Annotated in this window: 43 protein-coding genes (2 of these 43 running past the window's edge); 24 read left to right on the top strand and 19 right to left on the bottom strand. The window is 64.4% G+C overall.

All coding sequences use genetic code 11. From position 1 onward, the window contains the following. Both ACO056_RS10635 and ACO056_RS10630 read left to right on the top strand, forming a co-directional pair. Positions 1-174: the final stretch of a class II histone deacetylase gene (locus ACO056_RS10635; protein WP_421846488.1), read on the top strand. Its footprint begins 939 nt before the window's first position; 174 of the gene's 1,113 nt are visible here — the last part of the coding sequence; the start codon falls outside the window, past its left edge; the stop codon is at positions 172-174. 180 nt (positions 175-354) lie between these two features. Then, positions 355-1,863, top strand: a complete 1,509-nt coding sequence (locus ACO056_RS10630; protein WP_421846486.1) for a flavin-containing monooxygenase — start codon at positions 355-357, stop codon at positions 1,861-1,863. 30 nt (positions 1,864-1,893) lie between these two features. On the opposite strand, the gene ACO056_RS10625 is transcribed toward ACO056_RS10630, so the two are convergent. Continuing rightward, on the bottom strand, positions 1,894-3,195 hold the full coding sequence (locus tag ACO056_RS10625) for a helix-turn-helix domain-containing protein (RefSeq protein WP_421846484.1): 1,302 nt from the start codon (positions 3,193-3,195) through the stop codon (positions 1,894-1,896). A 47-nt stretch (positions 3,196-3,242) separates the two neighbouring features. Between ACO056_RS10625 and ACO056_RS10620 the strand changes: the two genes are divergently transcribed. The 3 genes from ACO056_RS10620 to ACO056_RS10610 all read left to right on the top strand — a co-directional run bounded on the left by ACO056_RS10620 (position 3,243) and on the right by ACO056_RS10610 (position 8,354). Beyond that, entirely contained in the window at positions 3,243-4,169 is a 927-nt protein-coding gene (locus tag ACO056_RS10620; protein ID WP_421846482.1) for an alpha/beta hydrolase, read from the top strand. Positions 4,170-4,224: 55 nt separating this feature from the next. Beyond that, complete coding sequence (locus tag ACO056_RS10615; RefSeq protein WP_421846480.1) at positions 4,225-6,699, top strand: TonB-dependent receptor; 2,475 nt, start codon at positions 4,225-4,227, stop codon at positions 6,697-6,699. 92 nt (positions 6,700-6,791) lie between these two features. Next, positions 6,792-8,354, top strand: a complete 1,563-nt coding sequence (locus tag ACO056_RS10610; protein ID WP_421846478.1) for a fatty acyl-CoA synthetase — start codon at positions 6,792-6,794, stop codon at positions 8,352-8,354. Here the strand turns inward: ACO056_RS10610 and ACO056_RS10605 are convergent. Together ACO056_RS10605 and ACO056_RS10600 are read right to left on the bottom strand one after the other, a co-directional pair. Continuing rightward, a complete protein-coding gene (locus tag ACO056_RS10605) occupies positions 8,351-9,091 on the bottom strand; it encodes an SDR family oxidoreductase (RefSeq protein WP_421846476.1) in 741 nt (246 codons plus the stop codon). The genes ACO056_RS10610 and ACO056_RS10605 overlap by 4 nt on opposite strands. A 9-nt stretch (positions 9,092-9,100) precedes the next feature. Then, positions 9,101-9,418: an EthD family reductase gene (locus ACO056_RS10600; RefSeq protein WP_421846474.1), complete on the bottom strand. Its 318-nt coding sequence runs from the start codon at positions 9,416-9,418 to the stop codon at positions 9,101-9,103. A gap of 146 nt (positions 9,419-9,564) precedes the next feature. Here ACO056_RS10600 and ACO056_RS10595 point away from each other — a divergent pair, with 146 nt between their 5' ends. The 8 genes from ACO056_RS10595 to ACO056_RS10560 all read left to right on the top strand — a co-directional run bounded on the left by ACO056_RS10595 (position 9,565) and on the right by ACO056_RS10560 (position 22,829). Next, complete coding sequence (locus ACO056_RS10595; RefSeq protein WP_421846472.1) at positions 9,565-10,815, top strand: cytochrome P450; 1,251 nt, start codon at positions 9,565-9,567, stop codon at positions 10,813-10,815. A 6-nt stretch (positions 10,816-10,821) separates the two neighbouring features. Continuing rightward, the gene (locus ACO056_RS10590) at positions 10,822-12,357 is read left to right on the top strand and encodes a class I adenylate-forming enzyme family protein (RefSeq protein ID WP_421846470.1); all 1,536 of its coding nucleotides are present in this window, start codon (positions 10,822-10,824) and stop codon (positions 12,355-12,357) included. Further along, the gene (locus ACO056_RS10585) at positions 12,354-13,604 is read left to right on the top strand and encodes a thiolase family protein (RefSeq protein ID WP_421846468.1); all 1,251 of its coding nucleotides are present in this window, start codon (positions 12,354-12,356) and stop codon (positions 13,602-13,604) included. Before ACO056_RS10590 ends, ACO056_RS10585 begins: the two co-directional genes overlap by 4 nt. Before the next feature lie 98 nt (positions 13,605-13,702). Further along, a complete protein-coding gene (locus ACO056_RS10580) occupies positions 13,703-14,239 on the top strand; it encodes a TetR/AcrR family transcriptional regulator (protein ID WP_421846466.1) in 537 nt (178 codons plus the stop codon). A 191-nt stretch (positions 14,240-14,430) separates the two neighbouring features. Beyond that, positions 14,431-16,518 carry a PQQ-dependent dehydrogenase, methanol/ethanol family gene (locus ACO056_RS10575; RefSeq protein ID WP_421846464.1) on the top strand — a complete coding sequence of 696 codons (2,088 nt, stop codon included), beginning with the start codon at positions 14,431-14,433 and terminating at the stop codon, positions 16,516-16,518. 266 nt (positions 16,519-16,784) lie between these two features. Beyond that, positions 16,785-19,097, top strand: a complete 2,313-nt coding sequence (locus tag ACO056_RS10570; RefSeq protein ID WP_421846462.1) for a TonB-dependent receptor — start codon at positions 16,785-16,787, stop codon at positions 19,095-19,097. 65 nt (positions 19,098-19,162) lie between these two features. Beyond that, entirely contained in the window at positions 19,163-20,881 is a 1,719-nt protein-coding gene (locus ACO056_RS10565; RefSeq protein ID WP_421846460.1) for an amidohydrolase, read from the top strand. Positions 20,882-20,885: 4 nt separating this feature from the next. Further along, the gene (locus ACO056_RS10560) at positions 20,886-22,829 is read left to right on the top strand and encodes a pyrroloquinoline quinone-dependent dehydrogenase (protein WP_421846458.1); all 1,944 of its coding nucleotides are present in this window, start codon (positions 20,886-20,888) and stop codon (positions 22,827-22,829) included. Here ACO056_RS10560 and ACO056_RS10555 read toward each other — a convergent pair. Next, positions 22,816-23,835, bottom strand: coding sequence for an AraC family transcriptional regulator (locus ACO056_RS10555; RefSeq protein WP_421846456.1), 1,020 nt, complete (start codon positions 23,833-23,835; stop codon positions 22,816-22,818). The genes ACO056_RS10560 and ACO056_RS10555 overlap by 14 nt on opposite strands. Before the next feature lie 212 nt (positions 23,836-24,047). Here ACO056_RS10555 and ACO056_RS10550 point away from each other — a divergent pair, with 212 nt between their 5' ends. Then, the gene (locus tag ACO056_RS10550) at positions 24,048-25,766 is read left to right on the top strand and encodes an amidohydrolase (RefSeq protein WP_421846454.1); all 1,719 of its coding nucleotides are present in this window, start codon (positions 24,048-24,050) and stop codon (positions 25,764-25,766) included. A gap of 5 nt (positions 25,767-25,771) precedes the next feature. On the opposite strand, the gene ACO056_RS10545 is transcribed toward ACO056_RS10550, so the two are convergent. Continuing rightward, a complete protein-coding gene (locus tag ACO056_RS10545; protein ID WP_421846452.1) occupies positions 25,772-26,815 on the bottom strand; it encodes an HlyD family secretion protein in 1,044 nt (347 codons plus the stop codon). 145 nt (positions 26,816-26,960) lie between these two features. On the opposite strand from ACO056_RS10545, the gene ACO056_RS10540 reads away from it, so the two are divergent. The 6 genes from ACO056_RS10540 (at position 26,961) to ACO056_RS10515 (ending at position 35,825) form a co-directional block, all read left to right on the top strand. Beyond that, the gene (locus tag ACO056_RS10540) at positions 26,961-28,553 is read left to right on the top strand and encodes a DHA2 family efflux MFS transporter permease subunit (RefSeq protein ID WP_421846450.1); all 1,593 of its coding nucleotides are present in this window, start codon (positions 26,961-26,963) and stop codon (positions 28,551-28,553) included. A gap of 127 nt (positions 28,554-28,680) precedes the next feature. Further along, complete coding sequence (locus tag ACO056_RS10535; protein WP_421846448.1) at positions 28,681-29,268, top strand: TetR/AcrR family transcriptional regulator; 588 nt, start codon at positions 28,681-28,683, stop codon at positions 29,266-29,268. A 358-nt stretch (positions 29,269-29,626) separates the two neighbouring features. Beyond that, positions 29,627-30,709 carry an efflux RND transporter periplasmic adaptor subunit gene (locus tag ACO056_RS10530; protein WP_421846446.1) on the top strand — a complete coding sequence of 361 codons (1,083 nt, stop codon included), beginning with the start codon at positions 29,627-29,629 and terminating at the stop codon, positions 30,707-30,709. 7 nt (positions 30,710-30,716) lie between these two features. Further along, on the top strand, positions 30,717-33,857 hold the full coding sequence (locus tag ACO056_RS10525) for an efflux RND transporter permease subunit (RefSeq protein WP_421846444.1): 3,141 nt from the start codon (positions 30,717-30,719) through the stop codon (positions 33,855-33,857). Continuing rightward, positions 33,854-35,299, top strand: a complete 1,446-nt coding sequence (locus ACO056_RS10520; RefSeq protein WP_421846442.1) for an efflux transporter outer membrane subunit — start codon at positions 33,854-33,856, stop codon at positions 35,297-35,299. Before ACO056_RS10525 ends, ACO056_RS10520 begins: the two co-directional genes overlap by 4 nt. A 70-nt stretch (positions 35,300-35,369) precedes the next feature. Next, entirely contained in the window at positions 35,370-35,825 is a 456-nt protein-coding gene (locus tag ACO056_RS10515) for a phosphate-starvation-inducible protein PsiE (RefSeq protein WP_421846440.1), read from the top strand. Positions 35,826-35,897: 72 nt separating this feature from the next. On the opposite strand, the gene ACO056_RS10510 is transcribed toward ACO056_RS10515, so the two are convergent. The 3 genes from ACO056_RS10510 to ACO056_RS10500 all read right to left on the bottom strand — a co-directional run bounded on the left by ACO056_RS10510 (position 35,898) and on the right by ACO056_RS10500 (position 38,155). Further along, positions 35,898-36,386 carry a DUF3237 domain-containing protein gene (locus ACO056_RS10510; protein WP_421846438.1) on the bottom strand — a complete coding sequence of 163 codons (489 nt, stop codon included), beginning with the start codon at positions 36,384-36,386 and terminating at the stop codon, positions 35,898-35,900. After that, complete coding sequence (locus ACO056_RS10505; protein WP_421846436.1) at positions 36,383-37,459, bottom strand: NAD(P)H-dependent flavin oxidoreductase; 1,077 nt, start codon at positions 37,457-37,459, stop codon at positions 36,383-36,385. The genes ACO056_RS10510 and ACO056_RS10505 overlap by 4 nt, the downstream gene beginning before the upstream one ends. Positions 37,460-37,594: 135 nt before the next feature. Continuing rightward, entirely contained in the window at positions 37,595-38,155 is a 561-nt protein-coding gene (locus ACO056_RS10500; RefSeq protein WP_421846434.1) for a VOC family protein, read from the bottom strand. Between the two features lie 94 nt (positions 38,156-38,249). Between ACO056_RS10500 and ACO056_RS10495 the strand changes: the two genes are divergently transcribed. Beyond that, positions 38,250-39,400 (top strand): IS3 family transposase gene (locus tag ACO056_RS10495; RefSeq protein WP_421846432.1). Its coding sequence is split into 2 segments (ribosomal slippage): positions 38,250-38,502 and positions 38,502-39,400, totalling 1,152 coding nucleotides; the frame shifts between segments, so codons are not numbered across the junction. A gap of 159 nt (positions 39,401-39,559) precedes the next feature. Here the strand turns inward: ACO056_RS10495 and ACO056_RS10490 are convergent. The 8 genes from ACO056_RS10490 to ACO056_RS10455 form a co-directional block, all read right to left on the bottom strand. Continuing rightward, positions 39,560-40,408, bottom strand: a complete 849-nt coding sequence (locus tag ACO056_RS10490; RefSeq protein WP_421846430.1) for an enoyl-CoA hydratase/isomerase family protein — start codon at positions 40,406-40,408, stop codon at positions 39,560-39,562. 19 nt (positions 40,409-40,427) lie between these two features. After that, entirely contained in the window at positions 40,428-41,207 is a 780-nt protein-coding gene (locus ACO056_RS10485; RefSeq protein ID WP_421846428.1) for an SDR family NAD(P)-dependent oxidoreductase, read from the bottom strand. Between the two features lie 196 nt (positions 41,208-41,403). Further along, complete coding sequence (locus ACO056_RS10480; protein WP_421846427.1) at positions 41,404-43,506, bottom strand: GH25 family lysozyme; 2,103 nt, start codon at positions 43,504-43,506, stop codon at positions 41,404-41,406. Further along, positions 43,503-44,579 carry a GH25 family lysozyme gene (locus ACO056_RS10475; protein WP_421846425.1) on the bottom strand — a complete coding sequence of 359 codons (1,077 nt, stop codon included), beginning with the start codon at positions 44,577-44,579 and terminating at the stop codon, positions 43,503-43,505. Before ACO056_RS10475 ends, ACO056_RS10480 begins: the two co-directional genes overlap by 4 nt. A gap of 617 nt (positions 44,580-45,196) precedes the next feature. Next, positions 45,197-46,027, bottom strand: coding sequence for a 23S rRNA (adenine(2030)-N(6))-methyltransferase RlmJ (locus tag ACO056_RS10470; protein ID WP_421846423.1), 831 nt, complete (start codon positions 46,025-46,027; stop codon positions 45,197-45,199). A gap of 168 nt (positions 46,028-46,195) precedes the next feature. Next, a complete protein-coding gene (locus tag ACO056_RS10465; RefSeq protein WP_421846421.1) occupies positions 46,196-48,199 on the bottom strand; it encodes an SPFH domain-containing protein in 2,004 nt (667 codons plus the stop codon). A gap of 120 nt (positions 48,200-48,319) precedes the next feature. Further along, positions 48,320-49,408, bottom strand: coding sequence for a M48 family metallopeptidase (locus ACO056_RS10460; RefSeq protein WP_421846419.1), 1,089 nt, complete (start codon positions 49,406-49,408; stop codon positions 48,320-48,322). After that, positions 49,408-50,499, bottom strand: coding sequence for a YjgN family protein (locus ACO056_RS10455; protein ID WP_421846417.1), 1,092 nt, complete (start codon positions 50,497-50,499; stop codon positions 49,408-49,410). Before ACO056_RS10455 ends, ACO056_RS10460 begins: the two co-directional genes overlap by 1 nt. Positions 50,500-50,808: 309 nt before the next feature. Here ACO056_RS10455 and ACO056_RS10450 point away from each other — a divergent pair, with 309 nt between their 5' ends. The 3 genes from ACO056_RS10450 (at position 50,809) to ACO056_RS10440 (ending at position 55,039) form a co-directional block, all read left to right on the top strand. Beyond that, complete coding sequence (locus ACO056_RS10450; protein ID WP_421846415.1) at positions 50,809-51,201, top strand: hypothetical protein; 393 nt, start codon at positions 50,809-50,811, stop codon at positions 51,199-51,201. A 92-nt stretch (positions 51,202-51,293) separates the two neighbouring features. Beyond that, positions 51,294-53,618, top strand: a complete 2,325-nt coding sequence (locus ACO056_RS10445) for a TonB-dependent receptor (protein WP_421846413.1) — start codon at positions 51,294-51,296, stop codon at positions 53,616-53,618. A 2-nt stretch (positions 53,619-53,620) separates the two neighbouring features. Next, positions 53,621-55,039: a PepSY-associated TM helix domain-containing protein gene (locus tag ACO056_RS10440; protein WP_421846411.1), complete on the top strand. Its 1,419-nt coding sequence runs from the start codon at positions 53,621-53,623 to the stop codon at positions 55,037-55,039. On the opposite strand, the gene ACO056_RS10435 is transcribed toward ACO056_RS10440, so the two are convergent. The 3 genes in view from ACO056_RS10435 to ACO056_RS10425 are tightly spaced (at most 45 nt apart) and all read right to left on the bottom strand, a layout consistent with a single transcriptional unit that may run on beyond the window. After that, positions 55,014-55,490, bottom strand: a complete 477-nt coding sequence (locus ACO056_RS10435; RefSeq protein ID WP_421846409.1) for an SDR family oxidoreductase — start codon at positions 55,488-55,490, stop codon at positions 55,014-55,016. The two genes, ACO056_RS10440 and ACO056_RS10435, sit on opposite strands and share 26 nt — an antisense overlap. Before the next feature lie 45 nt (positions 55,491-55,535). Beyond that, on the bottom strand, positions 55,536-57,173 hold the full coding sequence (locus tag ACO056_RS10430; RefSeq protein ID WP_421846407.1) for a ShlB/FhaC/HecB family hemolysin secretion/activation protein: 1,638 nt from the start codon (positions 57,171-57,173) through the stop codon (positions 55,536-55,538). Positions 57,174-57,178: 5 nt separating this feature from the next. Then, on the bottom strand, positions 57,179-57,671 hold the final stretch of the coding sequence (locus ACO056_RS10425) for a beta strand repeat-containing protein (RefSeq protein WP_421846405.1). Its footprint extends 16,766 nt past the window's final position; the window shows 493 of its 17,259 coding nt (coding positions 16,767-17,259); its start codon lies off the right edge, out of view; its stop codon occupies positions 57,179-57,181.

Here is a 57,671-nt window from a genome sequence, read left to right as displayed (position 1 = left end):
TCCGAAGCCTATGTGCCGTTCTGCGGCCTTGCGCTGATCGAGGCGCTGTCGGGCGTCCGGACCGAAGTCGTCGATCCTGAGATGGACTTCTTCGGCCCGCAGCAACCGAACGAGCGCATGCTCGCGTTCCACTTCGAACTGATCGAGGAAATGCGCGCAGGCGCCGGGCTCTGACGCCCCCGGGCCGGTTCCCAACGAGCCGGCCCGCCTCACTCACATGAATCATGAATGGCGGGCCGGGCCAGTTAGTTGGCGGCTCGCGACGTTGCATCAGACGCCGTCTTGGCGAAATTCTCATGGCATAACCGGCGCGATGCCTGTCGCAGCCGGGCATTGGCCGAATGGGAGCGTGATGTGACCGAAGTAATGGAAAGACCACAGCAGAGTTCGGGCGCCGCGACGCAGGATTTCGATGTCCTGATCGTGGGTGCCGGCATCTCCGGCATCGGCAGCGCCTATCACCTCAAGACCCAGAACCCCGACAAAAGCTTCGTCATGCTCGAAGCCAAGGACGATATCGGCGGTACCTGGCACACGCACAAATACCCCGGCGTCCGCTCGGATTCCGACCTTTATACCTTCGGCTACCGGTTCAAGCCCTGGGTCGGCCCGCCGATCGCCACGGCCGAGGAAATCCGCAAGTACCTGCGCGATGTGCTCGCCGAAAACGATATCGGCAGCGCGATCCGTTTCGGCACGCTGATCACACGCTGTTCGTGGTCCACCGCCGACAAGCTCTGGACGGTCGAGACGAAGCTGACCGACGGTTCGGAGGGCCCGACCTATCGCGCGAACTTCCTGTGGATGTGCCAGGGGTACTATGACCACCAGAACCCCTACCTGCCTGACTGGCCGGGCATGGCGGACTACAAGGGCCTGCTCGTCCACGCGCAGAAGTGGGACGACAGCATCGACTACGCCGGCAAGGAAGTCGTCGTCATTGGCTCAGGCGCGACCGCCGCGACGGTGATCCCGGTCCTCGCCGACAAGGCAAAGCATGTCACCATGCTGCAGCGTTCGCCGACGTACTTCTACTGCTATCCCAACCGCAGCGATCTTGCCGACCGGCTGCGCGAAATCGGCGTGGACGAGGACACCGTGCACCGCTGTGTGCGGCTCGATTACCTCCACAACCTCAAGATGCTCGACCACCGCGCGCGGGCCGAACCGGATCTGGTGTTCGAGGAACTCAAGGAACTGATCCGCCAATATGCCGGGCCGGATTTCCAGTTCGAGCCCCACTTCACGCCGCGCTATCGCCCCTGGCAGCAGCGCCTGGCGTTCATCCCCGATGGCGACATGTTCGAGCGCATCCGCGACGGCAAGGTGACTGCGATCACCGATACCATCGACCATTTCACGGCGGACGGGATCAAGCTCGGCTCGGGCGATGAGCTGAAGGCGGACATCGTCATGGCAGCCACCGGCTTCAAGCTGCTGATGATGGGCGGCATCGAATTCGAGGTGGACGGCAAACCCATCGATTGGTCGGAGAAGGCGACCTACCGCGGCATGATGTTCGAAGGCGTGCCCAACATGGTGTGGGTGTTCGGCTATTTCCGCGCAGCATGGACGCTGCGGGTTGATCTGCTGGGCGATTTCGTCTGCCGCATGCTGCGCCACATGGACGAAAAAGGCGCGAGCGAAGTCAACATCGTGGTGCCGCCCGCCCTTGCACACGAGCCTCTGCTGCCATGGATCGAAGACGACAACTTCAATCCGAGCTACCTGATGCGCGACATGGACAAGCTGCCGAAGCGCCTTGGCGAACAGCCCGAATGGCGCCACACGCAAGACTACTGGCGCGAGGCGGAGGATATTCCCGCGATCAATCTCGAAGGCGCCGAGTTCGCCTATAGCTGAGGCGGCCGAGCAGGACCGGTCAGGCAGGCCTCAGGCGGGACGCGCGTTCCTGGCCTGGGCCTGCCGCCGGTATTCCAGCGCCCCCATGCCCGACCAGCGCTTGAACGCGCGGGAGAAGCTTGAGGGTTCGGCAAACCCGACCGCGACGGCAATCTGCTCGATCGCCATATGGCCATCCATCAGCAATTCCCGCGCGCGGCTGTAGCGTGCCTCATCGATCATCGCCGAGAAGCGCGTGCCTTCTTCGGCCAGCCGGCGGTGCAGCGTCCGCTCTGATAGCGCGAGCATGCGGGCCGCTTCACCGGCAGTGGGAAAATCGCTGTTGCTGCGGCTGAGCCGCGCGGCCAGCCGCCCCTTGATTGTGCCATCGATCTGGGCGCGGCGCAGCATCGTATCGCAGCGAGAACTGTAGAGCGTGACGAGATCGTTGTCGGCCATCGGCAGCGGAAGATTGGCGGCGCCCGGCAGGAACAGCCACTGGGTCTGATCCGCGTTGAACTGCACGGGGCATGGGAAATGGCGCTGTTGCTGCGCCCAGTCCGGCGGAGGCGGCGTAGTCAACGTCACGCGCTCAAGTGGCAGTTCGCCGCCCATGACGTCCGCAATCAATGTCCGGATCGCGCCAAGGTCGCGGTAATGCGTAAAATCATGCAGCGGCTCGGCCAGCTCGCCGCAGCTGCCGATCAGTGCGCAGGCGCCATTGGGGGCTGAGGCATAGCGGTAATTGATCAGAGAATAGGTGAGCGACTGGCAACGGCACGCGATCTGCAGCGCCTCGCCCAGCGTGCGCGCGGTGATCATCGCAAGACCAAGCTCGCCATATTTGATCGCACGGTAGCGCAGGCCGACGTCGAACCAGATATTGCGTGAACTCGTTGTGCAGGCGGCGAACGACTTTTGCAGCTGCAATTCTTCCTGCGCCAGCAGCTGGCCGGAGTAGGCGTCGAACCGAACCGGCCGCACATGACTGCTGCGGCAGAAATCATCCCAATCAACCCTGGTCTCGCTCGCCAAGGCACTGCGCATGATCCGCGCGCTCAGATCCGGCAACGTCGCGTAGAGTGCATTGGAGTCCATGCCCCATCCCCTCGTGATTGACCTTGTCTGGCCCTTATAGCGCGAAGGTAGCGGGCGCTGGCCACATCCGTCAATAACTTGGCGCGCAGCGTCATGGCGCGGCATCGTCTGTTCGCCTAACTTTCCCGATACATGCATGAGAAATTCGGGGATATTGTTATTTTTCATATGTTTGCTGCGGTATTGGGTCAAATCGGACCCGGCAGTGCGGATCGAGCCGTAATGCGGCCATCCGGCGTCGGCGCCCGCGCTCATGCATCTGGCGGGCGGGATGTGTCTTTGCAGATGGCAGGAGCCTCTTGATGGAACAACCGTTTGTCTTGCCTGAAACCGCGGCTGTGCTGGCCGGAATAGCCGAGCAGGGCGGCCCGCACCTCGCCGACATGTCGGCAGCGGACATGCGCGCGACCTATCTGGCAATGGGCGGCCTGTTTGATGCACCGCCCGAACCCGGCGTGCGCTGGGCCGATCTCGATGGCGGCCCCTGCCCGCTGCGCGCCTATTTCCCCGGCGACGCCGTAGCGGGCCCTGTCGTGCTCTATATGCACGGCGGCGGCTGGGTGATCGGCGATCTCGACACGCATCATCCTGTCTGCACGACAATCGCAGCAATCACCGGCTTGCGCGTGGTCGCGGTGGATTACCGTATGGGGCCGGAAGATCCCTTCCCCGCCAGCCATGACGATTGCGTCGCAGCGGCCCGGTTCGTTCTGGGCAGCCCGGATGCGCTTGAAGCACCGGTTACCGGCCTCGCAACGGCGGGAGACAGTGCGGGCGGCAATCTGGCACTTCATGTGGCAATCGTGCTTGGCCCGGAGACGGTGAAGGCGCAGCTTCTGGTCTATCCCTGGCTCGATTGCACGGCGCCTGATCGCGGCTCCTACGAGGCTTTCGGCGAAGGCTTTATCCTGGATGCCAAGCTGCTGGCCCGATTTGCTGCGGACTACCTGCCCGCGGACGGAATGGCAGCCGGCGCGGCAGCATCGCCCTTGCTGCACCCGCTTCCTGCCGAGCTTCCGCCCGCGGTCATTCTCACCGCCGGGCTGGATCCCTTGCGCGATCAGGGCCGGGCCATGGCTGGCCGGATGGCGGATGCCGGGATGGAAGTGCACTTCATGGAAGCGAAAGGCCTGATCCACGGCCTTGCCACCATGCGAGCCGCCTTCCCCACGGCCGACCGCATCCTGCGGCGCGCGATCAACACTTTTGCGGATTTGCTCCGAAGCTGACCACCGAAATCAACGCCAAAAAACAACGATAAACGAAACATCAGAGGAGAGGGAAATGAACAAGATCCGGCGCAGCATGCTTGCTGCTTCCACTGCAATCGGCATCGCCAGCATGGCGCAGGCCGCCTATGCGGCTCCCGCCCCCGCCCCCGAAGCGGCTAACGCGGATGCAGCTCCTGTCGGCGAAATCATCGTGACGGCGAACAAGCGCAACGAAAACATCAGCAAGGTCGGTGCGAGCATCGCTGCGTTCGACACCTCGCTGCTCGAACGCCGGAATATCAACAAGGCCGAAGACCTCGTCAAATACATCCCGGGCATGGCGCTCGCGCCCTCGACCCATGGCACCCCGGTCTACACCCTGCGCGGCATCGGCTACAACGCCGACGCGCTGGGCGTCTATCCGGCGGTCAGCGTCTCGATGGACCAGGCGCCGCTCACCTTCCCGGTCCTCGCCGGCCACTCACTCTATGACCTTGAGCGCGTCGAAGTTCTGAAGGGCCCGCAGGGCACCCTGTTCGGCCAGAACTCGACCGGCGGCGCGATCAACTATGTCGCTGCCAAGCCGACCAAGGAACTCCAGGCCGGCTTCAATCTCGACTATGGCCGCTTCAACGAGATCCACGGCACTGCCTTCATCAGCGGGCCGGTCAGCGAAACGCTGGGTATGCGGCTGGCCATCGATGCGGCGCATCGCGACGCCTGGCAGTACAACTTCCTCGACCCGAAGCAGAAGAACGGCACGCAGAATTACGTTGCCGCGCGCTTCATCACCGATTGGCAGGCCAGCGACAAGCTGAAGTTCGAACTGAACCTCAACGGGTCGGTCGACCGCTCGGAGCCGCAAGCCCTGCAGATCATCGCTTCGGTTCCATCAGTCCCCTCTGCGCCGTCGTTTGCGGAATTGAATGCGCCGTTCACGCCGCAGAACCTGCGCGCCGCCAGCTGGACCACGGTCGCGCGCATCCCGGGCCCGCTGACCGGTGGCCTGCCGTTCCCGCTGAGCCCTGCCCCGGGCTATACGCCGGGCTTCCAGTACGCGACCCCGCCTGCCGTTCCCTCGGGCGACCGCACCCTGTTCCAGGCGATCCTGCGCGCTGACTTCCAGGTGAGCGACAGCATCGCGATCACCTCGATCACCGGCTACAACCGCCTGAGCCAGAAAATGTCGTTCGACCTCGACGGTTCGCCTTACGAGATGGTCGACGCCCCGCGCGATGACGGCACGATCGACGACTTCTCGCAGGAACTGCGCATCTCGAACGCCGCATCTCCGGGCCAGAAGTTCCGCTGGACGCTGGGCGGCAACTACAACCACAGCAAGGTCAACGAGATTCAGGACATCACCTATGGTGACAACTCGCTGTCCAATGCGGGTACTGCCTGGATTCACATCAGCACCGTCGACAGCCGGGGCAAGATGGACAACATCGCGGCCTTCGCCAACGGCGAGTACGACCTGACCGACCAACTCACCTTCAAGGCCGGGATCCGCTACACCCATTCGCTCAACCACGAGAGCATGTGCAACAACGACGCCGCGCCCGACCAGCGCGTTTCGGTGCTGTTCGGCCTCGGCCTCAACAATTCGGGGAAGTGCTACTCGTTCTTCCCGGATTTCACGAACGGCAAGCCCTACCTCGGCCGTCTCGCGGAGAACAACGTGTCGTGGCGGGCAGGCCTCGACTTCAAGCCGACCAGCGATCTCTTGGTCTACGCCAACGTTTCGCGCGGCTTCAAGGCCGGCAGCTTCCCGGTGATCACCGGTGCAACGGTCGACGTGTTCGCCCCTGCGCGGCAGGAGCGGGTCACCTCGTATGAAGGCGGCTTCAAGGCCAAGTTCATGAACAATACGATCTCGTGGACCGGTGCGATCTTCTATCAGGATTACAAGGACAAGCAGATCCAGGGCACCGTCGATACCGCCCTGTTCGGCCTGCTCCAGCGCCTCGACAACGTGCCCAAGTCGCACATCTTCGGCGTGGAAACCGACCTTATCGTCCGCCCGGTGTCGGGTCTGACGCTGACCGGTTCGGGCAGCTACCTCAAGACCAAGGTGGACTCCTACACCGCCACCACGGTCTTCGGTAACATCCTTGGCAGCGGATACGGCAGCGCCGGTACGCCGTACAACTTCGCCGGCAACCGCCTGCCCTTCGCACCGACGTGGAGCCTCACCGGCGACATCGATTACCGGGTCCCGATGGGCAATGGCGGAACCTTCTTCATCGGTGCCTCGGCGAACTATCGCTCGGACGTCGATGCCTATATCGCCGGCAGCACGCTGAAGATCCCGCCGGCGCCGTACCGCTCGACCAAGACCTATCCGTTCCGGATCGACGGCTACACCATCGTCGATGCCCGCATCGGCTATGATTTCCCCGGCGACCGCCTGAGCATCTCGGCCTGGGGCAAGAACGTGTTCAACAAGTTCAACGTCCAGAATATCATTTCCTACAACGACATCATCACCCAAGCGGTCGGCATGCCGACAACCTATGGTGTGTCGCTCAAGGTCAAGTGGAAGTAAGCACCTGATTCACAAGGGGGGAGCAGTGCCGGTGGCGCTGCTCCCTTTTTGCTGTGTAAAGTCCCCTCAACACCCCAGTTCCAAGGATTGCCATGCCTGCGGAAATGCATCCTGATCCGGTTATCACCCGCGCGCGGGCGCAGTCTCTGTCGGCCATGCTCGCCCGCTCGGCTGAGCGGCACGGCGAAAAGACCGCGATCATTTGCGGCGATGTGACGTGGAGCTATGCAGGCTTCCTCCGCGAGGTGGAGCGGCTCGCCTCCGGCCTCAAGCACCTCGGCGTGCAGGCGGGTGACCGCGTCGCGATCCTTGCGCGCAACAGCCACGCCTTCATCGCGCTGCGCTTCGCTATCGCGCGCGCCGATGCGGTGCTCGTGCCGATCAACTTCATGCTCAATGCCGAGGACGTGCGCTTCATCCTCGATCACTCCGGCGCCCGTGTCTTGTTCGTCGATGAGACCACGATGGAAACCGGCCTTGCGGCCCGAAGTGACGTGCTCGACCATGTTTTCGGCATCCCCGGCGAATGGGCGCCCTCACCTGCCGGCCTGCCCGCATGGACCGACCTGCTTTCGGACGAACCGATCGCCCCGCAGCAGCGCGGCGGCGAAGATCTCCTCCAGATCGTCTACACCAGCGGTACCGAATCCCGCCCCAAAGGCGCGATGCTTTCGCACAACGCCGTCTTGTGGGAATACCAGAGCTGCATCATCGATTGCGAGTGGACCCGCGATACGGTGGCGCTTCACGCAATGCCGCTGTTCCACTGCGCTCAGCTCGATTGCATGATCGGCCCCGCACTTCATGTCGGCACCACCAATGTCATCACCGGCTCGCCTGCTGCGGACAACGTGCTGCAGCTTCTGGTGCAGCATAAAGCGACGTCGTTTTTCGCGCCGCCAACCGTTTGGATTTCGCTCCTGCGTTCACCGCCCATGGAAACCTCAGATCTCTCGGCGCTGCAGAAAGGCTACTACGGCGCCTCGATCATGCCGGTCGAAGTGCTGCGCGAAATGAACGCACGGCTTCCACAGCTTCGCCTGTGGAACCTCTACGGCCAGACCGAGATTGCCCCTGTCGCAACAATCCTGTTTCCCGAAGAACATGCCGAGCGCCTTGGCTCCGCCGGCCGGCCAACGCTGCATGTAGAAACCAGCATCGTCGATGATGCGATGGAACCGGTTGCTCACGGCGAAGTGGGTGAGATCGTCCATCGCTCGCCGCAACTCCTCAGCGGCTACTGGAACGATCCCGCACGCACGGCAGAAGCCTTTGCCGGCGGCTGGTTCCACAGCGGCGATCTCGGCGTGGCGGACGCCCAGGGCTACATCACGGTGGTCGATCGCAAGAAGGACATGATCAAGACAGGCGGCGAAAACGTCGCCTCGCGCGAGGTCGAGGAAGTGCTGTATCGCCATCCTGCGATCAGCGAAGTGGCGGTCATCGGCATGCCCGATCCCAAGTGGATCGAGGCGGTGACGGCGGTGATCGTGCTGCGCGATGGCCATACGCTCGAGATGCCGGATGTGCTGGCGCACTGCGCCGATCACCTCTCCGCCTTCAAGGTCCCCAAGAAGGTCGTGTTCGCCGAGAACCTGCCGCGCAATGCGAGCGGCAAGATCCTCAAGCGCGAACTGCGGCTCTCACTGCTCTAGGCCGCCAGGTACGAACCTCCGGTCACGAACACGACCTGCCCCTGGATCATCGCTGCGGAAGGGCTCGCGAGATATTCGATCAGGCTGCAATAATCATCATCGACGACATTGCGCCCGCTCGGGCTGGCGGCGGCGGACTGGCGCATGATCTCCTCGGTCTGCGCACCGTAGACCTGCCGCAGCGCTTCGGTATCGACCGCGCTCGGCGCGACGCAATTGGCGCGAACGCCTAGCGGAGCGAGTTCGAACGCGAGGTAGCGGATCAGGCTCTCCGCCAGCGACTTGCCTGCACCGACGGCGGCGTAGTTCGGGATAACCGTCCGGCTGCCCCTGCTGGAAAGGAAGAACACCGTGCTCCCGCGCCGGAACAGTGGCACCGCGGCCTGCACCAGATAGACGAGCGCCGTGCCATTGAGGTTTATTGCTGCGGTGAAGGCGGCAGGATCGACGGTGAGTAGCGGTTCAGGGATCACAGTCACCGCGCAATGGACAAGCTGGTCAAGCTGGTCGGTTCTTGCCGCGACCGCCGCGACAACCGCCTTCGCGCCTTCCGGCGTGCTGACATCGCCCTGGATCAGATGGCAGCGTGCGCCCGCCGCTTCGATCTCCGCTTTCGCCTTGTCCGCAGCTGTCTGATCAGCGCGGAAGTTGAGAAAGACATCCGTATCGGGCTTGGCAAAGCGACGCGCGATCGCAAGGCCGATACCCTTGGTGCCGCCGGTGACAAGGATCGCCATCGCGCGCGCCTAGCCGACGTGGCCGACGGAGGACGTGAGCGTCACCCCGAAGCGCTCGATCATCCCGCCTGCATCGGCACGCAGCGCGAGCCATTCGGGCGTCTGTTCATCACGCTCCATCGCGGCCTTGTCGGCCCAGGTCATGATGGCAAAGCGGTAGGCATCGGCCGGCACGCCCTCAAGCCCTTCGGCGACCAGAATGGTCTCGAGGCTGGTGAGATTGGGCAGAGCCCGCGCGAGAGGCGCGTGCACGTTGGCATAGGCGGTTTCAAAGGCATCCCGGTCTTCGGGCTTCGGCGCCGACCATACGGCAACAAGCTTGAGCATCACATTCTCTCCCGCAGCATTTTGCGCACAATAGCGGCGGGTTCGGCCCGCGCCTTTACGTCTTGGGGGATGCTACCAAACAAGCGATTGCTATGGCAAGGGCCGGGTGATAGCCAAAGCAGGAAATTCGGAGCTTTTCCTGCAATATGCCCACCACGAGTCTGGTCTTCGATCCGCGCGATCCGGACGTCATCCAGCGCCCGCTGGAAACTTTGCTGCGCCTTCAGGCTGAAGACCCGGTGCACTGGTCGCCCCTGCTCAAAGGCTGGGTCCTCACGCGTCATGATGATGTCAAAGCCGTGCAGATGAACAGCGGCGTGACCTCGGACCGGCTCACACCTTTTTTCGAAAGCCAGCAAGGCGAAGAACGCGCGCGGCTGAGCGACCTTATCCGCTATCTGAACACCTGGGTCGTCTTCAAGGATCCGCCCGATCACACCCGGCTGCGCACCTTGCTCAACAAGGTCGTCACGCCCGCCGTAATGCGCGATCTTGAAGAGGGGATCACCGAACTGGCAGACGGCCTGCTCGACCGGATCGCAGCGCGCGGCGATGGCCGTTTCGAATGCATCAGCGAATTTGCCAATCCCCTCCCCGCCACCGTGATCATGGATCTGCTCGGCGTCCCGCGCGAGGATATGGACCGTTTGCGCGACTGGTCGATGCAATTGCAGCCTTTCCTAGGCAATGCCACCGGCACCGGTGACAAGTACGAAACCGGGCGCGCCGGGATCGTCGCGATGGCGGATTACTTCCGCGCTGCCGCAAAGGACCGGCAAGCGCACCCGCGCGGCGATGTGATCTCGCATTTTGTGATGCTGCAGCAGACCGGCCAGATCACCGAGGACGAACTGATCGGTTCGTGCATCCTCTTCCTGTTTGCCGGGCACGAGACGACCACCAACCTCATTGGCAATGGTATCCGCGCGCTGCTGGAAAACCCGGATCAGAAGGCAAGGCTGCTGGCTGACCCTGCGCTTGCCGCAAGCGCTGTGGAGGAAATGCTGCGCTTCGAAGGGCCAACGGGCGCCGTCGTCCGCGTGGTGAAAGAGGCGTTCGAAATGCGCGGCAAAACACTGCAGAAAGGCGACCGGGTCTATGCCATGGTCAATGCCGCCAACCATGATCCAGCCGTATTCGATGCCGCCGCGCGCTTCGATATCGGCCGCTCGCCCAATCGGCACCTCACGTTCAACCACGGTATCCACTTCTGCCTCGGCGCGCCGCTTGCCCGGGCCGAAGCGCGCATCGCGATCAGCCGCCTCTTCGCGCGCTTCCCGAACGTCGCCATGGCGGCCGATACGGTGGAATATATGGACACGCTGACCATGCGCGGAGTGCGCGAAATGCCGATGGTCACGGGGCCAGGGGAGACTGGGCCAAGGTCGAATGGATAGCGCGCGATGATCGAAGCTCCCGCCTTCAGCATGGCCAGCATCTGGGCGACCCACGCGCGCTTTGCGCCGGGCAGGATCGCGGCGATCTGCGGCGAGCGGCAGCTGACCTGGGGCGAGTTCGACCGCGCCACCAGCCGCGTCGCCAATGCCCTGCTTGGCATGGGCACGGCGCATGATGATCCGGTCGCGCTGGTCATGACCAATTCGCTCGAAATGCTCGAAGTGATGTTCGGCATCGTGCGCGCAGGTGCCTGCATGGTGCCGATCAGCGGTCTGCTGACCGGCACGCAGATCACAACGATGATGGCCGACAGCGGCGCGAAGACGGTATTCGTCTCCGCCGCAAACCGCGCGCTGGTCGAGGCGGCAGATTTGCCCGCCGGTGCGAAACGTATCGCAATCGGCTTTACCGGCGAAGGCTGGGAAGCAGGCGATGCCCTGCTCGCCGCCGCGCCCGATAGCGATCCCGGCGTACAAAGCCGCCCGGAAGACCGCTTCAATATCATCTACAGCTCCGGCACCACGGGCCTGCCAAAGGGCATCGTGCAGAGCCACGGCGCGCGCACGCATTTCGCGTGGTCGAATGCGCTCGAGCTCGGCATGACCCGCGATACCGTCGCCCTCGTCACCACCGCGCTCTACTCGAACGGCACGATGTTCATGGTGCTGCCGCCGCTGCTGCTGGGCGCCACCGTGGTCATCATGGAGCAGTTCAGCCCGGCCGGTGCGCTCGCGCTGATCGAGCGGCACCGCGTGACGCACGCGTTCATGGTGCCGACCCAGTGCATCGTCACGCTCGACGACCCGGCACTGGGCCAGCACGATCTCTCCAGCCTCAAGGCGCTGCTGTCTGCCGGGTCCTCGCTCCGGCCCGATACGCGAGAGGCGGTAATCGCGCGAATGACCCCGCATGTTTACGAGCTCTACGGCTTCAGCGAAGGCTTCGCGACGATGCGGGGGCCCGGCGACACGCCATCGCGGCCCGGCGCTGTCGGCCGCCCGGTGCTCGGCTTCGACATGCGCATCGTGGGCGCCGACGACCATGAATGCGCTCGCGGCGAAGTTGGTGAAATCGTCGGGCGCGGGCTGGGCATGATGGCGGGCTATCACAACCGGCCCGACCTCGACGCCGCGATCCTGTGGCGCGATGCGGCAGGCGAAGCATACCTGCGCAGCGGCGATCTGGGCTATCTCGACGAAGAAGGGTTTCTCCACATCGTCGATCGCAAGAAGGACATGATCCTTTCAGGCGGCTTCAATATCTTCCCCGCCGATCTCGAAGCCGTGATCGGCGAGCATCCTGCAGTGCAGGACGTGACGGTGATCGGCATTCCACACCCCAAATGGGGAGAAACGCCGCTCGCCCTTGTCATTCCGCGAGGAGAGCCCGATCCCGATGGCCTGCTTGAGTGGGCAAACGCCCGGCTGGCGCGCACGCAGCGGCTGGCGGGTCTGGAACTGAGGGCGGCGTTCCCGCGCAATGCCCTGGGCAAAGTGCTGAAGCGCGAACTGCGCGCACCGTGGTGGGATCAAGCCAGATGACAGACGCCTATATCGTCGGCAGCTATTCGAGCAGCTTCGGCAAGTTCCCCGATCGCAGCTTCAAGGACCTTACGCGCGAGGTCTATCTCGGCGTGCTCGCCGATGCCGGCCTCGCCAATGGCAACGATATCGGCATGGCGTGGTTCGGCAATTGCGGCATGTGGACCGACGGGCAAGGCAGCATCCGGGGGCAGGTCTGCCTCACCCCGCTGGTGCGTGAGGGGCTGTTTCCGGAACGGGTGCCGGTCATCAATGTCGAAGGCGGCTGCGCAACCGCATCGATCGCACTCCACGGCGCGTGGAAGGACGTGCTGAGCGGCCAGACCGATCTCAGCATTGCCTTCGGTGTCGAGAAGACCTTCAACCCCGGGGCGCCCGAGCGCACAATGGCGCTGTTTGACGGCGGCATCGATCAGTACGACCGGGAGGAATGGCTTACCTACTACGCGGCGGCGGGTGAAGCAGCCGGTAAGCCGTTTGAACCCGGCCCGGGCCGGACTATCTTCATGGACACTTATGCCATGCAGGCCGCGTGGCACATGCGCACTTACGGCACGACCGACCGCCAGATCGCCATTGCCTGCGCCAAGAACCACACCGCTTCGGTGCATAATCCCAAGGCGCAATACCGCTTTGCCCTCACGCCCGAGGATGTCCTCGCAGACCGGCCGATCAGTTGGCCGCTCACCCGTGCGATGTGTGCGCCCATCGGTGACGGCGCGGCGGCCGCGCTGGTCTGCTCGGGCGCATGGCTGGCGCGCCAGCCCGCCGCCGTCCGCGCGCGGGCGGTGCGGATTGCGGCGAGCACGATGACGGCAGGCAAGTATCGCCGGCTTGATGAGCCCGGGCTTTCGCAGCTCGCCGCCCGGCGCGCCTACAAGGCCGCCGGGCTGACCGCTTCGGACATCGACCTTGCCGAAGTGCACGATGCGACTTCGTTCTGCGAACTCTACCAATCGGAAATGCTCGGCTTCTGCGGCATCGGCGAGGGCGGCAGGTTCGCCGAAAGCGGTGCGACTGCGCTCGGCGGCTCGATCCCGATCAACCTCTCTGGCGGCCTTGTCAGCAAGGGGCACCCCGTTGGCGCGACCGGGCTTTCGATGATCGACGAACTGATGCTGCAACTTCGCGGGGAAGCCGGCGCGCGGCAGGTCAGCGGCGCACGCACCGCGCTGGCCGAAAATGGCGGAGGGGTCATGGGTTTCGACGAGGCGGCCTGTTCGGTTATCATTTTGCAGCGCGATTGAGCGGATTGAGGCAAGCACTAGTGAGTCTAGACACGAAAGCCCGGATTAAAGCGCCGCCGAAAGCCGAAGCGCGTGGGGGCGAGAGCCGGCGCGAGGCCTTGCTTGATACGGCAGCGGCGATGTTCGCGGCCAAGGGGTATGACGGCACCTCGATCCGCGACATTGCCGGTGCCGTCGGCATGCTGCCCGGTTCGTTGTATTACCATTTCAAATCAAAGGAAGAGCTGCTTCTCGCGGTCTACCACAAGGGCGTGGCGCGGTTCGAGGAGGCCATCGCCGAGGCGCTTTGCCATACCACCAACGAACCGTGGCAAGCGATCGAAGCCGCCTGCGCCGCGCATCTTTCCACCCTGCTCGATGGCGGCGATTATGCGCGGATCGTCAGCCCGGAATTCATGCGCTCGTTTCCCCCGGCAATTCTCGCCACACTGAACGCCGAACGCGACCGTTACGAGCGCCATTTCGAGAAGCTGATCGCGGCGCTGCCGCTCGCTCCACAGACCGATCGCTGGCTGTTCAAGGTCGCGCTGTTCGGCAGCCTGAACTGGTCGCAGACCTGGTACCGCAAGGGCCGCTACACACCCGGCGATATTGCCGAAGCATTCATTGCGATGCTGCGGCAAAGGGAAGCATGATACTGCCAGTCAGGCACTTAGAAAAAGGCCGAAAAAGCCAGAAAAATGGCCAGCAGGATCATCGCACTGATGCGCTGCATATGGTGCAATCAGGCATGGCGGTTCAAACTGCCGATAAACAAGGACCCGGAAGCGCCGGGCCGCGAGGAGAGGGTAAGACTATGCGCATTTCCTTTATGCGAAAGCTTGGCTTGGCGTCATCACTGGCGCTAGCGGCAGGAGCCGTCGCGGTGCCGGGAGCGATGGCGACGGTGACCGAGGCCATGCTGCGGTCCGTGCCGGGTGCCGAGTGGCTGACCTACGGCGGCGACTATGCCGAGCAGCGCTTCTCGCCGCTCACGATGGTGAACGAATACAATGTCGGCCAGCTCGGCCTTGCCTGGTACGCCGATATGGACACCGCGCGCGGCCAGGAAGCGACGCCGCTGGTGCATGACGGGGTGCTCTATGTCACCACGGCCTGGTCGATGGTGAAAGCCTACGACGCCAGAACCGGCAAGCCGCTCTGGGCTTACGATCCCAAGGTGCCGCGCGATACGCTGTACCGGGCCTGCTGCGATGCTGTGAACCGCGGCGTGGCGCTCTATGGCGACAAGCTCTTTGTGGCAGCGCTCGATGGGCGTCTCATCGCGCTGGATCAGAAGACCGGCTCCGTCCTCTGGGCAAAGACGGTGGTGCCCAACCAGACTGACTACACGATCACCGGCGCGCCGCGCATAGTGAAGGGCCGCGTGCTGATCGGCGCGGCAGGTTCGGAGTACAAGGCGCGCGGCTATCTCGCGGCCTACGATCCGGAAACCGGCAAGGAGGTCTGGCGCTTCAACACCGTACCGGGCGATCCGGCCAAGGGCTTCGGCGCCGAAGGCATCAACAAGGCGGCGCACGAGGCGGCGGCCAAGACCTGGGGCAACAAGTGGTGGGAACTGGGCGGTGGCGGCACCGTGTGGGATTCGATCACCTACGATCCCGAGACCAATCTCGTGCTCTTCGGCACCGGCAATGCCGAGCCGTGGAACCCGGCAGCGAACGGGCGTGAGGGAGACAGCCTCTACACCTCCTCGATCGTGGCGGTGAACGCTGACACCGGCCAATATGCCTGGCATTATCAAGAGACGCCGGAAGACCGCTGGGACTTCGATTCCGACCAGCAGATCACCATCGCGGACGTGAACATCGGCGGCGAGAAGCGCCACGTTGCCATGCACGCACCCAAGAACGGGCATGTCTATGTGCTCGACGTGAAGACCGGCAAGTTCATTTCCGGGACGCCGTGGGTGCCCGTCAACTGGGCAACCGGCCTCGATCCGGAAACCGGTCGTCCGAACGTCAATCCCGACGCCCGCTATGAGAAAACCGGCAAGGCTTTCGTCAGCCTCCCCGGCGCGGTTGGCGCGCATAGCTGGCAGCCGCAGAGCTACAGCCCCAAGACCGGCTATCTCTACATCCCGACCAACCTTGCCGGCTGGCCCTACCTTGCGGCCAAGGACTGGAAGCCGACCTCGATCGGCTGGAAGATCGGCATGGATGGCTATGCGGTGTCGATGCCGGCCAACCTCAAGATCCAGGAAGGCGCCAAGGCGGCGACCAAGGGCCAGTTGGTCGCGTGGGACGTCGCGAACAAGAAGGCCGCGTGGAAGATCGATCTGGTCGGCCCCTCGAACGGCGGCGTGCTTTCGACTGCGGGCAATCTCGTGTTCCAGGGCACTTCAAGCGGCGATTTCGTGGCCTATACCGCCGACAAGGGCGAGAAGCTGTGGTCGTTCCCCGCACAGAGCGGCATCATCGCCGCACCGATGACTTATGCGATCGGCGGTGAGCAGTATGTCGCGATCCTCGTCGGCTGGGGCGGTGTGTGGGACGTCGCCACCGGTGTGCTCGCGAACAAGGGCGGTGCCGGACGCAATATCAGCCGTCTGCTGGTGTTCAAGCTCGGCGCATCAGGCCAGCTGCCTGCGCCGCCGCCGATGAACCAGATGGTCCTCGATCCGCCGCCCTTCACCGGCACGGTAGCGCAGGCGACACACGGCGGGCAGCTTTACGGCCGCTATTGCGCCATGTGCCACGGCGATGCCGCAATCTCCGGAAGCCTCAACCCCGACTTGCGCCACTCTGGCGTGATCGGCTCGGCCGAGGCCGTGAAGGCGATCGTGATCGGCGGCCAACTACACCAGATGGGCATGGTCTCGTTCAAGTCGGCGCTGAAGCCGGATGATGCCGAGGCCATCCGGATGTATATCATCAAGCGCGCCAACGAGGACAAGGCTCTGGCGCAGCGCTGAACATCGGCAGCCCAATGGGGAGAGCCGTCAGCCCGGTGCTGACGGCTCTCCTGTTCGGCCTTCGCGCCCAGGCAACTCCCCCGGCGCGACCTTGGCAAATGTGGCCAACCCATCCCTGCGCCGCCCAGAATGTGCCCTATCTGGCAAGCGCGCGGCATGTTGTCCGTTCCGGTCAACGGCAATCCTGCCCCAACCCATAGCTTCCTCCCCGACAGGGCCGTGCGGCAAACATGCCGGCGGCCGCCATTTCAGGGGAGTCACAGACAATGAGCAGCCGCAGCGCACACCTTCTGGCTGGCAGTACGGCACTTGCCATGCTTTTCGTCGCCCAGTCCGCCGCAGCTCAGTCTGCCGCTCCGCAGGCCGACACAGCAGCTGCGGACAACCAGAACGGCGGTGAGATCATCGTCACAGCCACCCGCAAGAGTGAGAGCATCAACAAGGTTCCGCTGAGCGTCAGCGCCCTCTCGCGCGAGGCGCTCGACAGCCGCGGCATCCGCAATTTCAGCGACGTGATCCGCCAGACCCCGGGCGTCAGCTTCGAGAAATCGAACACCACGACGAACATCGCCATACGCGGCGTCAATTCCTCGGTTGGCGCAGCAACCACCGGCATCTACATCGACGACGTGCCGATCCAGATCCGCCAGCTCGGCTATGGCGGCGGCAACGCTTATCCGGTGGTGTTCGACCTCGACCGCGTCGAAGTGCTGCGCGGCCCGCAAGGCACTCTCTTCGGCGCCGGTTCGGAAGGCGGCACCGTGCGCTTCATCACCCAGCAGCCCGGGCTCGACACGCTCAAGGTCTATGCCCGCACCGAAGGCAGCGCCACCCAGCACGGCGCGGCCAACGGTGAAGGCGGCGTATCGATCAGCGCGCCGCTCATCCCGGGCAAGCTCGGTCTCGTCGCCAGCGGCTACTACCGCCGCGACGGCGGCTATGTCGATCGGATCAGCTCGTTCACCAGCAAGGTCGTGCAAAAGAACGCCAACTCGGCCGATAGCTATGTCGCCCGCATCGCGCTCACCTGGCAGCCAGTCGACAACGTCAAGATAACGCCGGCCGTGTTCTATCAGAACGTCAAGACCGGAGACAGCGGCGAGAGCTGGGAGAAGTATTCGGACTACGACAAGCACGTCTTCATCAACGCCAACCAGCTGGCCGAAACGAGCAAGGACCGCTTCACCCTCGCCTCGCTCAATGTCAGCGTCGGGCTCGGCGCTGTCGATGTGATTGCGGTCGGTTCCTACTTCGATCGCAAGCAGTCCTTCGTGCAGGACTATACCAACTTCGACCAGACGCTGTTTACCGGCGTCAATGCCCTGCCCTTCTTCCCCCAGCAGAATGCGCCGTCGGACTTCCTTGTCGCGCAGAAGAACTGGACCGGCGAGCTGCGGCTGCAATCAAGCAATGCCTCCAGCCCGCTGACCTGGGTGCTCGGCGGGTTCTACAGCCACGCGCAGCAGACCTCGATCCAGATCGTGACCGACCCCTATCTGCCGGTCTACCTGTTCGGCGGCGAGGCCCCGGTTCCGGGTTACTCGGTCTATGATCAAAATGCGGTATCGACGGACGAGCAAGCAGCCCTGTTCGGTCAGGTTACCTACAAGCTCACCGACCGGATCTCGGTGCTGGCGGGCCTGCGCTACAGCCACACCGTCTTCACCATCAAGGACATCGCGCAAGGGTTCGTCGTCGGCCCGCTGGTGGATGACCGCGGCCGCCAGAGCGAAAATCCGATTACGCCCAAGTTCGGTCTGAACTTCCAGGTCACGCCCGATACGCTGATCTATGGCTCAGCCTCGCGCGGTTTCCGCGTCGGCGGCTACAACCCGCAAGTCGGCACCTTCTGCGGTCCGGAGCTTGCGAGCATCGGTTATCCCAATGGCCGCCCGACCAACTTCAAGTCGGACTCGGTGTGGAGCTACGAACTGGGCGTGAAGAGCAAGTTCGGCGGGCGCGGCAGCGTGCAGGCGAGCGTCTACCAGATCGACTGGAGCGACATCCAGCAGGCCGTGGCGCTCAACAGCTGCGGCTTCCAGTTCACGTCCAACCTCGGCAAGGCGCGCAGCCGCGGTTTCGACTTGCAGGTCGAAGTGCACCCGACCGACCGCCTGACCCTGCAGGCCGAAGTCGGCTATGTCGATGCGAAGTTCCTCGACACGATCAAGGGCGGCCCGACCGCGGCGGCGCCGTTCGTCAGCAAGGGTGATGCCGTGCTCGGCGCGCCGTGGACGGCCTCGTTCCACGCGCAGTACGATTTCGACGCATTCCGCGCGAAGGGCGGTTATGTCCGCTCCGACTTCGACTACCGCTCGAAGCAGAGCAAGCTGCCGCCTTACCTCAACCCTGCGAACGGCGCGATCGACACTGCTCTGACGCTTCCCCCAGCCGTCGCGTTCTGGTCGGCGCGGCTCGGCGTCAAGCCCGGCAATTTCGATATCTCGCTTTTCGTCAACAACATCCTCGACAAGTCCACCTGGACCCGGCGCGAGCGGGCGCAGAACCCGTTCGAGTTCTTCCGCCGCGAAACGCTACGGCCGCGCACCTTCGGCCTGACCGCATCGTACCGTTACTGATGAGCCGTGCGCGCCGATCCGCCTCGAAGGCGGGCGGCGCAAACGGACCCTGGGAGAATGCCGCAATGACATCCATGCGCCGCGGCCTTGGCCGATTCCTTTCCGCCGCAGGCATTGTCCTTGCGGCCTGCGCCCTGCCCCCTGCAGCAGAGGCGGCGCCAAAGCCCGCGCTGCGCTTCATCAACGGACATATCTACACCCCGCAGGGCTGGCGCAGCGCGATGGACGTGCGCGGGACGCGGATCGAGCGGATCGGCACGCGGGCCGAGGCGGGCAAGTGGCCACGCGGCGGCGCAAAAGTGATCGACCTCAAGGGCCGGACCGTGTTTCCGGGCCTCTACGACATGCACATCCACCCCGTGCTTCAGGCCAAGGGCGATGAAGGGCGTTGCCGCATTCCGCAGGATGCCGGCCCGCAGCGCCTGCTCGAGTTGGTGGCGGCCTGCGTCAAGGCGGCCAAGCCCGGTGAATGGGTCAGCGGCGGGCAATGGCAGTCCTCGCTGCTGGCTGGCACTCCGATCACGGCCGCGACTCTCGATGCCGTATCGCCCGATAATCCCGTCATGCTCTTCGATGTCAGCGGCCACAGCGTCTGGGCCAATTCGCGCGCACTGGCCACAGCGGGGATCGACCGCAGCACAGCCAACCCGGAAGGCGGGATCATCGAGCGTGACAGCGCCGGAAACCCCACTGGCGTGCTGCGCGAGACGGCGAGCCGGCTTATCAGCATGAAAGTGCCGCCCCAGCCTCTTGCCGAAACCGAACGGCAATTGACCGCGCACCTTGCCATGCTCGCTGGCTTCGGTGTCGTCGGTTATGTCGAGGCAATGGCCTACCGCGACGATCTCACGGTCTATGCGGCGTTGGCCGACAAGGGCGTGCTCAAGCAGCGGGTTCAGGCCTGCATCGCCTATTCTGAATCAGGGCGCCCCAATCCGGAGTTCGAACGGACGCTGGCGGATCGCAAGCAGTTCGCAAGGCCCACGTTCAACCCCGATTGCGTCAAGGTTTTCGCCGATGGCGTGCCCACCGAAAGCCATACAGGCGCGATGCTGGCGGACTACCAGGCAGGCCAGCCCAATGCCCCGGCGCGCGGCCTCCTGCTGTTCGATCCGCCAGCAATGGCGGCAAACGTGACCCGGTGGGACAAGCTGGGCGTGACGGTTCTGTTCCACGCCGCGGGAGACCGCGCGGTCCGCGCCGCGCTCGATGCGATCGAGGCAGCGCGCAAGGCCAATGGCATGGGCGGCCCGATCCATCAGGTCGGCCATTCCACGTTCGTCGACCCGGCAGACATGCCGCGCTTCAAGGCGCTCAACGCGGCGGTCGAGTATTCCCCCTATCTGTGGGATCCGCAGCCGATCAACGATGACATCACCAGTGCCGTCGGCAGCCCCCGCATCGACCGCGTCTGGCCGATCCGCGAAGGGTTCGAGGCGGGCGCACTGGTCATTGCCGGTTCGGACTGGGCGGTGGTCCCGGTGCCGAACCCGTGGATCGGGATCGAAACCGCCGTCACCCGGCGCAACCCCGGCGGCAGCGCGCGCAGCTATGGCCTCAAGGAGGCGATCACCCTCCCCCAGGCCGTGACCATGTTCAGCATCGATGCCGCAAAGCGCATGGGCATGGGCCGCAAGGCCGGTTCGCTCGAAGTCGGCAAGGTGGCCGATTTCCTCGTGCTTGACCGTGATCCTTTCGCCATTCCCGTCACGCAAATCCATGATACCCGCGTGCTCGAAACGTGGATCGGCGGCGAGCAAGTGTTCGCGCGGCCGAAGGGCTGATCAGATGCGGCCGGCCCTTGCGATTGCCCTGCTTGCGCTCGCCGCTGCGGCGTGTCGGCCCGCGCCGGATCCGGCGGCGCTGCGCGCCAGCCCGCAGGTGGCCAGTGTCGAAGCCGATGCGGCGGGCTGGCCAAGCTATGGCGGGCAGGCCTCGTCGACCAAGTATTCGGCTCTCGACCAGATCAATCTCAAGTCAGTGCGCAATCTGCGGGTGGCGTGGACATGGCACTCGGGCGAAATCGCGCCGGGCAGCGCGGATGTCGATGTGACCGTTGGCGAGATGACACCGATCTATGCCAATGCCCGGCTCTATGGCTGCACCCCGTTCGGCCGCGCGGTGGCGCTCGATCCTGCTTCGGGCCGCGAGCTGTGGTCATTCGATCCGCACAAGCCCCGCAGCGGCAACATGTACCACGAAAACTACTGCCGCGGTGTCGCCTACTGGCAGGCCGATAGCGCCGAGGCCCGCGCGCAGACTTGCGGCAAGCGCATTCTCTATGCCGCGCAGAACGCGGTGCTTCACGCGCTCGACGCGGATACCGGCCGTGCCTGCACCGGGTTCGGCGCGGGCGGCCATGTCGATCTCGCCGCGCTCGATTACAAGGGCGAAGGCAAACCGGCCAACACCTCGCCGCCCGCCGTCTGGGGCAATGTCGTCGCGCTCGGCACTGCGGTGCAGGACAACATGTACCGCAATTCGCTCGACGGCATCGTGCGGGGCTTCGATGTGGTGACGGGCAAGGAAGTCTGGAACTGGAACCCGATCCCGGATGATCTCTCCGCCGTGACCGGCGCAGCGAACGCATGGGCTCCGCTTTCGGTCGATGCCAAGCGCGGCTGGCTGTTCCTGCCCACTGGCAGCGCAAGCTGGGATACGCTCGGCGTGAACCGGATCGGCCGCATTCCCGATGCCAATGCCGTGGTCGCGCTCGATATGCGCACCGGGCGCAAGGTGTGGTCCTATCAGACCGTGCACCACGATCTGTGGGACTACGACCTTCCCGCCGCGCCCACGCTCGCCACGATCGACCATCGGGGACGCCCGGTCGAAGCGGTGATTCAGGGCACCAAGACCGGCAATATTTTCGTGCTCGATCGCCAGACCGGCCAGCCGCTGTTTCCGGTGAAAGAGCGCCCCGTGCCGCGCAGCGACATGCCGGGCGAACAAGCGGCCCTCACCCAGCCCATGCCCGTCCTGCCGAGGCCCGTGACCTCGCAGTTGCTCAAGGCTGATGATGCATGGGGCCTGCTGTGGTTCGATACGGCGGCCTGCCGCACGCGCATTCGCCAGCTGCGCAACGAAGGCCCGTTCACTCCGCCCGGTATCAGGGGCTCGCTGCTTCACCCCAGCTTCCTCGGCGGCACCAACTGGGGCGGTGTGGCCTATGATCCCACCACCGGCCTCGCGGTGGTCAATTCCTCGAACCTCGCCGCTTCAGTCCGGCTCGTGCCGCGCGCGAAGTTCGATGCCAAGCGCGATCTGCACCCCGGAGTCTCGTACTACGAGATGCAAGGCTCGCCCTATGTGATGCTGCGCGAGGTGCTGATGTCGCCGCTTGGTGCGCCGTGCAATCCGCCGCCCTGGGGCCAGCTCACCGCCATCGACATGAAGACCGGACTTACGCGTTGGCAAGTGCCGTTCGGCCGCTTGCAGCTTTCGACCGGGCTGCTCACGCCGACAAGCTGGGGTGCGCCCAACCAGGGCGGGCCGATCGTCACGCGCGGCGGCCTCGTGTTCATCGGGGCCAGTCTCGATAGCCAGCTGCGCGCCTTCGATATCCAGACCGGACGGCAAGTCTGGAATGCCCCCGTCCCTGCACCGGCCACGGCGACACCGATGACCTTCCGCCATAGCGATGGACGCCAGTATGTCGTCGTCTCGGCGGGCGGTCATGGCGGCTTCGGCACGCGCCTCAGCGATGCCATGGTCGCGTTTACCCTGCCTTGATACCTTCGCCCTTGCGATAGCGCTGCGGCGTCGTACCGAAATGGCGGCCGAAACAGCGGACGAAGCTGGAACTTTCGGCAAAGCCCACCGCCAGCGCAATATCGCCAATATCCCGCTGGCTTTGCCGCAAGAGCCGCGCCGCGGCGTGCATGCGCCGGTCGCTCACGAGATCGCGCCAGCGCAGTCCTTCCGCGCGCAGCCTTCGGCTCAACGTCGCTGCCGAAACGCCCATTACGGCAGCCACATCCTCCAGGCTGGGCGTCCGATCCAGCGGGCTATCTTCCAGTGCGCGCACGATCTCCTTGTGCGACCGCGCGCGCCGCGTGCTCTCCGCGATCCGCCGCCGCAAGTGCTCCTCGACAATCGGGTAGAGTTCGGGATCGATCACCGGACTGGCGCGATCGAGGAACTGCTCCTCAAAGGAAAACGCATTGGTCTCCTGATCGAAGAACACCTCGCAGCGGAAAAACTCCCGGTACACCCGCTCGTCACCCTGGCAGGCATGTTCGAAGCGCACCTCGATCAGCTCGAAATCGCCGCCGACATAGTTGCGGCACATGTTGTGCATCAATGCGATCGAAAACTCGGCGTCCTGCCGCCGCGCCAGCAGCGTCTGATCGGTGATCATGTATTCGAACGTCGCGATCCCGGCATGGGTGGAAAACCGGTTGCGTACCGCGTCCTGGATCGCTGCGAGATAGGCGTCGAAGCCAATGAAGGCGGCCCGCAGCGAAGGCGCACTCAGGAACAGAAAGCCCAACGCACCCAGACTGTTGAGCGCGCCGAGCCGCCCCGCCTGCAGTCCGAGGTAGGGATTGTCGGCAAGCTCGGCGGCCATTTCCAGAAAGTCGAGAAAATCGGCCAACGACATGACCGCCCTGGCATTGTCCAGATCATCGCGCCTCAGGCTCAACCGCGCGAGAATCGGCTCGGGATCGCAGCCGACCAGATCGAGGCAGTTTGCCACATGGCGCAGCACGAGCACCGAGATGGTCGGCCTCAGCACGGGGGGCCACTTCCGGGCTGGTTCATGATCGGTGGTACCGGCGGCACGCATACCCCCTTGCATCCATTGCGGAGCGACCATCCATGCCGCGGCGGCCAGTTTCAATGGCGCGGCGCCAGTTTGGCCGCATCGGCCAAGCCGGTCAGGCCGCGGGCCCTGCCTATTGCGGCAGAGGTCGGGGCAAAGGCCCCTTCACGGAGGAACCGCAAGTCATGAGCCGCGCCAGCCTGTTCACCGCCTCGCTTGTCGCACTTGGCGCCGCCTGCGGCCCGGCCAGGGCCCAGCCTGTGCCGATCACTCTGGTGTTCGAACACGGCACCGTGCTCACCCCGGCGGGCGCGGCGCAGGCTCTGGCGGTGGCGGGCGACACGATCGTCGCAGTCGGCACCGATGCCGAGATCGAGGCCATCGCCCCGCCTGCCGCGCGCAAGGTCGATCTTGCCGGGCGCACGATCATGCCCGGACTTTACGACATGCACGTCCACACCTATTTCGCCGGGCGCGACAAGCTTTCCTGCCGCTTCGCGCAAGGCGCCGGAGCGCAGGCCATCGTCCTCGCCGTCAAGGCCTGCGCGGCCAAGGCCAAGCCCGGTGAATGGATCATCGGCGGCAGCTGGGTCGGCGCCGCGTTCAAGCCGGGCGAGCAGCACCGCCGCCTGCTCGATGCCGCCGCACCGAACAACCCCGTCATGCTCAACGATGAGAGCCTGCACAGCGTCTGGGTCAACTCGAGGGTCCTCGCCATAGCCGGGATCACCGGCGCCACGAGGGATACGTCCGGAAGCGTGATAGACCGTGATGCCAAGGGCGAACCCACCGGCGTGCTGCGCGAAGTCGCCGCGCGGGACATAGAGCGTTTCATCCCCAAGGTCTCCGCCGAAGACCAGATGACCGCGATCAAGGTCGCGACCGACGAGATGCTGTCCTACGGCATCGTCGGCTTCACCGATGCCGCCGTGCGGCGCGAGATGATCGAGGGCCTGTCCGGCTACGCCCGCTCCGGCGGGCTCAAGCAATATGCGCGCGGCTGCATCGTCTGGGGGCCCAATTCGGGCGGCAGCGAGGGCCTGATCGCGCAGCGTCAGGGGTGGAGCACGGGGCGCCTCAAGTTCGATTGTGTGAAGATGTTCCTCGACGGCGTACCGCTCGAGGGCCGCACCGCCGTGATGCTCGCGCCCTATGAACACCGCGGCGGCCCGCACGACGATCAGGGGCCGGGCGAAGGACATGGCCTCAAGCTCATCCCCGGGGACACGCTGTTCCCCGCCGTCACCGCGTTCGACCGGCAGGGCATTCAGGTCAAGTTCCACGCCGCGGGCGACGGCGCGGTGCGCGAGGCGGTCGAGGCCATTGCCGCCGCGCGCAAGGCCAATGGCGATAGCGGCCCGCACCACGAGATCGGCCACAACACCTTCATCGCCGTGGCTGACGTGCCCAAAGGCCGCGAGCTTCATTTCACATGGGAACTCTCGCCCTACATCTGGTGGCCGACCCCGATCACCTCTGTCGATATCGCCAAGGCCGTGGGGCCGGAGCGGATGAAGCGCCTCTGGCCCATGCGTGATGCCCTCGATAGCGGGGCCAACGTGGTCGTGGGATCGGACTGGCCGGTCGTGCCCTCCGTCAACCCGTGGATCGCCTTTGAAACGCTGGTCACGCGGCAGGTGCCGGGCGCTACCGGCGATCCCATCAATGCCGGGCAGCGCATCACGCGGGAGGAGGCCATGGCGCTCCTCACCCGCAATGGCGCGGCGGAAATGGGCCGGCTCGATCGCGGCGGCACGCTGGAGCCGGGCAAACTTGCCGATCTCATCATTCTCGATCGCAATCCGCTGACCGTGCCGGTCGGCGAGATTCACGCAACCAAGGTGCTGGCAACCTACATCGCGGGCGAGCAGGTCTTTGCCGTGCCTGAAGGAACGGCGCGCTAGGGCTTTTATCCAGCCACGCGCACCGTTGCAGTGGCGGATAGGCCGGGGCGCAGGTTCGCAAGGCCCGGTTGCCCGGCATCGAGCCTGATGCGCACCGGCACGCGCTGGACGATCTTGGTGTAATTGCCGGTGCCCGGCTCGAAGGGCAGCAGCGCAAAAGTGGAAGCTGAGCCCGGCGCGAGGCTCTCGACCGTCCCGCTCAGGCTCTCGCTGCCAAGTGCATCGATGCTGACCCTGGCAGGCTGGCCGGCGTGCATGTGCCGGGTCTGCGTTTCCTTGAAATTGGCCGTGACGTAGATCGTGTCCAGCGGAACCAGCGTGAGCGCGCGCGTGCCCGGCTGCACATAGTCGCCCACGCGCACTTGCCGATTGGCGACGACACCGGCAATCGGTGCGGTGATCACCGCGTGGCGCAAGTCTTGCCCCGCCAGATCGGCCGCCGCGCGGGCCTTCTCCTTGCCGGCTTCGGCGCGGGCCAGCGCCGCGAGCAGATCGGCACGGCGCGCGTGCGTCACCGCCGCCTGACGCTGCGCGACGACAAGGTCTGCCTGCGCGCGCGCCTTTGCCTGCTGCGCGCCGATCGCGGCGGTGCGATAACTTTCGGCCTCCCGCACGGCGACAGCACCAGTTGCAGCCAGCGCGCCAAAGCGCCGTTCATCGGCCTGAGCCTGACCGTTGCTGGCCTCGCTTGCGCGAATGGCAGTGGTAGCCGCAAGGGTCTGCGCAGCGGCAAGTGCCTCTTCATCCTGCTGGCGCGCAAGTGCGGCACGCGCGGACGCCACTTCTGCATCGGCCAAAGCCAGATCGGCAGCAGCACCGGCAGCGCGCGCGGCAAATTCCTCCGCATCAATGCGCAAGAGCGGCTGCCCCGCCTGCACCGGCTGGTTTTCACGCACCAGCACAGCGCTGACAAAACCCTTCACCCGCGGCGCGACAGTGGTTGAATCAGCCGTAAGGTATGCGTCCTCGGTGGTCTGGCTGGATGGCTCGGCAAGGATCCACGCCGCACCGAGCCCTGCCACGATCAGCGCCGTGCCGGCCGCAAGCACGCCCCGCCCAATGCGCGAAGACCTCGCGGGCGGCGTTTCCAAAGCGGGGTCTGCGCTGCTTGTCGACATGGGGGATCGGCTCTTGTTGAAATTATGATCATCATATATATGACCTACCTCATATGTCCAGAGGCGCCCTCCCCGAATGATTCCTGCGCGGATCCTTGCAAGCGGCGAAGATTGGTCGGCCAATCCGACCGCCATGCCAGCGCGCCGCAAGTTCCTGATCTTCGGGCTGATGGCGTTCGGGCAGTTTCTGGCGCTGTTCGACATCCAGATCGTCTCCGCCTCGCAGCGCGAACTTGCCGCAGGGCTTTCGGCCGGCGCCGACGAGGTGAGCTGGGTGCAGACAGCCTATCTCATGGCCGAACTCGTGATGATCCCGCTTTCGGGCTTTCTCGCCCGCGCGCTTTCCACCCGCTGGCTGTTCGTGGGTTCGGCTGCGCTGTTCACGCTGTTCAGTCTGCTGTGCGGGCTGTCGTGGTCGATCGGATCAATGGTGGCGTTCCGGGCGCTGCAGGGGTTTACCGGCGGGGCCATGGTGCCACTGGTCTTCGCGGTCGGCTACACTCTGTTTGAGGGCAAGCAGCGCGCAATGATCCCGGCGATCCTTGGCACTGTCGGCGTGCTGGCCCCGGCGCTGGGACCTTCGGCGGGCGGCCTCATCACCGACGTACTCGATTGGCGCTGGCTGTTCTTCGTGAATGTGCTGCCAGGCTTTGTGGTCGCGACTTCATGCGCCGTCCTGCTGCGGATCGACCACGCGAGCCCCGCCCTGCTGCGCCGGATTGATTGGGCACACCTCGGCGCCATGGCGGTGTTCCTCGGCGCGCTGGAATATGTGCTCGAGGAAGGGCCCCGGCACGATTGGCTTGGCGACGACAAGATCGCGATTGCCGCCTGGGCTTCGCTCGTGGGATTTGCCCTGTTTGTTGAGCGGGCGGTATTCTCCCCCACGCCGATTGTGAGCCTGCGTCCGTTCCGGCGCCCCATCTTTGCCTTTGCCTGCCTGTTCAATCTGGTGATCGGGTTCGGTCTCTATTCCTCGATCTATCTCGTGCCGGTCTATCTTGCCCAGGTGCGCGGGTTCAGCGCGCTGCAGATCGGGCAGACCATCTTCGTGGTCGGGATCGCGCAACTCGCATCAACGGTCGTCGCCGCCTCGCTGGCGATGCGGATCGACTTGCGCTGGATGATCGCGGTGGGTCTCTCGCTGTTTGCGCTCAGCCTGTGGATGACCTCGGGCATGACCAGCGAGTGGGGCTTTGCTGAACTGCTCTTGCCGCAGCTGGTGCGCGGGTTTGCGCTGATGCTGTGCATCGTGCCATCGGTGAACATGGCGCTTCAGGGGGTGCCGCCGCAAGACCTTGGCGCGGCATCGGGCCTGTTCAATCTCATGCGCAATCTGGGCGGCGCAATCGGCATCGCGGTGGTCAACAGCTGGCTTCAGGACGACACGCACATCGCCGCCGCAAGGCTCTCGGAATCGCTCGGGCATTCGGGCCACGCTGCAGCGGAACTCGTCAACGCGCTTGCCGCCCGGGCCGGGCCAGACAGCGCCCACGGCGCGCTCATGGCGCAGGCTCTGCTCGGCCGCTTGATCGGACGCGAGGCGCTGACGATCGGATTCGACGAGGTGTTTCGCATCATGGCGTGGATGTTCGTCGTAGCGCTCGTGCTGGTGCCGTTCTGCAAGATCGATCGCGGTGCCCCGCCCCCGGCCGATGCAGCACATTGAAGGAGCATGACGATGCGAATTGCAGCCATCCGGATTGCGCCGACGCCGCCTTTGGCCTCCGCTGCCCCGCCGGTATATGCCGTAGCACCGGCGATGGGCGGCGGGTATGCGAGGAGAGCTGAGCGACATGGCTGACAAGAGCGCCCACAAGGCCAAAGTCCGCGCCCGCATTCTCGACGAGGCCGCACGCGCCTTGCGCAGTAGTGGCACCGAGGGCCTCAGCGTGTCCAATCTGATGCAGCGCGCCGGCCTGACGCATGGCGGCTTTTATGCGCACTTCGAGAACCGGGACGATCTGGTGGTTCATGCCGTTGATCGCATGTTCGAGGACAGCACCAAGCTCTGGGCAAAGCATCTTTCGGGGGACACAAAAGCCCCGGATCCAGCCGGCTTGGTCGACGCCTATCTCTCGGAAAGTGCCATGCGCCGCCATGATCGGGGTTGCCCCCTGCCCTGGCTGTCGGGCGAAGTGCTGCGCATGCCGCCCGCTGCCCGGACGCGTTTTCAATCCGGTATCGCTGCAATGCGCGCCGCCTTTGCGAGGGTCCTGAAGGCGTCCGGGCACAGCCCCGAAGCCGCCGAAGCCGTGGCAGCTTCGGTCGTCGCGGAAATGGTTGGCGCCATGGCACTGGCGCGCGCGATGGGCGAAGGCGACGATGCCGTTGCCATGCTGGCGGTCTCGCGCGAGGCGATCAAGAGGCGCCTTGCGCTGTAGAACCTGATCCGGGCGCAGGGGATCGAAGCTTTAGCGGCTTCATCCGGCGATCGTGTTGCTTGCGCTGCTGATACAAGTTGGGAGATTGCGCGCCCTCCAAAAAAAGGTGATGGTACAATGGGAACGCCGGGTCTGCCGGCGGGTTTTCGCCTGTGCGGACCCGCCGCGCATTGGAGTGCGCGCCATGGTCGATTGCAAGTAAGAAAGGCGCCGCTCCAACGTGATACCCGGACATTGGCGGACCACGGTTTCGGCCAGCCACCCTGCGGGCCGCAATGGCTCCTTTCGCCTCGCAGTTTGCTCCGCATTGAGCTTCAGCGCTCTCCTCGCCGGATGCTCGGGGCAGCCTGCAAAGCGTATGCCGCCCACGCCTGAAGCAGGCTATGTCGTCGTACGCGAGGAAGCGGTGGCGCTCCCGATCGTACTGGCAGGCCGCACTGCGGCGTATGAAGTATCCGAAGTCCGGCCACAGGTTTCGGGCGTGATCCGCGAAAGGCTGTTTACCGAAGGTACGCTGGTCCGCGCCGGGCAGACGCTCTACCAGATCGACCCCAGCCTCTACCGCGCCGCTGCGGCGCAGGCCGAAGCCAATCTCGCCAGCGCGAACGCGGCGCGCAGCTCGGCTGCCCAGAAGGCAGAACGGCTGCGGCCGCTGGCCGACATCGAAGCTGTGAGCAAGCAGGACTACACCGACGCGCTTGCCGCTTCGCGTCAGGCAGCCGCCAGTGTCGCGCAATCGCGCGCGCAGCTCGATACCGCGCAGATCAACTTGCGCTTCACGCGCGTGCCCGCACCGATCACCGGGCGGATCGGCCGCTCGCTCGCCACCACTGGCGCGCTGGTGACCGCAAACCAGGCCGACCCGCTCACCACGATCCAGCGGCTCGATCCGATCTATGTCGATATCCAGCAATCAAGCGTGGATCTGCTCAAACTGCGCCGCTCGCTCGCATCGGGCACGACCTCGCCGTCGTCGGCGGCCGTCAGCCTCACGCTCGAGGATGGCAGCAGCTATGGCTATACCGGCACGCTCCAGTTTGCCGAAGCGATGGTCGATCCCACGACCGGAACAGTGACCTTGCGCGCGCGCTTTCCCAATCCCGCCGGCCTCCTGCTTCCCGGCATGTACGTGCGCGCGGTGCTCTCGCAGGCGACGGTCGCGCGCGGCATGCTCGTGCCGCAAGCGGGCGTTTCGCGTGATGCGCGGGGTGTCGCCACAGTCATGCTCGTCGGCCCCGCCAACACCGCAAAGCGGGCCAGCATCACGGCCGAGCAGACCATCGGAGACAAGTGGCTGGTAACCGCCGGGCTGAAGCCGGGCGACCGGGTGATTGTCGAAGGACTGGGCAAGATCAAGCCCGACGGCAAGATCGTACCGGTACCGGCCGGTTCAAGGCCGGCGGCAGGCCGCGCCCCCTCCGCGCGTTCGCCAAAGCCCTGATCGAGGCATGATCTCCCGCATCTTCATCGACCGTCCGATCTTTGCGTGGGTGATCGCGATCGTCATCATGCTGGGCGGCCTTGGCGCGGTCTACACCCTGCCGATCGAGCAATATCCCGATATCGCGCCGCCAGCGGTCAACATCCGCGCGAACTATCCCGGCGCTTCGGCGGAAACGCTCGAATCCAGCGTCACCCAGATCATCGAGCAACAGCTGACCGGCATCGATGGCCTGCTCTATTTCACCTCGTCGTCGAGCTCATCCGGCTCGGCTGCGATCACCGCAACCTTCAGAAAGGGCATCAACCCGGACATTGCGCAAGTGCAGGTCCAGAACAAGGTGCAGCAAGCCCTGGCCCGCCTTCCGCAGCAGGTCCAGCAGCAAGGGCTGACAGTCACCAAGGCCAGTTCGGACTTCCTGATGATCGTCTCGGTCTACGATTCGACCGACCAGGTGACCAACAACGACGTCTCGGACTTCCTCGTCTCGAACCTGCAGGACCGGATCGGGCGGATTGATGGCGTAGGCGATGTCAGCGTGTTCGGATCGCAGTATGCGATGCGGATCTGGCTCGATCCCTTCAAGCTGGCCGCAGTCGGCCTCATGCCCTCAGACGTGACAATCGCGATCCAGGCGCAGAACACGCAGGTTGCGGCGGGCCAGATCGGCGCCCCGCCCTCCTCCGAAGAGCAGCGTCTGACCGCCACGGTCACGGCGCGCTCGCGGCTGACCACGCCCGAGGAATTCCGCAAGATCGTGCTCAAGACCAAAAGCGACGGATCGCGCGTGCTGCTGCAGGACGTGGCGCGGATCGAACTGGGCGCGGAAAACTACAGCATCGTCAGCCGGTTCAACGGCCACCCCGCCGCTGGCCTTGCCGTGCAGCTCGCGCCGGGTGCGGACGCGCTCAAGACAGCCGAGCTGGTCAAGGCCGAAGTCCAGGCCCAATCCGCGACCTTCCCCGAGGGCTTCAAGTTCGCCTACCCGGTCGATAGCACGACTTTCATCCGCCTCTCGGTCGAAGAAGTCGTCAAGACCCTGTTCGAGGCCATCGTCCTGGTGGTCATCGTAATGTTTGTCTTCCTGCAGAGCTGGAAGGCGACGCTGATCCCCGCCATCGCGGTGCCGGTCGTGCTGCTGGGCACGTTCGGCGTGCTGGCCATCGCGGGCTTCAGCATCAACACGTTGACGCTGTTCGGCATGGTGCTTTCGATCGGCCTCCTCGTCGACGATGCGATCGTGGTGGTCGAGAATGTCGAACGGGTGATGGATGAGGACCCCGATATCTCCGCGCACGATGCCACGATCAAGTCGATGGGCGAGATCCAGACAGCGCTCATCGCGATTGCACTCGTGCTTTCGGCGGTGTTCCTGCCCATGGCGTTTTTCGGCGGTTCGGTTGGCGTCATCTACAAGCAGTTTTCGATCACCATCGTCGCCTCCATGGCGCTTTCGGTCGTGGTCGCGCTGGTGTTGACGCCGGCGCTCACCTCGACCTTGCTGAAACGTCCCGATGCCTCAGCGAAACCCCGGAGCGGCATCGGCGGATGGGCTGCGCAGCAGGGCGAGCGCTTCAACGCATGGTTCGCCCGGACATCGGATCGCTACCGGGAACGCGTTGCGAAAACGATCGCCCGCTCGGGGCAGGCGATGGCTGCTTATGCCGCGATCGTCGGCCTGCTGGTGCTGGTGTTCAACTTCCTCCCCTCCAGCTTCCTGCCGGTCGAGGATCAAGGCCGCGCGCAGCTTCAGTATACGCTGCCGCCGGGCGCGACGCTGCCGCGCACCGAGGCTGTTGCCAAGATCATTCAGGACTACTTCCACACAGCGATGCGCGACGGGGTCGAGGCGGTCTATACCGTGTCTGGCCAGGGCGGCGGCGGTGGCGGCGGGCAGAATGCCGGGCGCGGCTTCATCCTGCTGAAACCGTGGGACCAGCGCACGGGAAGCGCGCTGAGCTCCGATGCGATCACCAAGCGCGCGACCGGCGAACTGGGCAAGCAACTGCGCGACGCCGAATTCTTTGCGCTGGCACCGCCAGCCGTCCGCGGCCTGGGCCAGTCGAACGGTTTCACGATGCAATTCCTCAACACCGGGGGCCTCAGCCGCGCGGACTTCAAGGCCCGGCGCGATGCCCTGCTGCAGGACGCACAAAGCGATCCCGCGCTTGCCGCTGTCCGCCTCGGCGCGCTCGAGGACAATCCGACGCTTGCCGTCACGCTGGACGACGAGAAAATCGGCGCGCTGGGGCTGACATCCGCGCAAGTAGACCAGACGCTCGCCACCGCGTGGGGCGGCACTTACGTGAATGATTTCATCGACCGCGGCCGGGTCAAGCGCGTCTATGTCCAGGGTGACGCACCCTATCGCAGCCGGCCGGAAGACCTTGCCAACTGGTTCGTGCGCGGCAGCACGGGGACCATGGCGCCCTTCTCTTCCTTCGCGAAAGTGAGCTGGGGTCAGGCACCCTCGAACCTTTCCCGCTTCAACGCGACGCCGGCGTACCAGATCCAGGGACAGGCCGCGCCCGGGCACAGTTCGGGCGAGGCGATGAACGCGATTGCCGCGCTGGCGGCAAAGCAAGCCGGAACGTCGGTGGCATGGTCGGATCTGTCCTATCAGGAGCGACTGTCAGGCAATCAGGCTCCGTTCCTGTATGCGATCTCGCTGCTCGTCGTGTTCCTGTGCCTCGCCGCGCTTTATGAAAGCTGGTCGATCCCCTTCGCAGTCATGCTCGTGATCCCGGTCGGCCTGCTTGGCGCAGCGCTGGCGGTTTGGCTGCGCGGACTGGACAATGACGTGTTCTTCCAGGTCGGCTTGCTGACCACCATGGGTCTTTCGGCCAAGAACGCGATCCTCATCATCGAATTTGCCGAACAGGCCCAAAAGTCAGGCAAATCGGCGGTGGATGCCGCGCTCGAAGCGGCACGGCTGCGGCTGCGTCCAATCGTCATGACCAGCCTTGCCTTCATCTTCGGCGTACTCCCCCTCGCGCTTTCGACTGGCGCGGGGGCCAGGAGCCGGGTCGAGATCGGCACCGCCGTGATGGGCGGCATGTTGACGGCAACCGCGCTGGCGATCTTCTTCGTACCGCTGTTCTTCGTGCTCGTGCGCCGGACATTCAGCCGAAAGCACAAACCCGCATGAAGCGCGCCGCTCCGCTCCTGCTGATCGCATCGCTTGCGGGCACGCTCGGCGCATGCAGCCTGCAGCCAAAATACGTGCGGCCCCTGCCGGCTGTTCCAGCAGGCTGGCGCATCGCCGATCCGGCTCTGCTGGCGAGCGAGACCGATCTCGCCTCACTCAGCTACCGCGCGATCTTTCGCGAGCCCCGGCTGCAAGCACTGATCGGGCGCAGCCTTGACCACAGCCAGAACCTCAAGGCGGCTCTTGCCAACGTTACCGCCGCGCGCGCCTTGTACCGCGTTCAGCGAGCCGCGCTGCTCCCCGCGATCAACGGCTCGGCTGCCGCCAGCGTGAGCGAGAGCGGCAACGGCAATGCCGGCGTGAATGGCGGCGCAACCAGCGGTGGTCAGCGTGAGAACTACAGCGTCAACCTCGGCGCATCGGCTTTCGAACTCGATCTCTTCGGACGGCTGCGCAGCCTGAGCGACGCGCAGCTGAACGCCTATCTTGCCACCGAACAAGCAGCGCGCGCGACGCGGCTGACCCTCGCCGCCGACATCGCCGACGCCTACTTCACTCTCGCGGCCGACCGCAGCCTGCTGGCCATCGCCAAGCAGACCGCCGCCAGCGCGCAGCGCAGCGTGGCGCTCACGAGCGCGCGCCTGAAGGGTGGCATCGCCCCCCGCACCGATCTGCGACAGGCCGAAACGATCGAGGCCACGGCGCGTTCCGATGTGGCCAACCTCACCACGATTGTGGAGCAGGATCGCAACGCACTCGAACTCCTGATTGGCGGGCCGGTTACCGATGCCGATCTGCCCGGCGCGATCGAGAGCGTGGACGATCAGGTCGGGCCGGTTCCGGTCGGGATTTCCTCCAGCATCCTGCTGCGCCGCCCGGACGTGGTGGAGGCCGAATACCAGCTGCGCGCCGCCAATGCCCGCATCGGTGCTGCGCGCGCAGCCTTCTTCCCGCGCATTTCGCTGACATCCGTGGGCGGCCTTGCCAGTTCGGCGCTGTCCGGGCTCTTCACCGGCGGCGCGTTCGCTTATAACGCCGGGGCTTCGGCGAGCGTTCCGATCTTCGCCGGAGGGGCCAACAGCGGCAATCTCGCGGCCGCACGCGCACAGGCCGAGGCCGCAACAGCAACTTACCAGCGCGCGATCCAGCTCGCCTTTCGCGACGTCTCCGATGCCCTTGCGCGCCGGGCAACGATTGCCGATCAGATCGCCGCGCAAACAGCGCTCGAGGCAGCAGCGCGCGACACCGCCTTTCTCACCGGCGAGCGGTATCGCGGCGGCGTGGCCTCCTTTCTCGAGAGCCTCGATGCGCAGCGGGCGCTTTATGCCTCCGAGCGCTCGCTGATCAACGCGAGGCTCTTGCGGGCCAGCAACATGGTCGCGCTCTACCGCGCGCTGGGCGGCGATGATTTTTCCGGAGCGCGACCCGCTTCGCAGCCGTGAATTTCTGCAGCACCGCAGGGTGGGTTCCGTTTCACCGTTGCCTGCCGGCTGTGGTATAGTCCCGCTGACCATGGAGCAGCCGTCCACTCCCGAACCGCCAGCTGAAGGCAATCTGCCCGCCGAAAGCGATTACCGTCCGCCTGTCGGCAGGACTGAAAGCGCCATCGCCACGACCGGCTTTCACATGGTCGAACGGATCCTGCTCCTGCTCGTCGCGCTGATGACAGTAGGCGGCGCGATCGCGGAAATCATCGACATCTTCCAGACGCGGTCGATCACGCTGGCCGATATCCTGCTGATGTTTCTCTATACCGAAGTGATCGGCATGGTCAGCGTGTTCTACACCGGCAAGGGCGCGACCTTCATCTATCCCATCTTCATCGCGATCACCGCACTCGCGCGTCTGATCGTGCTGCAAAGCAAGAACATGGCGCCGGAGAACATCGTGTTCGAAGCCAGCGCGATCCTGCTGCTTGCGCTCGCCGCAGTGGTGATAACCCGCGTCAACCGGCCGGTGGATGATTGAGGCGGGATCGGCCACAACTTTCCCCGGGAAGCGCCGGAGGCAGTTGCGCAGGCCGCTATCAAGCTGTGACGCTCAAAGGATTTCGTGAAGGCTGTAGAGCGGCCCGGTCGGCAGGCGGTAGCCGATACCGATCGCGATCACGCGGTTGAGCCAGTCGTACTGCGCCGCCGAGGTCGTGAACCGCGCGGTGGTGCGGAAGTAATAGGCCTGCGGATCGACCGGTTCGCCCCGGGCCAGACTGGCCAGCACATCGGCAGGGCCGGTGCGGATGCCCTCGTAGGTCATGCCGATCGCCGCGCCATCGTCGGTGCGCAGGACAACCCGCGCATCGAGCAGGACGGTGCCATCCGCGCGGATGGTCTGCCAGTCAGAGCCCCCCGGCAGCACCGCGCCCGCCAGCCGCTCACCTGCAAAGCGGCCTGCCACCATGTCGCCCACGCGCTGGTCCGCCCCGCCCGGCGCGCCAAGGGCATGGCTGCGCTCCACGCCGACTTGCATGACGAACAGCGGCTGCGTCCTGACCGGGCCGAGCTCTGCCAGTGCCGTTTCAAAGGTGATCATGCCTCATCCCTTTCCGGCATCGCTTGCCCGAGTTCGGCTTCCAGCGTGCGGACCAGTTCGCCTGCCGACATGGTCCGCACCAAAGGCGCGCCCTGGCCCGCCCAATGCGCGCCATAGCCATGCTCCCCGCGCGCCTTGGCCGCAGCATTCAAGGCTTTGCCGAGATCGTAGGCGATGGGATAAGCGGGAACCTCGGCAGGAGCGTAGCTGCCATCCAGCGCCGCAATGCGATTGGGCAGGATCCGCGCGGGGCGTCCTGAGACCACCCGGGTCATCAAGGTGTGCCGACCTCCGCTCTCGGCCAGCACGGCGCGGTAGCCTGCATCGGCAAGGCTTTCGTCGATGGCAAGAAAGGCGGTGCCGAGCTGCGCGGCTGAAGCGCCAAGCGCCAGCGCGGCGGCGATGCCTTGCCCGTCCATGATGCCACCAGCGGCGATAACCGGCTTGTCGATGGTTGCGGTGATCAGGCGAACGAGCGCCATGGTCCCGAGCTTTTCATCCGGCGCGTCCGCATCGAACACGCCGCGATGACCGCCGGCTTCCCAACCTTGCGCGACCACCGCGTCGATACCCGCAGCTGCGACGGCTTGCGCTTCTGCCAGACTGGTCGCCGTGGCCAGCAAAACGATGCCCGCGCCGCGGAGCGCTGCGATGATTTCTGCCGAGGGCAAGCCGAAGTGAAAGCTCACCACCGCTGGCCGCTCGTCCAGCAGCAGGCGCAGCATCGCGTCATCGGCAAGAAAGCTGCGGTAGATTTCGCGCAGCGCCTGCGGCGGGGATGCCCCCCAGCCCTCGAACAACGGGGCAAACCGCTTGATCCACGCCGCTTCCCTTGCCGGATCGGCCACTGCCGGCGCGTGGCAGAACAGGTTTACGTTGAAGGGCCGGGCCGTGCGTGCCCGCACCGAGGCAATCAGTACGCGCGCCGCATCGGCATCGCCCGCGCCCACGGCAAGCGAGCCAAGGGCCCCTGCCTCGCAGACGGCCGCGGCCATCTCCGGGGACGATACCCCGGCCATTGGTGCCTGGATCAACGGCAGGCGGACCCCTAGCAGCGAAAGAAGGCGGTTCATTGGCAATCCAGCGCTCCGGCACACACGGCGAAGATATGCATCAATGGCAAGCAGACTGCCCACAGTCCACCCATCCCCGCATCCCGCCGTCAGCGTGCCAGAAAAGCGGCATCCTTCCCTGCCATGGCCGACAGCTTATTTCGGCAGTAGCGGCGCGCGCTGATAGGTCTTGATGTCCGTTGTCTCGATCGTCGGCGGAGTCCCGGCATGGCGGGCTTCATGCGCGCGCTTCCACACGCCGAACATGCCCATGATGTGGGGCGGATCCCCGTGGATTTCGGTGAAACCACCGTTCAACGCGCGGGTATCGAAGTAAGCGGCGTTCACCTCATCGGCATAGAGCTCGGTCGCAAGAGCGTAGCCCATGTCGAGCCAGCGCTGGCGTTCTGCGGCGAAGTCGGAGACGAGATAGGCGATGTGGTGGAAGCCTTCCTCGCCGTCCTTGTACATGTCGCGGTAGATCGAAGGCTGGTCGTCATGCTGCTCGATGAACTGGATCATCGTGTCGCCAAGATAGCCGAAGGCATAGGAAACGTCAGCCTCGACCGCGGTGCCGCGATAGGTGAAGTCCTCGCAGCGGTGATGGCGCGCCATGAAGAAAGGCCCGGCGCCGAACGCCCTCGCCCACTTTTCGGCCGCCGCGTCGATGCTTTTCACGAAGTAGGCGTATTGGAACAGCGGGTAGGACCGGGTCATGCGATCACTCCTTGATCAAGGGGGCTCGGGTGTGACGTGCTCCCCTGAAATGTGACCGCTTTTTGGTAGAGTCTGGCGCAAGGAGTCGGACGATATGAAGCGAAGCAGGTTCAACGAAGAGCAGATCATAGCGATCTTGAAGGAGCAGGAGGGCGGATTGCCGACGGCGGAGGTTTGCCGCCGCCACGGGATCAGCTCGGCGACGTTCTACAAGTGGAAGTCGAAGTTCGGCGGGCTGGAGGTGTCCGAGGCCCGGCGGTTGCGAACGCTCGAGGAGGAGAACTCCCGGCTGAAGAAGCTCTTGGCCGAGGCGATGCTCGACAATGCCGTGTTGAAGGATCTGGCATCAAAAAAATGGTAACGCCCGGCGCCAAGCGGGAAGCCGTCGCCCATGCCCGGGAGCATCACGGGGTGAGCGAGCGTCGGGCGTGTGCATTGGTTGGCGTGAGCCGCAGGGTGATCCGTTACGAGCCGACACGGCCGGATGACGGCACGCTGCGGCAACGGTTGCGCGAGCTGGCGGCGGAGCGTCGCCGGTTCGGCTATCGCCGCCTGGGCTATCTGCTGGCGCGGGAGGGCATCGCACCCAATCACAAGAAGCTGCTGCGCATCTACCGGGAGGAAGGGCTGCGCGTGCGCCGTCGTGGCGGGCGCAAGCGCGCTCTGGGCACACGCAGGCCAATGGTGTTGCCCGATGGCCCGAACCAGCGCTGGTCGCTCGACTTCGTCTCTGACAGCCTGATCTGCGGTCGGCGCTTCCGCATCCTGTGCGTGGTCGATGACTACACACGCGAGTGCCTGGCGCTGGTGGCCGATACATCACTGTCGGGTGCACGGGTGGCCCGGGAACTGACCGGCCTGATGGGCATCCGGGGGAAGCCGCATACGGTGGTCAGCGACAATGGCACCGAGCTGACCTCGTCGGCCATCCTGCGCTGGTCGCAGGAGCGCCGGGTCGAGTGGCACTACATCGCGCCGGGCAAGCCGATGCAGAACGGCTTCGTCGAGAGCTTCAACGGGCGCCTGCGCGACGAATGTCTCAACGAGACGCTGTTTACCTCGCTAGCTCATGCCCGGTTCGTGCTCGCTGCCTGGCGGCACGATTACAATACGGTCAGGCCACACTCCAAACTGGGCGGGAAGACCCCCGCCGAGATCGCCGGCCAACGTGTCTGGGGGCATGCCCCCAGACACGTTGCCATCCCCTCAAACACCCATCATGAAGGAGCGAGACTCTACCTCTGACTGGTAACAATCAGGGGAGCACGTCAGGTGCCCCAAGGCACACGAGATGCCTGCCGAACCTTACGCCCCATGCGGGCACTCTCAGACTAGCCAAAATGCGGATCACAGGCCCTCATTTAGCCGGGGTGCAGAGCGGCGATTGGCCAACCTGAGGCTGGATTATTTATCCGATCCTGACGTGCGGTAATCGCCGAATGACCCGTCGCGAGCATCAAGCGCCCCGCGCACGTCTCCGGCGCGGAAGCCGGCGAAGGTCTGCCGGGAGGCCTCCGTGGTCATCGCCAGAGCCTGCATTTCCGTGCCCGCCCGGATGGCGGACCGCAGCCCCATCGCTTCCATCGCCCGGTGCACCGATCGCTTGTTGATCTGCTGGACCTCGGGAGGGATCTTCGCGACCCGCTCAGCGATCTTGAGGACTTCGCTTTCAAGGTCTTCGGCCGGAAACGCCCGGTTGGCGAAGCCCACGCGCACCGCTTCCTGGGCAGAGAGCGCATCACCGGTCAGCATCTGCTCCATTGCGGAGCGGAAGCCGCACAGCCACGGATGGAACTGGGTATCGGGCGGGCTCATTCCGCGCACCGGCGGGTAGCCGATCTGGGCATCTTCGCTCAGGTAAACGAGGTCGCAGGCCGTCGCGAGTTCCGTCGCCCCGGCGAGGCACCATCCGTGAACTTGCGCGATGACAGGCTTTGCCAGATCCCAGATCCGGAACACCCCTTCAACGACGTGCCGCGGCCAGAAACCCGCGCCGCCTGCGGTATGATAGGGCGGCGGCTGGCGGCCGGCCTCCGGCGAAAGGTCATAGCCGGCAGAAAAGCATGAACCGGCCCCGCGCAAGACGATCACCCGAACGTCGGCGTCCCTGTCCGCATCCTCGAGCGCCGCGAACAGCTCCATCCTCAGCGCATTAGAAAGCGCGTTGCGCTTCTCCGGACGGTTGAGCGTCAACCGGCGGATGCCGGCTCGCGGCGTGTCGCTCAGCACCAACGACGAGGACGCATCTTCCATTTGGGCAGCTCCAGCACGGTCAGAAAATCGTGTACCCGCCATCGAGCACCAAGCTGTCTCCGGTGTGGAACCGCGATGCATCGGAGGCGAGGTAGACCGCAATCCCGCCGAAATCCTCAGGCTCGATCCACTGCCTGAACGGCACGCGGGAAATCACTTGCCGGTTGAACTTCTCGTTCGCTTGCGCGGCCTCGGTCATTTCGCTCACCGTCCAGCCCGGAAGAACCGCGTTGGCGCGCACGCCGTAGCGAGCAAACTCGACCGCTGTCGCACGGACCAGCGAACACAGTGCCCCCTTGGCCGCGCCATAGGCCTGATTGCGCGCCGCGCCGTGAATGGCCGAGGTCGACGAGATCGCGATCAGCGACCCGCCCGGATCGCCCGCTTCGGCGCGCGCCTGCATGTGCTTGCATGCCTCGCGCAATGTGAAGAATACGCCGTCGAGATTGACCGCCATGACCTTGCGCCATTGCTCGGTCGGAAACTCGGCAAACAAAGAACCACCGCCAACCCCGGCATTGGCAATCACCGTATCAACCCGGCCAAATTCGGCGACGGCCTTTTCCATGGCTGCGCGCACCGCATGCTCGTCCGAAACGTCCACGATCTCGCTGGCAATGCGCTGCCCGGCCGCCTCCAGCCTGCTCATGGCAGCAGCATTCTTCGCCGGGTTGGTTCCCCATATGATCACGGACGCCCCCGCCTGCGCAAGCGCCTCCGCCATGCCGAGGCCGATGCCGCCGTTCACTCCGGTCACGAGCGCTACTTTCCCGCCAAGGTCGAAGGGCTGGTAAGGCATTGCGAAGCTTCCTCATTCGGCACTCAGGAGGCGCCTTGGGAAGCAAACTCCTCCACAAGCCCGAGCTAGTCCACTTGTGCAAATTGCTAGGCCGCTGCCAATGGCGCAGTTGCCGCGCCATTGGCGGTCTCGGCAATCCTTACTGCCGTCAAGAGCACGCTGGATATGGCGTGATCGATCGCCCCGCCAAACTTGATCACTGAACCGCCTTCAGCGCCACGTTGTGACTTCCGCTGCGAAATGCGTCGTATTGCTGAGGCGTGCCAAAGAAGACCTCGCCGGTCGTCCTGGAGCCCACACCGGCAACATCGAGCGTCCCTGAATATTGCCACATTGTCCAAGGGTTGCGCCCTTGCAGTTTCATTCTCTCGCCGATTTTGCCCGGATCGCCATAGGCATTCAGCCAGATCATATAGCGGTCCGAACGGGCATCGGTCAGGACTGAGAGATTGTAGCTGTTGCCGAACAGGATGGGGACTTTGCCCCATTGTGTCTCGATCGATGCCGCCAGATCGAGAATCCGCTTCTGTGCTTCGGCCAGTGCCGCCACATGCGTTGCGCCCAGTTTCTGATAGCAGGCTAGTTGTTCAGTGCCGCGGGCCTGATCGGCGCTCGGCGTCACAAGTTCGATGCCGACAGGCAGGAGGCTTGGAACTGGCGGCGCCAATTGGCGCAGTTGGCTGACTTGCTCGGCTACCGTCTGGCAGAAGTTGAACTTCAGATAGACGCCGCGGTCGACGGGAATTGTGGCGGAGCTGGCCCAGTTCGCAGTGAAACGCGGATCGTGCCCTGCCCAGCCCAGGGCCCGCAGATAGACGAACCGGGGCAATGCGCTCGATTTGAACTTGCCCCAGTCGATTTTGCCGTCCGCCGAGGAAAAGTCATATCCCTTGATCGGGTAGATGGCCGGCAGCTTGAAGATCTTGATGTCGGGATGGCCCTTGATGCTGCTGATCGGGCCGAAGGGCAGCTGCTTTGCTTCAGGTTGTGCTGGCTTGACCGGCGGCGGGGCCGCAACCTCGGCAGCTTCGATATGCGAAATGGCCTGCGCCGGCATGACTACCGGGCTCGCCAGATGCGCGCTCGCAGTGTGCGTCAGGTGCGGGCTTGCGGTGTGCGTCAGGTGCGCAAACACGGGCTGCGGCGTGATACCGGCCGTCTCGACCACCGCGCCCGGTGCGAGCGGTATGAGGTATGGCCCCATACTGTCGGCAAGTTGTTCAGGCGCCGTGCTTACAAAGAAGAAGCCCCCCTGCGCCATGCCGGACTGCACGGGACCAAAAAATGGCGGACTCAATGACCGGAAGCCGGGATCAGAATGCTTCTGGACCGCGTTGATCTTGAAGAACGCACCCGACAGGTAATTGTACAAGGGCAGGCTGAGCGTCAGGATTTCCCGGGACTTTGTCGTCGTATTGCCGTCCGTAAGGTAATAGCTCGCGCTCGTCTTATCTGCATCGCCGTTGAGCACGCCGTTGATCACGAGATCAAAAAACAGGCTGCCGCGCTCCGGAATCAGTGCCTGCACCTCGTTCTTGGGCGAACCGGCAGTGATCATGAAGGAGCCCTGCCCGGTGGGTGTGGCCGCTGCGCCGGGGTTGCCATTGACGAAAAGATTGCCCCCGAAGCAGGCATTCACAAGCGTCAGCACATGGAAGTAATGCGAGGCAAGGTGCGAAACATTGCCGGTAAAATCGGTCATCTTGTACACGCCGCTCGAACCGTTGGGATCGGTCGCAGCATTGAGAATGAAGGCGGCGTCCACGTCCGGAGTCTGCGCGCGGCCATGCCCGCTATAGGCGATCAACAGCCGGGCTTTCGGCTGATCTCCATCGGGCCCGCGATAGTCGTTGCCGTGATTGACCAGATAGTCAGTCAGAAAGTAATTGATATTGTCGATGGAGGCGTCGGCGTTCCGCAGCATGATGATCTCGTCGAACTGCTGGCTCATCAAGAACGCCTGCAGGTTCGCCGCGTCCACTTTGGCTGCGGAAATGTCGTGGCCGGGCAGGCCCGGATATTCGTCGACGGCAATGACGAAGCCGATCGTTCGCGTATCCGAGGAATGGGTCACGCCAAGGAAATCACCAACTTCGGTGGGTAGCGGCCGATCGCTGTTGTCGTAATGCACGATGAACCGGCAATAACGCTCCTCTCGCGCGGGCGCGCCGTTGGGGCAGGTGCCGCTATAAGCCGGTGGCACCGGCTGCGCATGGGCGGCAGCCGGAGCGAGCAGCGCCAGGCACAGCCCAAGCACCGGTGAGACTATGCACCACAGCCGCCTCATGCCTGGCGTCATTGTGCGAACTCCCGCACGCCAAGCGTCTGATAGAGGGCGGGCAGCGATCCCTTGTAGATATTCGCATCGAAGCCATCAGTAAAACCGGTCGCCATCACTCCCTTTTCGGTGAACTGCCACAACGCCCATTTGGCCGTTCCAATCGAGCGAGGGTTTTCGCTGGCCCGCGAGGATTTGGAATAGTCCGCAAGCCAGATTGGCGACGCTTTCATCGTGGCCGAAAATGGCGTGCTCTTCATCTGCCCGCTCCACCACGCATTCGCCGTATAAATCATCGGTGTCCGGTGGAGCTGTTCCTTCACTTCAATCAGGAATGCATCGACGACCTTCACGATCTCCTGCGGAGTACGGCTGGCCCAGCGGTCTGGCGCGTTGGCGCTTGCCTTGTCCCATTCGAGGTCGACGACTGGCGGCATGTCCGTCGGCAGGAGCCCGCCATTGGCCATGACCACCTTGATGAAGGTGTCAGCCTGCCGTTTCCCCCATTTCACGGGGTCGCTATGGCAGTCACCGTGTTCGCAGGCGGACAGAAAGTGATAGGCGCCGCGATGGACCTGCTTGCCCGCAGGCAGCGCACCCGTGCGCTTCCAGAAGCCGGCAAACTTGCCATCAAGCCCCTCAGCGCCCTGAGTTGCCTTCATGTACAGGAACCGCACATTGCGGGCCTTGAGGAGCTCGATCGGGAAGGACGCGCTCGTATAGTGGCTGATATCCACGCCGAAGAACGAATTGACGCGCGGTTGACCAAGCATCGAATCATACTTGGTATCGCCCGGGAAGCGGAACGGGCCGTTGAGGTTGAAGCTCTGGATCGCCGCATCGGCACGCGCGACATTACCGCTCAGGCGGTCCACTGCCTGGATCTCTCCAAAGAGCTCCTGCCGGGACAGGTCGTCGGTCAATTCGGTCAGGCCAAGGGAGGCAGCGTCGGTAGGTGCCGTATCGGGCTCCTGCGCAACTGCCGGCAGCGCCGCGGCGGTAAGTGTAAATGCAGCCATCATTGTCAAACTGCGGATCCCGACTGACATTTCCATCTCCCTTGTGAAGTTTCTCGGGTCGTACATTGCGGCCATTCAGGCACTTATCGCCTGACCCATGTCTTGAATAAGTCCAAGCCTGCATCGGATTGAGGACACCGGGAATGAACATCATTCTCGTGACGACGACGACGGAGTTAGGTGGTTCGGTTCTCGAATGATCAAAGGGAGAGCGAAAATTCGCCGGACGCTCCCTTGGATCATTGCGACCACGCAATTGGCACCTGCCAACAGAACCGCGTTACGCGGCTGAAACGAATCAGCGTTGAGTGCGGTACGAGTATTCCGCGTTACGTGCCGATTGAATAGCCGTAATTTCATGATGCGATTAAGACTGAGCGTTAACCAGCAGCGCTACCGGCATGATTATTCCTGATATAAATCAGTGACATTGAGTGTAAATGCTGTCCTACCAGCAATACTATAACCGCAGTTAGCATCGCTGAAATATAATCGAAATCAGACTGGGCCAGCTTTTATCGCGCTTCAAATCTTCGAGAGTGCTCTGTCATCGCTGGCCGGCAAAGTCGTGCTTTAACCACAATTCAGCTTGCGAACGCTCAGTGGCATCGCCGATCAAGTTGCGGCTTCGCTACCAGAGCGATGCGCACACCTGCTGTGGCAGCTCCGCCGCTACCTGCGAGGAGGAAATGTCAGTCGCGCAACCAATGGGCGGTGATTTCGCCGCTATGCCCTTCCGGAGCCAGTGCGGCACGCAGGGCTTCCAGCAGAGGCGGCAGTGCCTGCGTGAAGGCGTAGGGCGGATTGACGAAAAAAAGGCCCGCGCCGTTATAAATGCCGGGCTGATCGGCATCGTACAGCCAATGCTCGACCCCCAGCATTTTCGGGATGCCAAGCGCCCGCAACTGCTCCTTCCACCGCGAGTGCGTGGCGCGGTCTTTCAGCGGATACCAGATCACCGTCACGCCATGCGCCCATTTGCGGTGAGCGGCGGCGAGCGTGGCAGTGATCCGGGCGCGTTCGTCCAGCTGCTCATATGGCGGGTCTACCACCACCACACCGCGCGGCGTTCGGGTCGGCAGCAGCGCCAGCCAAAACTCGTAGGCATCGCGCTCATGCACCGCAGCGGGTGTGCCACGCATCGCGCCCCGCAAGGCAGAGGCGTCCTCGGGATGCTTTTCGTTGAGGATCAGGAAATCATGCGGGCGCAGAAGCTGCGCGAGAATTCGAGGGGAGCCCGGGTAGAAGCGCGGCTCATCCGCGGCATTCACTGCCTGAACTGCAGCGCGGTAGTCGTTGAGCAAGGGATTGGAGTCAGCAAACGCCTGCAGCACGCCCTGCGTGGACTCGCCCGTCCGCTGGGCCTCCTCGCCGCCAAGGTCATAAAGACCGCAACCGGCATGGGTGTCGATCAGGGTCAGCGCGCCCTGCTTCTGCTGCAAGGCCCGCACGAGCGCGATCAGCAGGCTGTGCTTCACGACGTCGGCGCTATTGCCCGCATGGAAGGAATGGCGATAATTCATTGCGACTTAAAATCCTGAAGATCTGCTCTTGAACGAGCTTCGGGGCACGGAAGCCGAGCGTGGTCAACACCCCGCAGCGCCTCGCAGACCGCTGCATCTATACCGCGCGAAAAAAGAGGGCCCGGATGCAGCGCAAGGCTGGCACCCGGGCCTCATCGCGAGACAGTGTTACGCGTCCGCCTTCGTCCCGGCCTTATCGGACGGCACCAGCGTTTCGGCACGCTCTGCGACGAGCATGGCCATCAGGGTCTGGAGCAGCGGGCCGCCCATCGCGGATGGATCGGACCCGCTGCCCCCGCCGGTCGAGACCTGGATACGCGGGACGATGTCGACACCCGACTTCTCGAGAGCTTCAGCAAAACGTTCGGCAATCTGGCGGGTGAGCTGATAGCGCGCACCGCCGGAGGCAGCCGCCTGCTTCTCGATCGCCTCTGCCTGCGCGAGTCCGACCTTGGTGACCTTTTCCGCCTCGGCAGAGGCCAGAGCGACAACCTTCTTCGCCTCGCCTTCGCCCAGCAGCTGGATGCGGTCCGCCTCGGCCTGCGCAAGCGTGCGGGTCTGTGCGGCTTCCTGTTGTGAGCGGGCGAGGTTGGCCTTGCCCTGGTTCTCCTGCACCTGAATGGAAAGGACGGATTCGGTGATTGCAGTCTGCTGCTTGGCTTGCGCCTCGGCCTCGCGCAATTCGCGCTCCTTCTGGGCCGCGATGACCTGGCGCTCGTAAGTGCCCACCTTCTCGTCGGCCAGCTGGCGCTGGCGCAGCTGCTGGAGAATCTGCTCGATCTGGTCATTGCCCTGCGCGGCGCGCGGGGTGCCGATCAGCACTTCCTGCAGTTCGAGATTGTAGGCGGCGAACTTGCTGCGCATCTCGGTGCCCGAAAGCTCCTGGATGTCGCTGCGCTCCTGCAGCAGCTCGATCAGGGTGCGCTTCTGGGCGATGTTCTTGAAGTAGGCCGAAACCATCGGATCGAGCGTCTGTTCGACAAGACGCTTGATATCGCCGAAGCGCTGCACGACGAGCGGCGCCTTGCGGTAGTCGATATGGACGACGACCGAGAGGGGGAGGATCGGCTCGAACGCGTCCTTGGTGATGAGCGAGACTTCCGAAAGGTTCTCGTCGAACTTGTGCGGACCGACGTTGGACTGGTCCCACTTCAGGATGAAGTTGGTGGTGGGGACCATCAGAATGCCGGCGGCATACGTGTTGAACGCGTACTTGCCGGGCAGCAGGGGTTCGCTCCACACGCCGCGATTGCCGCGGGCGACGAGCTCGCCGTGGCGGTATTCCGAGCCCGAGGTATCGGCTCCGGCTTCCCCGGTATAGGAGATCACGACGCCGACATGGCCGACCTCGACAATCGTCTTGCGGACCTTCTCGACCGTGGCGAAGAGGCGGTTGATGAAATAGCTGCCCTCGACAAGCACCTGCAGCTGGCGGCCACGGCAGCCACCGGCGGCGATGAACTTCTCCGGATCCTGGAAGCTGTTGTGGAAGGTCGCCGCATTGTGCGGATCGGCACCCACGGAAGGGGCGATGATCTGGTCCGAGGGAAGCGCGGGGCCATCGTGGACAGTGACAATGCCGATGACATCATCCGCATCCTTGATCACGACAGCGTCGAAGCCCGAGCGGCTCTGGATCACGTTGGCCATTTCCGTGAACAACGCGGCGTCGGCTGCTTCCATCAACAGGCCGTAGATGCGCTCGCGCGTGATGATCACGAACTGGGCGAGATTAATCGCATACGTGCCTTCACGCAGGATCGCGCGCTGCGGGCCCTTCTGCCCGCCAGAGGTGAGGAAGGCGCGCACATCGAGGAAATCGCCGGCAGTGATATTGCTGGCGAGCGTTTGCGTGGGGCCCAGCGGCTGGCCGTCGCGGGCGAAGACATAGCCGATCTGCCCTTGCGGGATGGTCACCAGCGACTGGATGTGCACCCGGTACTGGAACGGCACGAAGAAGTGAAAGCCGCCGCGCAGCACTTCAGGCTGAAAGCCTGCTTCGCCGCCGAGCGCGATGAGGCCGCCGGTGATCGAGCCGCTGCCGCTCCAGAGCTTTTCGACGATGGCGACCCTGTTGTTGCCGACGTAGCGGATGACGCCGGAAACCCAGATCAGGAAAATGAAAGCAAGAAGCGCTGCGGCACATGCCGCATACCAGAACAATTCGTCCATGTTACACCCCGGTGCCGCCGCATGATCGCGCGGCCGGGATCATTCTAGACCCGGCAGGGGCGACCTTCCAGCGGAACCGGTCATCGGGGCTACGCATTTCCGACCGCAGTGGCGAAATGGCTAGAGCGGCTTGGCGCCCCGATCCTTGGCACAAGCGAGCTGGATGGCGCGAAAGCCAGCTGCATCCAAGGCGGGACGGTACGCAATGTTGCGGCGATACGCTTCGCGAAAAGCAGCGCCCCGCGCAGCAGGATCGGGATGGCTGTTGAGGTAGGCGGCCGTAGCCAGGCCCTCGCTCCTGTCCTGTTCGGCAAGCGTCTCGAAGAACCGCGCGGTAGGCATGGGTGAGATGGCGGCGGCGGAGAGGCGGGTGCGGGCGAACTGGTCCGCCTCGGTCTCCGCCTCGCGCGAATAGCGCAGCGTGGCCATTCGGCCGAGCGTGTTGGTCACCCCGGACTTGAGGCCGCTGAGCACCATCGAGATCCCGAATTCGCGCAGCATGGCCTGCATGACGTGGCGCTTGCGGACGTGCCCGATCTCGTGCCCGATGACGCCGGCAAGTGCGTCAGGGGAATCGAGCCCTTCGGCGAGACCATCGAAGAGCAGCACGTGCCCGCCCGGAAGAGCAACGGCGTTGGCGATATCGGCCTTGATCAGCTCGATCCTGATGGTGGCCTGATCACCGCCGGAGGGAGCCTCATCGAGCTCTGCCACGAGCGCCGCGAGCGCGGCATCGCTTTCGGGCGTGTGGCAGGTGTTGGCAGCGAGATCCTTGAGGCCATCGTCGCTCATTCCGGTTTCCCAGGATACCGGCAGACGTTGGCCGAGCCAATTGGGCGTATTGACCGCAACGTAGGCAACCCCGCTACTGATGAGCGCAAAGACCAGCAGCATCGGGAAGAAGCCGAACCGGTCAATCCAGCGGCCATAGCGCGGCGGGGCCGGCAGGCGCGCCAGAAGCGCCGGCGGAGCATCGGCAGGAACGATGAGGCGCCACCCCGGCCGGTCGCTGCGACCAAGCCGGATGCCTTCGGGCAAGATATCGATCGCAGTGAGGCTGATCCAGGGAACGTGGTCGGCCAGATCCGCGCCAGTGAGCGCAAGACCTTCCCTATCCACCTCAGCGGTAACGAGGTGGCGGTTGGCGGTGAAACCGTCATAGAGCCAGGCGGCGACGGCCTCGGTACCCGCGTCGATCTCGGCGGTCATCAAAGAGCCCCCATATCGAAAGCATCCAGCAGGCCTTCGCCCTGCCGGGGTGCCGGTGTGGTCGATTGCGTCATTGCATCGGTTTCAATTCCGCCATCGGTTTGCACATGGCGCAAGTAGAAGACCCAGTGCCGATAGCTGATGAAAATGGATCCGATCCCCAGCGTGAAAACCACCAGCAGCACGTCGACGAGATATAACTCCATCCAGTCGAGCGCGCCGGCGTTGAAACGGAAGTTGACCTCGCCGAGCGTCGTGCTGCCGACCATCTGGCGGAAGAAGCTGGCGTAGTAGGCCAGCGTGATCAGCGAGAACAGCAGGATCAGGCCAAAGAGCGCGGGCAGACGGATCAACACCCATTCGAGCGGGCTGCGTGGTTCATAGCCGAACAGAGTGAGCGTCGCACCCGACCGCAGTGCGAACAGGACAAGGCCGGTGACCACGATCGGCGCGATGTAACACCAGAGATAGGGCAGCCACAGCCCGCGCACCCTGCCTCGCGCGACGAACGGGTAGGGTCCGAAACTCATGGCATTCCAGCGCTGGTTCCACAGGCTGGCCATGGCCCAGGGAAACAGCACCCCGAGGGGAAGCAGGCCGAGGAGATTCTTCCAGGTATAGGCAAGGCCAAACGCAATGCCCTGATCGTGACTGCCCCCGCGAATGCCGCGCCAGGTGGTGCGTGAGAGCCGGTAGCGCAGGCCCCGGAAGATGGCGGTGCCGGCCAGTGTGTAGAAGAGGAGCAAGACGACAAGCGAAAGGATCTGGCCCGGGACCGTATAGTCATGGGTCATCAGATACCGGATCAGCAGGTTTGCCATCGCGAGCGGCAGCAGTACCAGCAACAAGGCCATGACCGCGCTGCGGAACAATTCCTGCCCAGTGCCCGACCATTCAAGGCGATCTCCCATGATCGCGGTGCGCGACCACAAGTAGCGGCGTACCCGCGTCGTCGCCCAGAACCGGTAGAGGCCGAGAGTGGCAATCGTGAGCAGCAGATTGACGAAGGCGATCCCCGCAAACTCGCGCAAGGTCCCATCAAAGACGAAATCGCCGACGAAATCTTTCCCCGCTCCGGACTCGTCAGCCATGCAGTGATCCCGATCCCCCGCCCCACGCACCTTGGTTGCAGCTTGATGCGCGGTTGACAAGCGCCCGGCACGCCGAAACGGACCATGGCAGCAGGTCCGTGAGGCGGGCGCTGCGGCACACGAGGCAAGGCTGGGCGAGCTTGCTCAAAAAAACTCCGGTGCCGACCAAGTCTCCGAGCTATTACAAAGCCTTCGACAAGGACACAGTCCACCTAGTCGATATCCGCCAGGCCGCGATCGCAGAGACAACCGAACCTTCCGGTATCCAAACAGGGTGACAGACTGGCGCTGTACGCCTATGACTTTCCTATGGGGGCTCTTCGCGCATTTCTCCGCGACCACTTCCGGCTGGCCATGGCGCTGGTCGCGTTAGCGCTCGTGATCAAGGCCCTGGTGCCCACCGGATACATGATTGGCACCCAGGAAAAGGCGCTGACGATCCTCATTTGCGGTGACGTCTCTGGCGACCATCTGACCAAGCAGATCACGATTCCCGGAAAGGCCGAGGGCAAGGCCAGGACCAGCGCGGCCTGCCCTTACGCCTCGCTTTCCTTTGCCTCGCTCGATGCAGGGCTTCCCGCATTCGTTGCTCTGGCGATCGCGTTCCTGCTCCTGCTCGGATTTGCGCCCGTACGCACACCGATCCTTGCAGGCTTTACCCACGCCCGCCCGCCACTACGCGGACCACCGGCGCTGATCTGACAGATTGAGCGGCCTCGCCCCTGAGCGAGGCCCCCTGACAGATCGCCCCGCGCCCGTTGAGGCGCATGTGGGCCATGCCGGATACCCGTTTCATGAAGACATCCCTGATTGCGCTCAGCCTTGCGCTGAGCTTCTCCGCGTCCGCACGGGCGCAGGACACCAGCACCCCCGACACCGAAGCGCCGCAATCCTCGATCCTCGTCGTCGGCCAGCGCGATGCTCCGATCGAGATCGCGCCTCGTGGGCTCACTGTCAGCCTGGGCGCCGAGCAACTCGAGGCCGTGAACGCCTTCAACACCGAAGACCTGATCAAGTACGCGCCCGACTTCTTCGTGCGCAAACGCTATGCCGGTGACAGCAACGGCGTCCCCGGATTTCGGGGCACGCACTCGACACAGAGCGCGCGCACGCTGGTGATGGTCGACGGCTTCGTCGTCTCTAATTTCCTCGGCAACAGCTTCTCGTTTGCGCCCAAGTGGGGCGTGGTCGGCCCGGGCGAGGTCAAGCAGTTCGATGTGGTCTACGGCCCTTACTCGTCGCGCTACATCGGCAATTCGATGGGCGGCATTGTCAACATCACAACGCGCGATCCGGAGCGGACAGAGGCTTTTGCGACCGTGCAGGGCTTCGTCCAGCCTTACCGCCAGTTCGCGACGCACGATGACTACTACGGGTTCTCGGCCGAGGCCGGTATCGGCCTCAAGCAGAAGGCCGGCCCCTGGTCGCTGCGCCTGACGGGCCGCTATTTCCGCAACACCGGGCAGCCGATGACTTTCCTCGGCCTTGTGCCGGCCAAGGGCTCAGGCGGAACACCGGTCACCGGAGCAATCGTGGATCCCGAACACGTTCGTGCTACCGCCGCAGGAACGGGCATCCCCGGCGCGCCGGGCAACGCCACAAATCCCTATTTCGCGGCACAATCGCCGGCAAAGATCACGCAGGAGCAGGCCAAGCTCAAGATCGGCTACGATGACGGCCAAGTGACCGGCCAGTTCCTCTTCGCCTTCTGGCACAACGAGGACAGCCAGACCGCGCCGGACTGCTACTTGCGCGATGCGGCAGGCAATGCCGTTTGCGAAGGGCGCGTGAGCATTGGCGGGCAGAGCTACACCGCCTCGGGCGCCAACTGGTCGCGGACGCTGCGTGACGAGTACCTTGCCGGGCTCAAGCTCGCCGCGCCCATCGGGGATAACACCACCGCGCGCCTCGCCATCTCGACCTATCAGGTCCCGCGCACCGACGTTTTCACCTCGAACGGCTATCTCGCAGGCCAGAACCGCGGCAGCGGCACTCTGGCGGCGCAAGGCCCGACCGGCTGGTGGACTGGCGATCTCACGCTGGAAAACAAGACAAGCCGCCGCGCCCTCGCGCTGGGAGTTACCGCCAATGCCTATCGCACCGATCAGACCCGCTCCAATCTGGCCGACTGGTCCAGTGCTGCGGGCAAGACCTTCGCCTCACGCACCTTCGGCAAGACCCGGCAGCTCTCGGCCTGGGGCGAGGCGCAAGTGTTCCTCGATCCGCTCACCGTCACGCTCGGTGCCCGGTATGACAACTGGCGCGCGTATGATGGTGGGCTGGCGCGGCTCGGCACGGGGCCGCTGGCGGGCCAGCCTGTCGCCAATGCCTATGCCGCGCGCAGCAGCGACGGGGTGAATGGCAGCCTGTCGTTCGAGTACCGCCTCGGCGATGGAACCTCGCTGCAGCTCAGCCTCGCCATGGCCACGCGCTACCCTACCGTGGGCGAACTGTTCCAGGGCAGCCTCAACGGCGACGGCAGCTTCAATCCCGACAGCTTCGATCCCGCGCTGAAGCCGGAGCGCAGCAAGGATGCCAACCTCGTTGTCGCACACGATTTTGGCTGGGTGAAGCTCACTGGTTCGGCCTTTTTCCAGCGCGTGAACGACACCATCTTCTCTTTCGTCGGCTTCAACCAGAACGGGGTGACGACCTCCTCGTTCAAGAACATCGATCTCACCCGCCAGTTCGGCTTCGAAGGCATTGCCGAGACGCACAATTGGCCGGTCGAGGGCATGAACATCGATTTCAACGCGGCCTACATCGATTCCAGGACCTTGCGGAATGCCGCCGCATCGGCGGCAGAAGGCGTGCAATTCCCGCGCATTCCCAAATGGCGGGTCAACGCCAACCTCCGCTACGACCTGACGCGCACGCTGCAAGGCTCGCTCGGGCTGCGCTACGCCAGCCGCCCCAATACGGATCTCTTCGGCCAGCAGCGCGGCGACACGTTCGGCTTCACCTCCGAGCTCTTCGCACTGGATCTACGGCTAAACTGGCAACTGACCGAACAACTGCGTGTTTCGGCAGGCGTCGACAATCTCACCAACGACCGCGCGTGGGTATTCCACCCCTATCCCCAGCGCACGTTCCTGCTCGAAGCCGGTTGGAGACTATGACGATGGACCGTACGCTTCTCTATCGCACGATCTGGCGCTGGCATTTCTATGCCGGGCTGTTCGTGATGCCGATGGTGATGGTGCTCGCGCTCACGGGCGCAGCCTATCTGTTCAAGCCGCAAGTCGATGCCTGGGAGGAGCGCGCATGGCGAGGCCTCGCGGTGACCGGGACTGTTTCCGCCGATCAGCAGGTCAAGGCCGCGATCGCCGCCTTCCCCGGCAGCAGTTTCAGCTCCTACCGCCTGCCGGAAGCGGAGCACGATGCGGCACTCGTCCACCTTGCCTTACCGGGCAAGGCCATGCGCGATGTCTTCGTCTCGCCCGATGGCAGAGTGCTCGGCACGCTCGATCCGGAGTGGCGGATCATGCAGGTGGCGCACGATATTCACGGGCAGCTCATGCTCGGCAAGCGCGGCAGCTGGCTGGTCGAACTCGCGGCCAGCTGGGCCATCGTGATGATCCTGACCGGGCTCTACCTGTGGTGGCCGGCGGGGCGCGGATTGGCCGGGGTGGTCTGGCCACGGCTTGGCGGCGGGCGAAAGGTGATGTGGCGCGATCTCCATGCGGTAACGGGCTTCTGGGTTTCTGGGCTCGCCCTGGTGCTGCTCGTAACCGGGCTGCCCTGGGCCGATGTCTGGGGAAGCGCTTTCAAGGCGGTGCGGACCGAACTGGGCTGGGTAAAGGGCAAGCAGGACTGGACCATCGGCGGCGCGCCGGCGGACGGCGACGAGCACGCCGAACACCAGCACGGCGCAATGGCCATGGCGACCTCGCCCATGCCGATGGGCACCCACCGCATGCCGGACGGGACGCTGATGGCAATGTCAGGCGTCTCGCTCAGCGAAATCGTCGCCGAGGCAAAGGGCCGCCATCTCCCCTTCCCGGTAATCGTGACGCCGCCCGGTACCGCGCCGGGTTCCGGAGGCAGGGCAATGAGCCAATGGTCGGTCCGTTCCGACACGCAGAACCGGCCCTTGCGCGTCTCCTACACCTTCGATCCGATGACGGGCCGCGAGACCAGCCACGAGGACTTTGCAGACAAGCATGTGATAGACCGCGTCGTTGGCTACGGCGTCGCCTGGCACGAGGGGCAGCTGTTTGGCCTCGTCAACCAGCTGATCGGTGTCGTCACCGCGCTGATGCTTGTGACACTCTCGGTCACCGGCTTCATCCTGTGGCGCAGGCGCAAACCGTCAGACCGGCTCGGCGCCCCCGCGCCGACCGCCATGCCCCCGCGCATGGGCGGCGTAGTGCTGATCGTTCTGGCACTTGCTGCGCTGCTGCCGATGCTGGCGATCTCGATGGCGGCGATGGTCCTGATCGAGTTTACGCTCCTGCGGCGATTACCCCGGATCGCGCGCTGGCTTGGACTGCCCGCAACCAATGGCCCGAAGGTCAGGCCGTCTCCCCATTATCGATGACCAGCGACGCCCCGTTGACATGGCGCGCCTCGTCCGAGGCCAGGTAGAGGACCATGTTGGCCACGTCAGAGGGCTGGCCCTGACCGTGGACTTCCAGTTCCTCGAAGCTCGGGCTGTCCTCGGGCATCTCCGAGAGCGCGCGCATGGTCATCGGGGTGCGGATCGAACCGGCCACGATCGTGTTGCAGCGGATGCCGTTGCCTTGCTCGCGGCAATAGACCGCAACGCAGCGCGTCAGGGCGTGGATGGCGCCCTTGGCAGCGCAATAGCCGGGAATCTGGCTGACGCCCTTTATCCCGGCAATCGATCCCATGTTGATGATTGAGCCGCCGCCGCCAGCTTTCATCAGCGGGATCGCGGTATGGCACCCGAGGAATGTGCCCTCGGACATGGCCGAATTCACGAATCGAAAACTTTCGAGCGTGCACTCCTCGATCGACCCGAAGTTCACCGCTCTGGTGCAATCCCCTGACGGTACCCAGTTTGGCCAAAGCGCCTAGAAACGCGCCGAGACCGAGAGGTATCCCCGCCTTGGCATCACGCCGGGTCCGGAATGATCAACCGCCAAGGCATATTGTCCGCGAATGCTGATGCGGTTGTTGAGCGAAAAGGTGAGCGAGGTGCCGATATCGGTCGCGCGTTCGGCTGGCTGACCAGCGGCATAAGCTTCAGCGTGATCGAGGAAAAACCCGACATCGATCGCGCAACGTCCGATCGGCTGCGCGTGTCCTGTTTCCAGAGCCACGGTAAACCCGCTGTCCCCCGCCGCGGTGCCCGGATCGAGCGCGCGGGCCGAGCGTGCGCCGCCGATCTGGTATTGAAGCAGGCCGGGCAGCGCCCCCGCTCCGGTCCACTGGCCATCGCCGCGGAAGCGGATGTAGTTGCCGTGGCTTCCCACGGGGCGGCTGAGCTGCAAATCCCCGCGCAGGATGAGCGGTTCGACCACGCTGCCCGAGACCCGTTCCTCGACGTGACTGAAATTGGCCTCGATATGGCCCGAGCCGACGAGGTGGGGCGTGAAGATATCGAACAAGAGCGCGGCTCCGGCCGTCGTTACCTGGTTGTCGACCACTCGTTCGCCGCTGATGCGGGTGTCGGACTGGGTGAAGCTCAAGGTGGTATCGAGATGGAGCGCAAAGCTGTTGCGATTGGCCAGGGCAAACGCGAGGTCGCCGCTGACGGTGTTTGAGCGGCCGGCAATCGAGAGCGGATTGGAAGTGCTCTGCCGGATGGTCGTTTCGCCGTAAGAGGCGGCGAGGCCGAAGCGCGTGCCTGTACCAATCGGAGCAGACCACGCCCCGGAAACGGACTTCACACCCGGCGAGCGCACCGCAACGAGCGAAGCCCGGTCAGCCGTGCCCAGCACGCGGTACGCCCGGATGATCGCGCCTTCCTCCCACATGCCGGTCGAGCGGTAGCCGTTGTTGTCGGCAAACACCTCAAGGCCAAGCCGGGGCGGTTCGATCAGCTGCAGCTCGAGATCCGTCTGGCCAAGGCCCTGGCCTGCTGTCAGCCCAGCGCGCAGGTGGCCATCGTTTTCGCGGTTGAACTGGCGCAGCCGCGCCTCGAGATCGCGCGGATCGGCAAGATCGCCCGGTCGCAGCGCAATCACCCCGCGCACCCGGCGCTGGCTGCGCGCACTGCCGCCAGTGACCGTAATAGCGCCGAGCCGTCCTTCGACGAGGCGGATCTTCACGATCCCGCCCTCGACTGCTTGCGGAGCGAGGACCGCACGCGCTGTGGCGAGGCCCCGCGCCGTATAAAGCGCATTGATCCGCGCAACGAGCGCCTGAAGCTCATCGATCCCGACTTCGCGCCCCTCCAGCGGACGTGCGAGCGCGGCGAGCGTGTCCGGGCCGAAATAGTGGCTCTGATCGAACTGGATGGTCTTGAGCGCAAAGCGCAGGGAGGTGCGGGTGCTGGGCTCTGCGGGGGGCGCGGCATCCACGCTGACGCTCGGCTGCGGAGGGGCGACCGGGCGATCAAGCTCGAACTGGCGCCTGAGGCTCTCGTTGATCAGGCCTGGATCGACACCGGGGGCAAGCACCGGAGCCGCCGCCCGCACGTTTTCCGGGAGCGGAGCGAGGGCGATGAGAACAATGGCCGCAAAAGCGCAGCTAGGACGGAAAGGCATGAGTTTCACCGCTGCGAAAGGGAGGAGGGTTGCGGCGCGATCGGCCGGGCTTCAACGGGGTCCAGCGCAGGTGGCTGGGCGCAGCGCCCTGCAGGCCCGCCCCAGACTTCGAGCCAGCTACCGGCCGCGACAGGCAGCATGCTGCACTCGCTCCACGGGGCGTAGCGAACGGTGCCACCAGCATCGACGCGCACGTTCAGGACCTTGAGCGTGGTGAAATCGATCGGGCGAGCCGTGTCGAAGAAGAACCGTGCCGATCTCGCTGCGGGCGCGGTATAGCCGGCGACATTGAGGTTGAGCGGCTGCGCGCCCAGCGCGGGATCCCGGAAACTGATTGCGATGCGGTCACCGCGCAGCACGATCGGCATTCCGGCGTTGAGGTTATCGCTGAGATAGCCCTCTCCGGTGGTGACGATCGAACCAGCGGCAAGCGTGATCCCTCCGGCTGCGGCCATCGGTCCCTCGATCGTGATCGACCCCGGCGCGCGGGCGTAAAGG

It is taken from the genome of Novosphingobium sp., from assembly GCF_965228995.1.
Classification (GTDB): domain Bacteria; phylum Pseudomonadota; class Alphaproteobacteria; order Sphingomonadales; family Sphingomonadaceae; genus Novosphingobium.
The sequence above is the reverse complement of the archived record's forward strand: the minus strand, read 5'-3'. Positions and strand labels throughout refer to the sequence as shown.

Bases quoted from the DNA above. Each gene is read 5' to 3' on its own strand.
- ACO056_RS10625 (WP_421846484.1), bottom strand. From the start codon at position 3,195: ATGAGCGCGGGCGCCGACGCCGGATGGCCGCATTACGGCTCGATCCGC.
- ACO056_RS10620 (WP_421846482.1), top strand. From the start codon at position 3,243: ATGGAACAACCGTTTGTCTTGCCTGAAACCGCGGCTGTGCTGGCCGGA.
- ACO056_RS10615 (WP_421846480.1), top strand. From the start codon at position 4,225: ATGAACAAGATCCGGCGCAGCATGCTTGCTGCTTCCACTGCAATCGGC.
- ACO056_RS10610 (WP_421846478.1), top strand. From the start codon at position 6,792: ATGCCTGCGGAAATGCATCCTGATCCGGTTATCACCCGCGCGCGGGCG.
- ACO056_RS10605 (WP_421846476.1), bottom strand. From the start codon at position 9,091: ATGGCGATCCTTGTCACCGGCGGCACCAAGGGTATCGGCCTTGCGATC.
- ACO056_RS10600 (WP_421846474.1), bottom strand. From the start codon at position 9,418: ATGCTCAAGCTTGTTGCCGTATGGTCGGCGCCGAAGCCCGAAGACCGG.
- ACO056_RS10595 (WP_421846472.1), top strand. From the start codon at position 9,565: ATGCCCACCACGAGTCTGGTCTTCGATCCGCGCGATCCGGACGTCATC.
- ACO056_RS10590 (WP_421846470.1), top strand. From the start codon at position 10,822: ATGATCGAAGCTCCCGCCTTCAGCATGGCCAGCATCTGGGCGACCCAC.
- ACO056_RS10585 (WP_421846468.1), top strand. From the start codon at position 12,354: ATGACAGACGCCTATATCGTCGGCAGCTATTCGAGCAGCTTCGGCAAG.
- ACO056_RS10570 (WP_421846462.1), top strand. From the start codon at position 16,785: ATGAGCAGCCGCAGCGCACACCTTCTGGCTGGCAGTACGGCACTTGCC.
- ACO056_RS10565 (WP_421846460.1), top strand. From the start codon at position 19,163: ATGACATCCATGCGCCGCGGCCTTGGCCGATTCCTTTCCGCCGCAGGC.
- ACO056_RS10560 (WP_421846458.1), top strand. From the start codon at position 20,886: ATGCGGCCGGCCCTTGCGATTGCCCTGCTTGCGCTCGCCGCTGCGGCG.
- ACO056_RS10550 (WP_421846454.1), top strand. From the start codon at position 24,048: ATGAGCCGCGCCAGCCTGTTCACCGCCTCGCTTGTCGCACTTGGCGCC.
- ACO056_RS10540 (WP_421846450.1), top strand. From the start codon at position 26,961: ATGATTCCTGCGCGGATCCTTGCAAGCGGCGAAGATTGGTCGGCCAAT.
- ACO056_RS10535 (WP_421846448.1), top strand. From the start codon at position 28,681: ATGGCTGACAAGAGCGCCCACAAGGCCAAAGTCCGCGCCCGCATTCTC.
- ACO056_RS10530 (WP_421846446.1), top strand. From the start codon at position 29,627: ATGCCGCCCACGCCTGAAGCAGGCTATGTCGTCGTACGCGAGGAAGCG.
- ACO056_RS10525 (WP_421846444.1), top strand. From the start codon at position 30,717: ATGATCTCCCGCATCTTCATCGACCGTCCGATCTTTGCGTGGGTGATC.
- ACO056_RS10520 (WP_421846442.1), top strand. From the start codon at position 33,854: ATGAAGCGCGCCGCTCCGCTCCTGCTGATCGCATCGCTTGCGGGCACG.
- ACO056_RS10515 (WP_421846440.1), top strand. From the start codon at position 35,370: ATGGAGCAGCCGTCCACTCCCGAACCGCCAGCTGAAGGCAATCTGCCC.
- ACO056_RS10510 (WP_421846438.1), bottom strand. From the start codon at position 36,386: ATGATCACCTTTGAAACGGCACTGGCAGAGCTCGGCCCGGTCAGGACG.
- ACO056_RS10505 (WP_421846436.1), bottom strand. From the start codon at position 37,459: ATGAACCGCCTTCTTTCGCTGCTAGGGGTCCGCCTGCCGTTGATCCAG.
- ACO056_RS10500 (WP_421846434.1), bottom strand. From the start codon at position 38,155: ATGACCCGGTCCTACCCGCTGTTCCAATACGCCTACTTCGTGAAAAGC.
- ACO056_RS10490 (WP_421846430.1), bottom strand. From the start codon at position 40,408: ATGGAAGATGCGTCCTCGTCGTTGGTGCTGAGCGACACGCCGCGAGCC.
- ACO056_RS10485 (WP_421846428.1), bottom strand. From the start codon at position 41,207: ATGCCTTACCAGCCCTTCGACCTTGGCGGGAAAGTAGCGCTCGTGACC.
- ACO056_RS10480 (WP_421846427.1), bottom strand. From the start codon at position 43,506: ATGACGCCAGGCATGAGGCGGCTGTGGTGCATAGTCTCACCGGTGCTT.
- ACO056_RS10475 (WP_421846425.1), bottom strand. From the start codon at position 44,579: ATGGCCGCAATGTACGACCCGAGAAACTTCACAAGGGAGATGGAAATG.
- ACO056_RS10470 (WP_421846423.1), bottom strand. From the start codon at position 46,027: ATGAATTATCGCCATTCCTTCCATGCGGGCAATAGCGCCGACGTCGTG.
- ACO056_RS10465 (WP_421846421.1), bottom strand. From the start codon at position 48,199: ATGGACGAATTGTTCTGGTATGCGGCATGTGCCGCAGCGCTTCTTGCT.
- ACO056_RS10460 (WP_421846419.1), bottom strand. From the start codon at position 49,408: ATGACCGCCGAGATCGACGCGGGTACCGAGGCCGTCGCCGCCTGGCTC.
- ACO056_RS10455 (WP_421846417.1), bottom strand. From the start codon at position 50,499: ATGGCTGACGAGTCCGGAGCGGGGAAAGATTTCGTCGGCGATTTCGTC.
- ACO056_RS10450 (WP_421846415.1), top strand. From the start codon at position 50,809: ATGGGGGCTCTTCGCGCATTTCTCCGCGACCACTTCCGGCTGGCCATG.
- ACO056_RS10445 (WP_421846413.1), top strand. From the start codon at position 51,294: ATGAAGACATCCCTGATTGCGCTCAGCCTTGCGCTGAGCTTCTCCGCG.
- ACO056_RS10440 (WP_421846411.1), top strand. From the start codon at position 53,621: ATGGACCGTACGCTTCTCTATCGCACGATCTGGCGCTGGCATTTCTAT.
- ACO056_RS10430 (WP_421846407.1), bottom strand. From the start codon at position 57,173: ATGCCTTTCCGTCCTAGCTGCGCTTTTGCGGCCATTGTTCTCATCGCC.